Raw genomic sequence first — 55,825 nt, 5'->3', positions numbered from 1 at the left:
TGGGGGAGATTCCGGACAGTTTTCACAGTTTTCCCATCCCGGATGCGCCAGCCTGGCCTGCGCGTCCGTGTCATCTGGACGGCCTGCTGCTTGACCCTGAGGAACAGCATAGGCAAACAACCCCGGGCCAGCAATGGTTTTCGTTGATACAGGCTGGCCGGGAGTTCTCCTGGGGCTCGGCCAGCACGTAAGTCGACGGGCCGTCAGTTCTGCCGCTTGATGGCCCGCCCCACGATTGCCGAGGTCAGGGCGTCCACCATCTCGGTGTTGGCCAGGGGATTGCGGATCAGGGTGAAGTCAACGTCGCCAACAGGTGGCAGGTCGAAGCGGCGGGTGATGTTCCGGAGATCGTCGGGAACCAACGAGGACGGCATGACGGCAACCCCGATCCCGGCCCGGACGGCGGCCAAGACGCCGCTGATCTGCCGGGTGGTACACGTGATCCGCCACGTCCGCCCATGCGCTTCCAAAGCGTCGATAGCCAGTTTCCGGCTGAGGCTGGGCGCGGGGTATGAGATGAGCGGAACGGGAGCGCCAGGTTCCAAGACGGTCTGCTCCACTCCGATCCAGGAGAATGTGTCCTGCTGCACCACCGTCCCGTCATTGACGCCGGATACCCATTTGACGAACACCAGGTCCAGTTGGCCGGCGTTCAGCCTGCGGTAGAGCTGGTCGCTTTGGCCCACAGTGAGTTCAAGGTTGATCTGGGGATAAACCTGCCGGAATTCCCGCAGGATCCCTGGGAGTCCGGTGATGGCCAGGTCATCCGCGGTGCCGAAACGTAGCCGCCCGCGCATTGCCGAGCCCGAAAAGTAGCGCGCCGCGGAATCGTGCGCAGCAAGGATGGTCCGGGCGAACCCGGCCATGGCGTCGCCGTTGTCCGTGAGCCGGACGTCCCTGGTGTCCCGGTTGATCAGGGTTCGCTTCGCGGCAGTTTCCAGCTTGCGGATGTGCTGGCTGATGGTGGGTTGGGCCAGGCCGAGCCGGTCGGCGGCTTTGGTGAAGCTCAAGGTCTCGGCCACCGCCAAGAACGAGCGCAACTGGGCTGGTTCAAACATGGCTCTCCCGGTGACGTCAGCGTTGCATTGTGGATCGTAATACTAGTTATAAGGACAATACCTCTCTATAATTCACTGGCCCACCATAGCGTTGAAGGCATCCATAACCGCCCACTCAACCTGAGGAAATTCCTGTGGCACCCCCACCGCCGTCGTCGGCCACCGTCAGCCAGCCCATCATCGACACCGCCGCGGCGCCTCCGCTGGATGTCCGCACCCAACCTGTGCCGGTGATCGCCGAGCGGCTGCCGTGGCGGCATACCTTCATTTCCTTGCAGGTGCCAAACTTCCGGATCTTCGCGATCGGCCACTTCATCGCCGTGGTGGCACTGTGGATGCAGCGGATCGCCCAGGACTGGCTGGTGTTGGAGCTCTCCGGCTCGGTCACCGCGGTGGGATTCACCGTGGCCCTCCAGTTCCTGCCCTCGCTCTTGCTGGGGCCCTGGGGCGGCATGATGGCCGACCGCTTCGCCAAGCGCAAAATCCTGATCCTGTGCCAAAGCCTGGCCGCCATGCTGGCGGCAGCCCTGGCGATCCTGGCGCTGACAGGCAGGATCGAGGTGTGGCACGTCTACGTCATCGCTCTCCTCCTGGGCTTGGTCACCGTCCTGGACCAGCCTGCGCGGCAGGTGTTCGTGAACGAATTGGTGGGGCCCCGCTACCTCCGTAACGCGATCAGCGTCAACTCCACCACGTTCCAACTGGGCGGCTTGATCGGACCGGCGCTCGCCGGACTGCTACTGACTGCCGTGGGCGCGGGGTGGGCGTTCGCCGCTAACGCCGCGGCCTGCTGTTCCACGGTGGTGATGCTGATGGTGCTGCGGAAGGATCAGCTGCACATCAGCCGGCCTGCCCCGAAAACCAAGGGAATGCTCCGCGAGGGCCTGCGCTACGCGCTGAGCAAGCCCACCATTTACTGGCCGTGGTTGATGGCGGGGTTCATCGCCGTCTTCGCCATGAGCCTGCCGGTGATCCTGGCCGCGTTTGCGGATCACGTCTATGACATCGGTGCCGGCGGCTACGGGTTCCTCAACGCGTTGGTGGCCGTCGGTGCGCTGGTGGGGGCTGTCGCCTCAACCAGGCGCCGGCAACTGCGGCTGCGCTCAGTGGTGTTTTGTGCCGGAATGTACGGGGCAATGCTGTGCCTGGCGGCGTTTATGCCATCAATGCTCTGGTTTGGCGCCGCCATGGTGCTCTCCGGATTCTGGTGCCTGATGTTCCTGACCGGGTCCAACCAGCTGGTCCAGATCAGCGCCAACATGGGCATCCGCGGCCGAGTGATGAGCCTCTACATCATGGTCCTTATCGGCGGCCAGGCGCTGGGCGGGCCCATGGTCGGCTGGATTGCCGAGCACGCGGACCCACACGTTGCCTTGCTGGTGGCAGGCGGGGTGCCGGTCCTCGCAGCCGTGACCATCGCCGTCGTGCTCGCCAGGAAAGGATCGCTGCACCTCGCCGTGGATTTGAAGGACCGACGCCGGCCCCTCCGGATCGTGGGCCGGCCGGCGGCCGCATAATCCTAGCGCTTGGGTGTTCCCACCCAGGCGAAGGCTGCCACCACCAGCGCCGAGATTCCGGCGTCGAGCGTGGGGCGGATGACCGGGGCAAAATGCGGGGAGTGGTTGGACGGGATGGTGGACGCAACTGTCCCGTCCTGGACCGCCTTGCCGTAAGCGTCGGGATCGGTGCCACCCAGGAGCCAATACACCAGGGGAGCCCCAGCGGCTGTGGCGAGGGTCCCCACGTCTTCGCTGCCGGTGACCGGGCCTGGGTCGATAGCGCCGCCCAACTCCGCGGCGAACGCTTCCCGCACCCGAGCCGTGGCATCGATGGCGTTGACCACGACCGGGAAGTGTTCCCCGGCGACGATGGCGGGCGGTTGGGGAGCGCCGGAAGCCGATGCCTCGCCGTTAATGATGCGGGTCATTCCACTGATCATTCGTTCCCGGACTGCCGGATCGGCAGTCCGCATGCTGATGCCCAGCCGGGCCTCTTCAGGGATGATGTTGTCTTTGGTGCCGGCGTGGAGTTGGCCGACGGTGAGGACAGCAGTTTCGTTGCCGCCGACTTCGCGGGACACCAGCGCCTGCAGCCGGAGGATGGTGGCGGCGGCCATCACCACAGGATCCACCGTGGTTTCCGGCCGGGAGCCGTGGCCGCTCCTGCCGAAGAGCGTCACCGAAAAACTGTCGGACCCGGCGAAGGCAGGTCCGGCATGCACTCCCAGGGCGCCTGCCGGAAACGGGGCGACGTGCTGTCCCAGCACTACGTCTGGCACGGGAAAGCGGTCAAAGAGGCCGTCCGCCACCATGTCGCGGGCGCCGGCGCCGGTTTCTTCGGCTGGCTGGAATACGGCCAGGATGGTCCCTGACCAGGCATCCTGGTTCGCAGCGAAAAGGGTCGCCGCGCCAAGGAGGCAGGTGACGTGGACGTCGTGGCCGCACGCATGCATGACGGGAACATCGTCCCCGGAAGGGCTGGTCCCGCGGGCCGTGCTGGCGTAGCCGAGCCCTGACTTCTCCAGCACGGGTAGCCCGTCCATGTCGGCACGAAGCATCACGGTGGGTCCGTCGCCGTTCCGCAAAACACCCACGACGCCGGTCCCGCCGACTCCGCTGCTGACCTCCCAGCCCAACCCGGCGAGCCGTTCAGCCACGATGCTCGCAGTCCTGACTTCGGCTCCGGAGAGTTCGGGATGTTGATGCAGATCCTCGTAAACTCCGGTGAGGTCCTGCGCCACCCCTGCAACGTCGTCCAAAACCTTCGTCATGACAGTCCTTCCTTTCGGGTTCAGTTCTCTTTCGACCCTACTCCCGGAAGCTGGCACCGTCCTGAGTCTTGGCGGCGTGCGGATAGTCCGCCTCCCGCTGTTGGAACTCAAGTACGTCCTTGTTCAGGACAACCCCGGCGCGAATTTCGATGGCCCGAGCCAAGGTCTCGTTACGGTCCCATTCAGCCGGACCACCCATGACGGGTTCGAGGAACGGCAACAGGGCTTGGCTGATCTCCCAGCTGGAAGAATTCCAGAGGTAGGACGGGCTGTGATCTACCGCGTAGTAGTTGATGTGCTGGCCCACCGTGAACATCGGTTCGGCAAAGGTGGTGGAGCGCGCCCAGCTGAACCCCATACCGTCGTCGCAGGAGACGTCCACGATCAGGCTTCCGGGGCTGAAGGCCTCAAGGTCTTCGGTCCGGAGGTACGTGAGTGGATTGTTGGGATCCTGCAGCGTGCAGTTGACCACAATGTCGCTTTCCGCCAGGAACGGCGCCAACGGCAGCCGGCCCCGCTCGGTGATGACCTGGCTCAGGAAGGGGGCTTCGTCGTCGTGGTCAAACTGGACGATGTTCACTGAGTGGATCGGGGCGCCCACCGCAGCGATTCCGCGGTTGGTGAGCACCTGCACGTCGTGGATTCCGTGGGCGTTCAACGCGGTCACCGCACCGCGGGCGGTGGCACCAAAACCGATCACCACGGCGCTGAGCCGGCGGCCATAGTCGCCGGTGGAACCCGTGAGCGCCAGGGCGTGCAGCACCGAACAGTAGCCGGCCAGTTCGTTATTCTTGTGGAAGACGTGAAGGCCGAACCCACCGTCGCTGGCCCAGTGGTTCATGGCCTCAAACGCGATCAGGGTCAGTTTCTTGTCAATGGCCAACTGGGTGATGGCCCGATCTTGGACACAGTGCGGCCATCCCCACAAGACCTGGCCGTCCCGGAGTTCCGCCAGGTCTTCCGGCTGCGGTTTCGGCAGGAGTACGACGTCGGCTTCCGCCAGCAGTGCCTCCCTGGTGGCGATTTTGCCCACCAGGGCCGCCAAATGGTCATCTCCGACGCCGAACCGCTCGCCGTAGCCCTGCTCCAGGATGATATTTGCCCGGAGTTCCGCAGGGATCCGGTCAAAATGCAGCGGGTGGATAGGGAGACGGCGTTCGTCAGGTTTCCGCGTGGAGGCCAGGACGCCCAGGCTCAGCTGGGTCGGTTGGCCGCTCACTTCTTTTTGGCTGCCTTGCTGGAGGTGGTGTCAATGGAGCTGGCCGGCGCGGAGGCGGCCCTTTTGTCTGCGCGCTTTTCCTTGATGGACTTGCCGGCTTTTTTGGATGCTGCTTGACGCGGGGACTTGTCAGCCATGATTGCTCCTGTAGCGGAACCGAAGCGGTTCCAGGCTTCCGACCCTACACGGGGGGGACCTAATGGCCGGACGGGAGAGCTGGCTGCCGGCGCGAGTGGCGGCAAGAAATGTGGAGCGGCTGACGGGAATCGAACCCGCGTATCAAGCTTGGGAAGCTAGCGCTCTACCATTGAGCTACAGCCGCGCGGGGAGCCCATAAATGGAAGAAATCCCAGCGAAAACAACGAGTTTCACCATACCTCAGTTTCTGGCCCCTCTGGACCAGCAGCGAAAGGTCACGGTGCTGTGTCATCCAGTAACTCTTCAATAACGTCCCCGGCGTCGAGTAGGACAGGGCCCACCGCGCTGGTTAGCCTGAAAAGGTAGCAGCGTTGGGGGACGCGAGTACACGTATCCCAACCAGCAACAGCAGGAAGAGTCCATGGCAACCGCAGAGTACGAGGTCCTCATCCGGCGTGACGCCATGGCCGTGTACCTGTACCTGCTGGAGGCGACCAATCTTCCACTGTGGCGGGACGGTGTCCGCACGGTGAAACTAGCCCGGGGCTCAGCCGGGACCAAAGGCGCCGTCTACCGCCAGATGGTGGCGGGGAGATCAGGCCTGAGCATTCCGGCCGAACTTGAAATCACCGAGGCGCGCCCCGGGGCTGAGATCCAGTTCCGGACAGTCTCTGGACCCGCGCAGCGGCTGGGTGGCTACTATCTGAGTTCCGAAGCCGAAGGGACCCGAGTCCGGTTTGCCTTGGCCACCGTTCCGGAAGGCGTGTTCAGCTTCCTCAACCGGTCCGCGTTCGGTGGCAGGCTGATCCAGCGAGGCCTCCGCTCGGACGTAGCCCAGTTGGAGAACCTGCGGATGGTCATGGAGTTGCAGACCGCCGCCTGACCGCGCGCACTGAGGCCCGTGACCTACTGCGCCAGGCGCAGTCCGGTCCAGGGACCAGCAATGTTCGACGGCGAGGCCAGCTTGCCGGTGCTCAAGTCCCAGTACTGCACCACGTCGCCGGCCCGTCGCAGGGCTAGGCCTATCGAGTTTTGCGCCGTCACGCCACGCAGCGCCCTGATGCCGGTGACATCACCCCACCCTGTCGCGACGACAGGACGTGCCTCCGCGCGGAAGGCGGTGGTTCCCGAGCCTCGGAAGAGCTGGGCTGAGCCGTCGGCGCGGAGCGCGACGACGTCCTGGAAGCCATCGGCGTCGTAGTCAACCATGGCCAGCTTCTTGGCGGCACCTACGGTGCCCACGGCAGAACGAACGGATAGGTCGCCCATGCCCTTGTTGGGGTAGTGATAGAGGTTCCCGGCCCCGTCCAAGGCCAGAATCTGTGGAAATCTGTTGCTGTCGCACCAGGGGCCAACGGTCAAGGTGAGCGGCTGCCAGCCGCTTCGGCCCAAGGTGACCGGAGCTTCAAAGCCGCCGCCAGGTTTTCCGGCATGAAGCGTCAGCTCGCCGTTGTTCCACTGGGTGAGGAGATCGTAGGCGCCGTCCAGGTTCCAGTCCGTCACAAAGACTTCTTTGGCACTGCCAAAGCCAGAACCAATAACTTGGCCCGCGCCGTACGTTCGCGGACCGGTTGCCGGCCGGTTGATCAGCTGGCCGGACCCGTTGATGGAGACCAGGTCAGCCGGGCCCTTGATCGCGGCGCCGGAAAGGATCCACCTGGGCGGCGCGTTGTTGGGGATGGCCTCGCAGAGGTTAGTCGTTGGTGTCGGCGTTACCGGCGGGGCAACGCTCCCACCGGGGCCATTCGTGGTGCCTGCGGGGAGGGTGGTGTAGCCGAAGAAATTGACCACGCCCCAGATTCTGTATTGCCGATCGGTGTAGGTGATGCCCGCGCCCATGACGTTGAAGCGCGGATCAAGGAGCATCGCGTTGTGGCCCGGCGACCCCTTCCACCATTCAACGAGCTGGGCGGCGTCCCGGTCGGTGCGGATGGCAATGACCTCGCCGGCTCCGTTATTCGGCTTCAGCGCCCGGGGGTCGGTCCAGAAGTTGGCCCGGTGTTCGATGACTTCCCGGGACGCGATGTTGTTGGACCATTCCTGCGCCAGGCCAGCCACCGTGGCGTTGTACTTCAGCGGGTTGAGGCCCCGCGAGGCGCGGTATTCGTTGATTTTGGTGAAGACCGTCAGGATTGCTGCCGCGTTGCTGTCGGCCACCAAGGCGCGTGCCGCTGGTGGCGCTTCTGCGGGGGCCGCCTCAGGTGCTGCGAAGCGCCTAACCTGGTTGGGGGCCTGGGCCTCGCCATCCGGACCCCAAAGAGGGTCGATGGACGGCACGTCAGGCACCGGAACCTCCGACGGCGGCACAACAGTGGGCTGCTCGGCTGCGGGCCCGGCGGGCGGCGGGGTTGGCGCGGGTGCTGGGGTTGGCGCGGGCGCCGTGGCCGGTGCAGGTGCTGGTTTCGAACCGACGGGCTCGACCTCGGAAGGAGCTATAACGGCGGGGGCAACGGTAGCCGGACGGGGCGCGCCCAGCACTCCCGGGTCACGTTTCGCGGTACTGGCTGCGGGCCCGGCTGGCTGGTCCTGCTGCCCGGCGCTAGCGGCGGCCTCAAGCGGCACTCCACCGGTGTTTGGCACAGGGGCGGACGCGCCGTCGTCGGACGCCGGTGCGGTCGAGCTGTCCGTCAACGGACCCGCCGAGACCGCGGACTGCTGCCCAACCAGCCGGTCCGGGACCGTGCCCGCAGTGGATGAGACCAACGCCAACGCACAGAGCATGCCGACACAGGCAGGCGCCACGAATTTATTCACGAAATATCCCCAGGGTAGGTTGGGCCATCCGGGAGACCATCCGGCGCCAAGTATCTTCTGTAACATTAGCCCCACCAGGCTCTTGCAACAACGAAAAATGCCCGCTCACAGTCAATGCGGTAATTTGGGAGCGTGCTGATCTCTGACCGCGATATACGTGCCGAAATAGACTCCCAACGAATCGTGCTGGAACCGTTCGAGCCGGCGATGATCCAACCGTCGTCCGTGGACGTCCGGATCGACAAGTTCTTCCGGCTTTTCGACAACCACAAGTACGCCCACATCGATCCGGCGCAGGAACAGCCCGAGCTCACCCGACTGGTGGAAGTTGAGCAAGGCGAGGCGTTCATCCTGCACCCGGGGGAGTTCGTCCTCGGCTCCACGTATGAGACCGTCACCCTGCCCGACGACGTCGCCGCACGCCTCGAAGGCAAGTCGTCCCTGGGCCGGCTGGGCCTCCTGACGCACTCCACCGCCGGGTTTATTGACCCCGGCTTCTCCGGCCACGTCACGCTGGAGCTCTCCAACATGGCCACGCTGCCCATCAAGCTGTGGCCGGGTATGAAAATCGGTCAGCTCTGCTTCTTCCGGCTCACCTCCGCGGCAGAGCACCCCTACGGCTCAGGCGCCTACGGCAACCGGTACCAGGGCCAGCGCGGCCCCACGGCCAGCCGCAGCCACCTCAACTTCCACCGCACCGAGATCTAGCCGGCCAGCCGCCGTCGTCCGTCCCGCAGCGGAAATCGCGACGCCGGTCCATGGTCCTGGAGGCCGCTCACGACGCCGGCGACTCAGCCCCGCGCGGGAACCACGCCTTCGTTGGGGCGCTGCGGCCGAGCGGCGAAGGCTTTGACTACCGGCTCCACATAGCGGGCGGCCAGCGGCCCCAAGACGGCCATGATCAGCACGTACGCGGTGGCAAGGGCCGCGAGGTCGGCGGGAACCACGCCGGAGGCCACAGCGAGCCCGGCGATGACAATCGAGAACTCGCCACGCGCAATCAGCGCAGCGCCGGCCCGGAAGCGGCCGGGCCGGGCGATCCCGGCGCGCTTCGCGGCCCAGATGCCGGTCAGCATCTTGGTAGCCGCGGTGACAATGGCCAAGACCAGCGCCCAACCAAGCACCGGCGGAATGGACGTAGGGTCCGTGTTCAGCCCGAAGGCGACGAAGAAGATCGCCGCAAACAGGTCGCGCAGGGGTTCCAGGATGCGGGTGGCGTTGTGTGCCGTGGCGCCGGAAATTGCGATGCCCAGCATGAATGCGCCCACAGCGGCCGAGACTTGCATGGCCGACGCCACGCCAGCCACCAGGAGTGCGGCTCCCAGCAGGTTCAGCAGGAACACCTCGGAATTCTCGCTGTGTACTGCCTTGGATACCCGATGTCCGTGCCGGAGGGCCACCATCAGCACCAGGGTCACCACAGCAAGCGCGATCCCCACGGCCGTGAGGCCGCCCAGGAAGCTGACGCCTGCCAGAGTGGCCGTCAGGATGGGGAGGTAGACCGCCATGGCCAGGTCCTCGAACACCAGGATCGAGAGGACCACTGGCGTCTCGCGGTTACCCAACCGGCCAAGGTCCGTCATCACCTTGGCGGCGATACCGGACGACGATATGTACGTCACGCCGCCCATCACCATGGCCCCCACACCACCCCAGCCGAGCAGCAGCGCCAGCGCGGCCCCGGGGACGAAGTTCAACACCAGGTCCAGCACGCCGGCCTGCCAAGACCTGCGCAGCCCGGTAAACAGCTCACGAGCCGTATATTCCAAACCAAGCATTAACAGGAGCAGGATCACGCCGATCTCGCCGGAGAGGTGCGCAAACTCCTTCATGCCATCGAGTTTGATGATGCCGCCAGCACCAAAAGCAAGGCCGCCCAAGAGATAGAACGGGATGGGGGACATGCCGATCCGCCCTGCCAGTCGAGCCAGGAGGCCCAGGCAGAAGACAACGGCCCCCAGTTCAACCAGGGTCAAGGCCAATGGGTCCACAGGCGTCAGCCGTTGCGCAGGATATTGGCCGCTGAGTCGAGGCCCTCCTGGGTGCCAACTGCAACCAACAAGTCCCCGGTGTGCAGGACTGCGTCTGGAGCAGGGGAGGGCAGGACTTCGCCCTCGCGCATGATGGCCACGATGGACACCCCGCACCGGGTCCGGATGCTGGCTTTGCCCATGGGCTGGTCCTGGAAGGGTGAGCCGGGGGCGATCGAGAATTGCCGGGTCACGATCCCGGGGATCTCCCGGTGTTCTTCTGCGAGTTTCATGGCAAGGTGCTGGCCGCCCAGGAGATTGCCCAGGGTGGCGGCTTCGTCGCTGGTCAGCGGGATGGAAGCCTGGCAGGTATCGGGATCGTCCCACGTGGAGACGATCAGTTCCGTCTGGCCTTCCCGCAATTCCACTACGCCAATCCGGCGACCCGTCGCCGTCATGAAATCCTTCCGCCGGCCGAGGCCCGGAAGGTCTGTCTCATCCACGTTCATGGGCTAAAGCCTATAACTCTGAACCCGTCCGTGGGGCGGGCCGGTAGGTGTCCCCGTACCAGGTCCTCAGGAGGCAGGAACGACGGCGATCGGCGCCTTGGCGGGCGACTTCACCGGCAGCAACACCAGCAGGCCAGCCAGCAGCACCACCATGATGCCCAGAATCCCCCACCGTTGCGCCTCGCCGTCCGCTACCAGGGGCGTGGCTACCGCGATGCAGAGGGTGAAGAGGGCCGGTGCCAGGAAACTGACGGCGCGGCCGGTGGTGGCGTACAGGCCAAAGAGTTCGCCGGATTCGCCGTGCGGTGCCAGCCGCGCCAGGTAAGCGCGCGACGACGACTGGGCCGGACCCACGAACAGGCAGAGGAAGAGCCCAAACACCCAGAACGTGGTGCTGCCCGCCCACGCCATGCCAAAGAAGGTGTAGTCGGCATTGCCGAGGACCAGGATGACGGTGCCGGCAACCAGCAGGCCCAGCAACGACACGACGATCACTGCCTTGGGCCCCACCTTGTCATCCAGGAAGCCGCCCACCACGGCGCCCACTGCTGCCACCACGTTGCCGAAAATGGCGAAGAAGATGACCTGGGGGAGGCTGAAGCCAAAGGTGCCCGCAGCGATGATGCCGCCAAAAGTGAACACCGCAGCAAGCCCGTCGCGGAACACGGCGCTCGCCAGCAGGAAATAGATGGTGTGTGGGCTGGTCTTGTACATCGCCTTGATCCGGCGTAACAGCAGCCCGTAACTGGCGATGAAGCCCAGCTTTGCCGATTTGGTCGGCGCTGGAATCTCGGGGACCGCGAAGAGGACGGGCAGGGCGAAGATGAAGAACCACAGCGCGGAGAAAACTGCCACCAGCCGAATGTTCAGGCTGGCATCCGTGGAAGCGCCAAACCAAACAAAGCTGGGCTGCACAAACAGTTGCAGGACCACCAGGAGCGCAACAATGCCGCCCAGGTAGCCGGCGCCCCAGCCGATGCCGCTGACCTTGCCGATGTTTGCTGGTGTTGAGATCTGCACCAGCATGGCGTTGTAGTTCACACCGGCAAACTCAAAGAAGATGTTGCCTAACGCGATCAGGGAGACGCCCAGGAGCAGGAACTCGGGTTCCGGGTAGACGAAGAAGCACAGGGCAGTGAGCACAGCCACGGCCGCAGTGTTGACGCCGAGCCACAGCTTCCGCCTGCCGCCGGCGTCCGAACGCTGCCCGGTGACAGGTGCCAGCAGGGCAATCGCCAAGCCGGCGATGGCCAATGCGCCGCCAAGGACAGCCGAGGCCTGGTCTTCGCCACCAAACGCGTTCGAGGTCAGGTAGACGGTGAAGACAAAGGTGGTCATGACCGCATTGAAGGCCGCAGAGCCCCAGTCCCACGCCGCCCATGCCACGATTCTTCCCTTGCTGGAAACCTGGTTGCCGGAGTCGAGTTCGGAGGCCGGCTGCGCGGCTTCAGACGCATTCGCGCTGTTCATAGCTGCATCGTATCCGCCTGTGGCGAACAGCTGACCCGCAACGCCCCGTCATGCCGGGGCATTATGCGCCTGTTGCGGCGCTTTGTTAAGGATTGGGCGCGGGGAGTTGATAAACTGGAGTCTCCCAAACCCAACATTTTTGCCGCCTGCTCCAACTTTTGACCATCGAATTCCTGACGTTGCGGAGAAGCCCTTGATTACAGTCCTGGCCGTGCACTTTACGGTGGCTGTTCTCGCGCCGCTGCTGTTCAGAGCGTGGGGCCGGAATGCTTTCTACGCCTTGGCCGCAGTGCCGGCTGGATCCTTTGTCTGGCTGCTCCTGCAGCACAACGCGATCTACTCCGACGCCGGGGCAATAATGCACGTCCAGCCGTGGGTTCCGGGCCTCAACCTTGAGTTTGCCTTCCGAATGGACGCGCTCGCGTGGGTGCTGTCCCTCTTGGTCCTGGGCGTGGGTGCCCTGGTTCTGATCTACTGTGCCAAGTACTTCAAGAAGAAGGACCAGGACCTCGGCGGTTTCGGTGCGCAACTGTTGGCGTTTGCCGGCGCCATGTTTGGCCTGGTGGTGGCAGATGATCTTCTCCTGCTGTTCATCTTCTGGGAACTGACCACCATCCTTTCCTACCTTCTGATCGGTTTCGCCCGCACCAGATTGGCCGCCCGGCGCTCTGCCCTGCAAGCTCTCATCATCACCACAGCTGGCGGCCTGGCCATGCTGGTGGGCATCATCATGCTTGGCTTCACGGCCGGGACCTACCGGATCTCCAGCATCATGGCGATGGCGCCAGAGCTGGTCTCCGGAACGTCCGGCGCCCTGGTGAGTACCGCCGTCGTCCTCATCCTGGTCGGCGCGATCACCAAGTCCGCGCTGCTGCCCTTCCACTTCTGGCTCCCCGGCGCCATGGCGGCACCCACCCCGGTCAGCGCCTACCTGCACGCTGCCGCTATGGTGAAGGCCGGCATCTACCTGGTGGCCCGGCTGGCCCCCGGCTTCTCCGAAACACAGTATTGGTACGGCGTGGTGTTGGGGCTGGGCCTGGCCACCATGCTGGTGGGCGGCTACCGCGCTCTGCGTCAGACGGACATCAAACTCATCCTCGCGTACGGCACCGTCAGCCAGCTCGGCTTCCTCACCATGGTGGTGGGCCTGGGTACTCCGGACGCTGCCCTGGCCGGCCTGGCCATGCTCTTGGCGCACGGGTTGTTCAAGGCCACGCTCTTCCTGGTGGTTGGAATCATCGACCACCAATCCGGTACCCGTGACGTCCGCAAACTGTCAGGTGTTTTCCGGTCCTCCCGCGCCCTGGCGATTGTGGCCGGTATTGGGGCCGCATCCATGGCAGGAATTCCGCTGCTGGGCGGCTTCGTGGCCAAGGAATCTGTCCTTGAAGCGTTCGTCCACTACGCCACCGAGCCAGACGCCGGGCCGTGGGCCATGGTGGTCCTGGTGGGGCTGGTCCTGGGCTCCGTCCTGACCTTCGCCTACAGTGCCCGGTTCATGTGGGGCGCCTTCGCGGTCAAGCCCGGCGTGGAGCCCACGCCGTTCAAGGCCATCAGCCCCGCGTTCCTGGCCGCCCCTGCCCTGCTCAGCGTCCTCACCATCGCGTACGGGCTGTGGCCGGTCCCGGTGGACGCCTGGATCCAGCCGTACGCGGCGCTGTTCGCCTCAACAGCGGCCGACGCCGGGACGCCCGCCGAGCAGGCAGGCCACCTGGCGTTGTGGCACGGGCTGACCCCGGCGCTCGGGCTGACGGCCCTCACCTTTGCCTTGGGCCTGGCCATGTACTTTGGCCGCAATGCCGTGGCCCGGGCCCAGTCCCGGGTACCCGCCTGGGTGGATGGCGACCGTGGCTACCAGTTGACCATCGGCGCCCTGGACGATGTTGCCGTCTGGGTCACCGGCCGTACACAGCGTGGTTCGCTGTACTTCTACCTTTCCGTGATCCTCAGCATGGCGTTCATCCTGCCGCTGCTGGTCATCATCTTCTCCGGCAAGCCGCTCCCGGACGGCATTTACCTGGTGGACCCCGGCTCGCCGCTGCAATTGGTGGTGGGCGCGGGCATCGTCATCGGCGCACTCGCCGCGGTCAAGGCCAACAAGCGCTTCCTGGCAGTGCTCATGGTCTCCGTCACCGGCTACGGCATTGCGTTGATGTTCGCGTTGCAGGGCGCCCCCGACCTGGCCCTCACCCAGATGCTGGTGGAAACCATCGTGCTGGTGGCCTTCGTCCTGGGCATGCGTAGCCTGCCGGCCGAACTCCGCGACCGCACCGGCGGCCGGTACCGGATTGTCCGCGTCATCATCGGCCTGGCTTTCGGCACCACCATGGTGTTTGCCGCCATCTACGCCATGGGGTCGCGGATCGCCACCCCCATTTCGCTGGAATTCCCGCAGCTGGCCTACGAGGGCGGTGGCGGCCTGAACATCGTCAACGTGACGCTGGTGGACATCCGCGCCTGGGATACGTTCGGTGAAATCACCGTCCTGGCCCTAGCTGCCACCGGCGTCGCCAGCCTCATCTTCGTCCGTGGTCGCGGTGACCGATTGCAAATGTCAGCCTCGGTAGCCGAGGGCACGGTGGGGCGTTATCGCGGAGTGGATCCCAGCTCCCGCGACGGCGCAGCGCTCGCGGTCAGCCGCAAGTTCGCCTCCGCCGTCCGGGACGCCTGGATCGTGGCGGGCCGGACCATGGCCCCCGAGCGCCGCTCCATCATCTTTGAGGTGGTCACCCGGCTGATCTTCCACTCCATGGTGATCTTCTCGCTCTATCTCCTGTTGGCTGGGCATAACCTGCCCGGTGGCGGCTTCGCTGGCGGCCTGACCGCTGGCCTGGCACTGACCATCCGGTATCTGGCGGGTGGCCGCTTCGAACTCCGCGAAGCCACCACGGTGAGTGCTGGTGGATTGCTGGGCATCGGCCTGGCCGTGGCAGTGTTCTCCGGAATCGCCCCGCTCCTGCTGGGCGGCCAGGTCTTCCAGACCGCCATTGTGGAGTTCTGGCTCCCCGTGTTTGGCGACATCAAGTTCGTCACGTCCACCATCTTCGATATCGGTGTCTACATTGTGGTGGTGGGCCTGGTCCTCGACGTGCTGCGCAGCTTGGGCGCAGAAATTGACGAACACTTCGATGAGCGCTCCCTTGCCGCCGCTGAAGAAGACCAGGAAGACCAGGAAAGCGTCCCGTCCGCCGAGCCGGCAACCGATCCCGGCGCTGCAACCACTGCAAAGGCCCATTCATGAGCGTCAACCTGACCCTCCTGCTCGTCATGGGAGCCCTGTACGCCTGCGGCATCTACCTGATCCTGGAACGCAGCCTCACCAGGGTGCTGCTGGGTTTGATGTTGCTGGCCAACGCCACCAACCTGCTCATCCTGGCGACCGGCGGTTACGCCGGGCTGGCGCCGCTCTTCTCGAAAGAGACGGCCGCCCAGGATTACAGCGACCCGCTGCCCCAGGCCCTCATCCTGACGTCGATCGTGATTTCCTTCGCCGTTACCGCCTTCATGCTGGGCATCATTTACCGGACCTGGGTCCTGGCCCGCCAGGATGAGATCCAGGACGACCTTGAGGATAGGCGCGTCGCCGAAACCCCCAGCTTCGACGCCGAGGACGACGCCGAGATCCCCATCGAAACGTCCGAGTTCCCGCTCACCATGGTGGGAACGGACGGCGCCGAAATTTCCAACCACAGCGAACCCGACGGCGGCCAGCAGGCCACCGTCGTGGCAGGCGCCACCGAACTGCCCGCCCATAAGGCAGCCGCGGAAGAACAGCCCGGCTCCCTGAACGTAAACCCTGACCCGGAAGGAGACGCAAAGTGAACCTGGCCTCCCTGGCGCCACTCGCCGTCGTACTTCCCATCCTGGGTGCGGCCCTGACCTTCCTGCTGATCCGGCACACCCGGATGCAGCGGGCCGTCAGCATCGGCATGTTGTCGCTGACCCTCCTCCTCGAGTGCTTCCTGCTGGCCAGTGTCTGGGACGGCGGCACCTTTGCGGTGACCCTGGGCGGCTGGATTCCCCCGTACGGCATTGTGCTGGTGGTGGACCAGTTCTCCTCGTTGATGCTGGTGGTTTCCTCGGCCGTGAGCCTCGCCGTCCTGGTGTACGCCACCGGGCAGGGCATGGCCGACGGCGATCACGATGCGCCCGTCTCGATTTTCCACCCCACCTACCTCATCCTGGTGGCGGGTGTCTCCAACGCCTTCCTGTCCGGGGACCTCTTCAACCTGTACGTCGGGTTCGAGATCTTGCTGACGGCAAGTTATGTGCTGATGACACTGGGCGGAACCGGACCACGGATCCGCGCAGGAGTCACCTACGTAGTGGTGTCCGTGGTGTCCTCAGTGCTCTTCCTGATTTCTATTGCCATGATCTACGGGGCCACGGGCACCGTGAACATGGCGGACCTGTCCATCAAACTGGGCCAGTTGGACCAGGGCACGCAGACACTCCTGCACGTCATGCTGCTGGTGGCGTTCGGTATCAAGGCCGCCGTCTTCCCCCTCTCGTTCTGGCTCCCGGACTCCTACCCGACGGCGCCCGCGCCGGTCACTGCCGTGTTCGCTGGCCTGCTGACCAAAGTGGGCGTGTATGCCATGGTCCGCACCGAAACCCTGCTGTTCCCGGGAGATTCGCTGAACACGCCCTTGATGGTGGTGGCGCTGCTGACCATGGTGGTGGGAATCCTCGGTGCGCTTGCGCAGAGCGACATCAAGCGCCTGCTGTCCTTCACCCTGGTCAGCCACATCGGCTACATGGTGTTCGGCCTGGCCATGTCCTCGCGGGTGGGCTTGGGCGCGGCAATATTTTACGTGGCGCACCATATCACCATCCAGACCAGCTTGTTCCTGGTCACGGGCCTGATTGAACGCCGCGGTGGCAGTTCCTCGATCGACCGGCTGGGTGGGTTGGCCAAACTCTCGCCGCTCCTGGCCCTGCTGTTCTTCATCCCCGCCATGAACCTCGCGGGAATCCCACCATTCTCCGGCTTCTTGGGCAAGGTGGGATTGTTGCAGGCTGGCGTGCAACTCGGCACCCCGCTGGCCTACGCGCTGGTGATCGGTGGCGTGGTGACCAGCCTGCTCACCCTGCTGGCCATTGCCAGGGTCTGGAACCGGGCCTTCTGGCGCCGTCCCACGGACGCTGACCACCCGGACCCCGTCCTGTTGGCGGACCCCAACGAGGTGGAGTTGGTGGCAGACCCGGACGGGAACGGCCGGTCCGGCATGATGCTCACCAAGCGCACCAGCACGGCCCGCCGCAACACCTTGATGCCCCGCACCATGGTGGGATCAACCGTTGGCCTGGTAGCCGTGGGCGTAGCCCTCACTGTTTTCGCCGGTCCGCTCTTTGAGCTGTCGGACCGTGCGGCGCAGGAAATGCTGGACCGTACGCCCTACATCCACGCCGTCTTCGGCGAGGACACAGTAGTACCGCCCGCCCCTGCACTTCGAGGAGGGAAATGAGCCGGCAACGCATCTCCCTCCGCCAAGAGCTGCCACTGTTGGTCTGGCTGGTGATTGTCTGGGGTGCCCTCTGGCAGGACTTCAGCCCGGGCAACCTTCTCTTCGGCGCCCTACTGGCGGTGGCCGTGGCACGGCTCTTCTACCTGCCACCGGTTGAGCTGAGCGGCAGGTTCAACATCCGCCATGCCATCCCCTTCGGACTGATGTTCCTGGGCAAGGTGGTGGTAGCGAGCTTCCAGGTGCTGGGCCTTGCCCTGGCGCGCGGACCCAAGGTCACCAACGCCGTGGTGGCAGTAACGCTGCGCAGCCACCAAGACCTCATGGTCACCGCCGTGGGCCACGTCATTTCCCTGATTCCGGGCTCACTGGTGGTGGAGGTGGACCGGTCAACCTCCACGCTCTACTTGCACGCCATCAACATCTCCACCCCCGAGGACGTCGCCAAGCTCAAGGCCGAGGTGCGGAGCATCGAAGCCGATCTGATCCGGATCATGGGAACCCGCGAAGAACTCGAACAGCTCCAGATGGAGGCAACCGCATGATGCAGCTAGTTTTGGTGGTGGCTTCGGTGGTCTTTTCGCTGGCTGCAGCCGGCGCCATCATCCGCATAGCCCGGGGTCCGTCCCTGCTGGACCGGGTGCTGGCCTCCGACGTCCTGCTGGCCATCCTGGGCGGCGCGCTGTGCGTGGACATGGCCGTCAACCGCCACCTCAACAACATGATGCTGGTGGTGGCGATCTCCGTCATCGGATTCATCGGCTCCGTGACCGTGGCCCGTTTTGTGGCCGACAGGAGGCAGGCGCCCAATGAATCTTGATCTCAGCACTGGTGACGCCTGGATAGACCTGGTTTCTGCCATCTTCATGGTGGTGGGCGCCGTGATGTCGCTCGGCGCGGCCATTGGGCTGCTGCGTTTCCCGGACCTGCTCAGCCGCATGCACGCAGCCACCAAGCCGCAAGTCCTTGGCTTGTTCCTCCTGCTGGCGGCCATCGGCCTGCAGATGCGCACGGTGTGGGTGTGGCCTGTCCTGGTGGTGGCGTGGATCTTCCAGCTGCTCACTGTCCCCGTCTCCGCCCACATGGTGGGCCGGGCGGGCTACCGCACCAAGCACCTGCACCGGGAACTCCTCAGCTCCGATGAGCTGGAGGAAGTGGTGCAGAGGGCCGCTGCCAAGGCCGCTGACGACGACGCCGATGAGGAAGCTGCCGGACAGCGCCAAGCCGGCGACGCCGCCCGCTGAGGCGGGCGGCGTCGCTAGGCGAGGTCAGCGGGGTGCGACGGGAGTTTAGGTGCCCCGAATCTTGGCGCCGCGCCGCAAGGTTGGGCGACGGGCCGCCAGCTTGGACGCTGGGCGCAGGGCTGGCGACCCGTCGAGCTGGCTAGACGATGTCGGTGCTCTTGGCGAAGCGCTCGATGGCGCGCTGCGTGCCGCGGCTGGTCAGGACCTGGATGACGGTGCTGACGCCTGCGGAGATCAAGGCAAAGGTCAGCGCCGAGCGCAGGCTGGTGGCGGTGTCTTCCTTGCCGGACGGCGGCTGGTTCCCGGTGGATTTTTCCCAGACCGTGTTGACCAGCTTGGTGCCAACGAAGCCGGCGCCCAGGCTAAGGCCCATGCCCAGCAGCTTGATGAAGAGATTCATTGGTACTCCTTATGCGCAGACAGCATTCCTTTCCCTAGCCTATCGGTCATCTACGGCGAATTCGCCAGCGCACCCGGCGCTTCGGTGCACCCCAGGTGTAAACTGGGCACGCCCAACCGGGCAAGATTAACAACGTCAACAATCAACGACAGGGGAGCGCCGCCGTCGGGCACTGGTCACGGCCAGTCGTTGCAGGTGGGCGCTGAGAGTGCGGGCATCCGCAGACCCTCGAACCTGATCCGGTTAGTACCGGCGCAAGGGAGTCGAGTTCTCGAAGTACGCGGTAAACAGTGGCACCAGCCACCGCCGCAACTTCCCCCTCCTGTTCCTCAGGAGGACATTCATGAGCACTGCAGTAATCAAAAAGAGCACCACTAAATCCTGGCGCGTTGTGGACATCGTGGTGGCGGCTTTGCTGGCCATCACCGGCGGCATCATTTTCTGGGCATGGTCCCAGGGTGCTGCTGCTGTTTCGGCCCCGATGAATGCCGTCTACCCGCCCCTGACCGGCCTGTTGGCCGGGGGGTGGATGATTCCTGCTGTCTTGGGCATGCTGATCATCCGCAAGCCGGGCGCCGCACTGTTTTGCGAAACCATCGCGGCCACTGGCGAACTGTTCATGGGCTCGCAGTACGGTGCCTCCGTGCTGTTCTCCGGCTTCGTGCAGGGCCTCGGCGCAGAAATACTCTTCGCCATCTTCGTGTACCGGAAGTTCAACCTACCGGTCGCCCTGCTGGCCGGCGCTGCCGCAGGCTTCTTCTGCGGCCTGAACGATTCGTTTGCCCCGTGGGGTTGGAATATCGCGTACTCCGGTGGCGACAAGCTGGCCTATATCGTCTTCACCGCAATCTCTGGCGCCATCATTGCCGGCGGCCTGTCTTGGCTCGCCACCCGCGGCTTGGCCAAGACCGGTGTCCTCGGCGCTTTCGCCTCCCGAAAGGCCGCCACCGAGCCCGTCTTCGCCTGATGCCTGCCTACCAATCCGACGCACTGCCCCGCCCGGCCGCCGTCACAGCCCGCGGCTGGGGCTGGCGGCACGCTGGCAGGACCGCACCAGCAGTCCGTTCCCTCGACCTGGACATCCAGCCGGGGGAGCGGGTGCTCCTGCTGGGCCCTTCCGGCGCCGGTAAATCCACGCTGCTGCACGCCCTCGCCGGGGTGCTAGGGGATAGCAACGACGACGCGGGCGACTCCGACGAGTCAGGCTCGCTCCTGCTGGACGGCCATTCGCCGCGCGCCCAACGCGGCCGAGCAGGGCTGATGCAACAGGACCCGGAGACTCAGGTAGTCCTCTCGCGCGTAGGGGACGACGTGGCGTTCGGTGCCGAGAACCTGGCGGTGCCCCGCGACGAGATCTGGGCCCGCGTGCATCAGGCGCTGGCCGACGTTGGGCTCTCCCACCTTCCGCTGGAGCACCCCACCGCTGCCTTATCCGGCGGCCAGAAGCAACGCCTGGCACTGGCCGGGATCTTGGCCATGCAACCCGGGCTGATCCTGCTGGACGAGCCCACCGCCAACCTGGACCCCGACGGTGTGCTGGACGTCCGTGATGCCGTGGCGCGTTGCGTGGACGCCACGGGGGCCACGCTGGTGGTGGTGGAGCACCGGGTGGCGATCTGGAAGGACGCCGTGGACCGGATTGTGGTCCTGCAGCCAGGATCCACCACGGATTCTGCGGTGTTACTCGATGGCCCACCGGCCGAGGTGTTGGCTGCGGCGAAGTCCATGCTGGTCGCTGCGGGTGTCTGGGTGCCGGGGCACGTTCCTGCCACCCGAGCCCACGCACCCGCGGCAGCCGGAGCCGGTGACCTACTGCTGGCCGCAGAAGGCCTTGCCGTCTCCCGGGAGCGGCCGCGGCGCAGCGGCTTCCGTAAAATCCCGCCAACGCCGGTCCAAGAGGACATTGTCGCCCAGGTTCGAGCTGGCCAGGCCTTGGCCGTCACGGGCCCTAACGGTGCAGGAAAATCAACCTTCGCGCTCACCCTGGCAGGCTTGTTGGAGCCGGTGGCCGGAACGGTGTCTGCCGCACCAGAGTTGAGCCGTGGCGCCGGGATCGATCCATACCGGTGGAAGGCCGAACAGTTGATTTCCCGGATAGGGACTGTTTTCCAGGAACCCGAGCACCAGTTTGTCACCGGCAATGTCCTCGACGAGCTACGCTTTGGCCCACGCCATCTGGGGCGTGGCGAGGACCGGGTGGACGAACTGTTGGAGCGGCTCCGGCTCACCGCCTTGGTGGATGCGAATCCCTACACCTTGTCCGGCGGCGAAAAACGCAGGCTGTCCGTGGCCACCGTGCTGGCCGCCAGCCCGCGCGTCCTGATCCTCGACGAACCAACGTTCGGCCAGGATGCGTTGACTTGGGCCGAGCTCGCATCCTTCCTCGTGGAAATGCTCGACGCCGGAACTGCCGTGGTCTCCGTGACCCACGACGCTGAATTCACGGCAGCACTGGGAGGGGCGGAGCTTCGGCTGTCCGCCCCGGAGCGGGTGGCGCCATGAGGCAGGAACTGAACCTGCGCGGCAGCCAAGCTCTTCTCACCCGGGCCAATCCGCTCAGCAAATTCGCCGCCGTCTTTCTGATCACCCTGGTGCTGGCACTGTCCATCGACTGGGTCTCCGCCTCGGTGGCGCTGGTCTTCGAGTTGCTATTGTTTCCGCTGGCTGGCCTCACCTTGGCACTTTTGTGGCAGCGCGGCTGGCCGCTGATCATCGCAGCAGCCATTGGCGGCTGGAGCACCTCAATATTGGCGGCAGACAGCGGGCGGACGCTGCTCGACGTCGGGATTTGGACCATGAGCGAGGGCTCACTCGAGACCGGCGCCGGGTTCTTCCTCCGCGGCCTGGCGATCGCGCTCCCCGCAGTGCTGCTGATGAGCTGCACGGATCCGACGGATCTAGCAGACGCCCTGGCGCAGAAGGCCCGGCTACCGCACCGTTTTGTACTGGGCACCTTGGCGGCCATGCGACTGGTGGGATTGATGGCCGAGGAGTGGCAGACCATCGGAATGGCCCGCCGCGCCCGCGGCGTGGGCTCGCGCGGCAGCGTACCGCAACGGATCAAGGCCACCCTGGGCCAAAGTTTCGGCCTCTTGGTCCAGGCCATCCGACGTGCGTCTCGGCTCGCGGTGACCATGGAGGCCCGCGGCTTCGGCGGCGGCCAGCGCACGTGGGCGCGGGTATCCACCTACAGTGTGCTGGACGTCTGGGTGGTGGCGGGCGGGCTGCTGATTGCGGCGGCAGCAGTGACCGCCGCGGTTTCTGCTGGCACATGGAATATGGTGTGGCTGGGGGAGTAGCGCTGCCGGTGTGGGCGCTACGGAACCTTGCATGCCCAGCCGTATCCCATGGTCCGGGTACTCTGCTCCGCAATCAAGCATGATTTGGTCGATCCGCTCCGCCTTGGGCGCGTAGTTCGTCGGCCAATAACTCATTCATGATATATTTCGGAGCATGACTCAGGAGACCGTTGAACACGTTGCTGCCATGTTGCGGGATGCCCGCAGCGAGAAGGGCTGGACGCAGGGCCAGTTGGCCACTGAGCTGGGTACCAGCCAGAGTGCCGTTGCCCGGATGGAGCAGGGCAAACAAAACCTCAGCCTGAAGATGATCCAGCGGCTGGAAACCATCTTCGAGCGCAGCATTGTCAATGTTGGCAGGCAGCCCATGACGCACCTCCGGGTTGAAGGCGGCAGGACCCTGTCCGGCGCTGTCGATGTCAACAGCAGCAAGAACGCTGGCGTGGCCCTACTGTGCGCTAGCCTCATCAACCGTGGGACCACCGTGCTCCGGCGGCTGGCCCGGATCGAGGAAGTCAACCGGATTGTCGAGGTGCTCACGAGCATCGGCGTCGAATGCACGTGGCTGAACGACACTGACCTGCAGCTTCGCCGGCCAGCGGTCCTCAACCTGGACGCCATGGACGTTGAGGCTGCCCGCCGCACCCGCAGCGTCATCATGCTGCTTGGCCCGCTGTTGGATGAGGCCAACGAGTACCGACTGCCCTACGCCGGTGGTTGCGACCTTGGCACCCGGACGGTGGAGCCGCATATGCAGGCGCTGCGCCAGTACGGTTTGTCGGTCGAAGCAACCGCCGGTTTCTACAGTGTCCAGGCGCCGGAACCCGATTCACTCGACAGGTCCTTCGTGCTCAGCGAACGCGGGGACACTGTCACCGAGAACGCCATCATGGCGGCTGCGCACCGCCGCGGCACCACGGTCATCCGGAACGCCAGCCCTAACTACATGGTGCAGGACCTGTGCTTCTACCTGCAGATGCTCGGCGTCGTGATCGCCGGCGTGGGCACCACCACTCTGCGGATCACCGGCCGCCCGCATATTGATGCCCAGATCGAATACTTCCCGTCCGAGGACCCTATTGAAGCGATGAGCCTGATTACCGCCGGGATCGTCACCAACTCAGAGGTCACGGTCCGGCGGGTCCCCATTGAGTTCATGGAAATCGAGCTGGCAACCCTGGGCCAAATGGGGCAGCAGCTGGAAGTTTCCGGGGAGTACATGGCCCGCAACGGCCGGACCCGGCTGGTTGATGTGACCACCAAGCCCTCGGAGCTCAAGGCGCCGGAGGACAAAATCCACCCGATGCCGTTCCCGGGATTGAACATCGATAACCTGCCGTTCTTCGCAGTCATCGCGGCCAACGCTACCGGCCAGACGATGATCCACGATTGGGTCTACGAAAACCGGGCCATCTACCTGACCGAACTAAACCGGCTGGGTGCGCAGGTGCAATTGCTGGACCCGCACCGGATCTACGTCCAAGGGCCCACCAAGTGGCGCGCCGCGGAGGTCGGCTGCCCGCCAGCGCTGCGACCGGCAGCCTGCCTCCTTTTGGCCATGCTGGCCGCCCGCGGTGTCTCCGAGCTGCGCAATATCTACGTCATTGAGCGCGGCTACGAGGACCTGGCCGAGCGGCTGAACACCATCGGCGCCAAGATTGAATACTTCCAAGACTGACGCGGGCGGCTAGATCTGCTTGAGTGCCTGCTCCAGGTCGCGGATCAGGTCCTCGGGATCTTCTAGCCCAACGGAAAGACGTACGACGCCGTCACTCAGGCCGATCGCGGCCCTACCCTCCGGGCCCATGGCCCGGTGGGTCGTGGTGGCCGGGTGCGTAATCAACGATTTCGAGTCGCCGAGGTTGTTCGAAATGTCGATGATGCGCAGGCCGTCCAACAGGGCGAAGGCTGCGTCCTTACCGCTCACGGAGGGTCCCGAGGCCAACTCCAGCGTCAGCACTGTCCCACCGGCGCGCATCTGCCGGGCGGCAAGTTCGTGTTGCGGGTGCGAGGCGAGCAGCGGGTACCGTACCCAGTTGACTGCGGGTTGCTGCTCCAGCCACTCGGCGATCCGCAGGGCGGTTGTTGAGGAATGGTTCACCCGCAACGCCATAGTCTCCAACCCCTTGGTCAGCACCCAGGCGTTGAATGGTGACAGCGAAGGTCCGGTGTGGCGCATGAGTTGCTTCACGGGTCCGTTGATGAAGTCTTTGGTCCCCAGGATGGCTCCCCCCAGCACCCGGCCCTGGCCGTCAATGTGCTTGGTTCCCGAGTACACCACCACGTCCGCGCCGAACTTACCGCAGCGTTGCAGGAGTGGGGTGGCGAAGACGTTGTCCACCACCACCGTTGCGCCGGCGGCATGGGCAAGGTCGCTGACGGCCCTGATATCAACAATTTCCTGCATGGGGTTTGAGGGCGACTCGAAAAAGACTGCCGTGGTGGGCTGCGACAGGGCCTCGCGCCACTGGTCCAGGTCCGGTCCGTCGACAAAAACTGTTTCCACACCCCAGCGGGGCAGGATCTCGTTCAGGATGACGAAGCAGGATCCGAAGAGGGATCGGGACGCTACTACCCGGTCGCCGGCTGCCAACAAAGCGCCCAGCGCGGCGAAGACTGCCGCCATTCCAGACGCTGTGGCAAAGCACGCTTCGGTTCCCTCCAGCAGGCGCAGTCGCTCCTGGAAGGTCGCCACGGAGGGGTTGCCGTACCGGGAGTAGACAAAGCGCTCATCTTCGCCCGTGAAGGCGCGTTCTGCCGCGGCCGCTGATTCATAGACGAACCCTGAGTTCAGGAAGACAGCTTCGCTGGTTTCCTGGAAGGCCGTGCGGTCAAGTCCACCGCGGACGGCCTGGGTGTCGGGGTTCCAGTCGGCGGCGGCGTCGTTGAAACCCATCTAGCCGATGCCCAGGTTGGTGGGCAGGCCTCGGTTCTTCCACCCATTGACGCTTCGTTCGCCATAGCGATCGGGTTCGCCCTCGAAGCCCTCGAGTACGTTGTAGGCGGTGAATCCGGCCTGCGTTGCTGCGGTAGCTGCCGCGATGGAGCGCTGGCCGGACCGGCAAAGGAAAAGCAGTTCGGCTCCGTCAGCTTCCGGCGCTTGTTGCAGCAGGTCCGTGAGGAAGTTCGGATTCGAGACTCCGCCAGGCAACGTCCATTGGATGAACAAGGGATCGTTCTCGGTGGCCTTCGTGTCAGGAATCCCAATGTGGGCCCACTCGGCTTCGGTGCGAACATCCACCAGGATGGCGCCCTGCTCCAGCTTGGCCCACGCTGCGTGGGGATCCAGGTCGCCAGCGTAACTCATGCGTGGCCCTCGCCGTCGAACTCGAGGCTGTCCACGGCAGTGGCCACGGCAGCGTCTGCCGCTGCGATCGCGGCAGGCAACACCACCGCCTGCGCCACGATGACGCTTGTCCCGTTGAAAGTTGCTGCCGGGTTCCCGTGCAGTATGTAGCCGTCTGCCAGGGCGGATGAGATCCGCTCACAAAACTCGCGGTTATCAGGGCCGGTGATGAGGCGGTATGACAGTTTTATTTCGGGTGCGTCGGACACGACGGATCTCCTTTTCTCACGCTTGCAACTCGAGGATTTTCGATATGCCGAGTATTCACCTGAGGCACCCCGCCGTGGAAGGAGGGTTGCCGACCGGCCAGTCAGGGCTGGAAGCCGGTACTCATTACTCACGCAAAACGTAACACTTGCTGGCGTCGACCGTGGATTGCCGCCGTCATGATCCGTCATTGAAGGTCCGCCGCCGCGTGCGGTGTCTGCCGGGCATGCAAAAGCCCGGCACGGGCGGCTGGGGGTAGCTGGCCGATGCCGGGCTTTCGTGGGAACTGCTGGCGTGTCCGGCGTTGTGGCCGGGGATGTGGCTAGACCAGGCCGGGGAAGCTGGCCATGATGTAGTTCGTTGCCGCTGGGCCCTTCATGCGCAGACCGTTGCGGCCCGGCGTCACGCGACCCTTCATGGCTGCCCAAAAGCTCGATTCGGGTCCGGGCGCATGCTGGTTGATGAAGCACCAGCTGGTGTACAGCCCATACAGGCGGTCACGGTCCAGGCTGGTTTCCGCGACGGTATCTCGTTGGGTGGCTTCGGCAAGGAAAGTGTCAAACTGCGAATGTGCCATCACGGCGTCCCTTCGCTCGGTGCGTGATGCCGCCGTTCGGCTACAGCAGCGATCCTCAGTGCTTGCACTCAGCAGGAGAGGGTAGGTGGTTCCGCTGTATGTCTACGTTGATGCTTGACAATTTTTGCTAGTATTGCGAGGCATAGGAACTATCTACGTTGTAGACTTTACCCGTAGATAGGCAAACCGGCAAGCGCCGCTCGCCCAGCATTTGCCTCGACTCAGAACGGATTCCATGGCTCCCGCCACAACCCCCCAGGCCGATGCGACCCAGCCGAAAGCGCGGCTCAGCCGCGAGCTGGTGCTGACCACCGCCTTGGCCCTGCTGGATGCGGGTGGGTTGGAGTCCTTGACCATGCGAAAGCTTGGCCAAGAGCTTGGCAGGGATCCCATGAGTCTTTACCGGTACGCTCAGAACCGTTCGGCGCTGCTTGATGGCGTCCTAGAGCTGGTGCTGGACCAGCTGGAAGTCACCGCAAGCGGATCCGACTGGAAAGCCCAGCTCCGGGACATCGCCCACAGACTGCGGCTGCTGGCCCTAGAGCATCCCAACGTGGTGCCATTGCTGGTGACCCGGCCGCTGTCCACACCGCTGGGGTTACGGCCGCTCGGCACCCTGCGCCCCCTGGAACAGATTCTGGACCTGCTGATTGAGGCAGGATTTGCTCCAGCACAGGCTTTGCACGTCTACCGGGCCTACTACGGCTACCTCTATGGTCACATCTTGAACGAACTGCAGGAGTTCGTGGTTGACGTGGACGAAAACGAGGCCCTTCTGCGGCTGGGCCTGCACCGCTTACCGGCTAAGGAGTTTCCGCGGCTTCGCGCCATGGCGGCCGACCTGGCGGACTATGACGGCGTTGCTGAATTGGATCAGGGGCTGGCGATTCTGCTGACGGGGCTTGAAGTGCAGTTGTCAGCGCATGCTGCGGAGTGAGGCCTTACTCGGTGCCGGCCAAAAGCTGTGTCAACTCTTTGGTGAGTTCCGCTTGGGTGGCGCGAGTGCCGATAGCTTGACCATCAATCCGGTTGACCGGGGCGAGCAGGCGCACGCTGGAGATCAGCCACACGGCGTCTGCGTCTAACAGGTCCTGCGGTTCCAGCGGACCGTAGCCGAGCTCCCAACCGGCAGCTTTAGCTGCCTTGAATAGGGCCCCCTGCGAGGTACCTGCGAGGATGCCGCTATCCAACTGCGGAGTGATGAGGCGCTTGGTCTGGGTGCCGTCGTCGGACTTTTCCACATGGGCAAGGAGCACCGTAGACGTGGGGCCCTCCAAGACCCGACCATCGGAGGAGTAGAAAATGACGTCGTCGGCACCCTGAGCGTGCGCATAGCGCAGGGCCGCCATATTGACGGCGTAGGAGAGGGTCTTGGCGCCCATGAGGAGCCACGGCGCCCGTTCTGCCGCTCCACTGTCATACCCACGATCAAGGAGGATCACGTCAATGCCCGCTTCCCGCTGGCGCTTGCCCATGTCACCCACCGGAGACACTTGCACCCACGCGGTGGGGCCGGCAGCGCCCTCTGGCCCCCGCGTCAGGACCAGTTTGACCACGAGTTCGTGGCCTGGCCCCTGTGGCCCGTGTTGCGAGGTGTGGGATTCCAAGCCGGTGGCGATGGCCCGACGCCACTGGTCGGCATCTGGAACTGCTAGGTCCAGGGCTTCGCCTGAGCCCGCTAGCCGATCCAGGTGGGCCTGCATCTTCCGGACGGTGCCGTCCACGGCCAACATCGTTTCGAAGATTCCATCGCCCCGGGTGGCTCCTTGATCCGTAACCATCAGCTGTGGCTGGGACGCGTCCGCCAGCCTGCCATCAGGCACTGCAGGGTCAAGGAAAACAAGAACCACGGGGGTAGGAGAGGTCATGGCTCCAGCTTAGTGCGGGGCCGCGCCTATAAGCTGGGCTGACGCCGGCCGGAATCCGTCCGTCGGGCGCTCGTCTTCCGGGGGTTCTCGTGTTGTGGCCATTTTCGCTAGCCGGCACTGCGCCAGCGTGGGTAGTGACCGTTCTAGCCGTAGCCGATTTTGCCATCCGAGTCCTGGCCATTGGCATCATCCCGGGCAACCGGCGCCCTACCACCGCCATGGCGTGGCTGCTGGGAATCTTCTTCATCCCCTTCGTGGGCATCGTGCTGTTTCTGCTCTTTGGTAACTTCAAATTGTCTAGTCGCCGCCGCGAGCAGCAGCAGGACGTCAACGAGCGAGTCCGTGCTGGTTTGTCTTCGCTGGCGGCCGCGGAGAGTCACTTCGAGGGTCCGGAATGGGTGAAGTCGGCAGGCGAACTTAACCGGCGGCTGGGATCCCTGCCCATGGTGGACGGCAACTCTGTGGACCTCATTCCCGGCTACCCGGACTCTATTGCAGCCATGACCGACGCTGTCCGGAACGCCAAGAAGTTCGTCAACGCCGAGTTCTACATCATGAGTTCGGACCACATCACTGATCCGCTGCTCACTGCGCTTGAGGAAGCTGCAGAGCGTGGCGTCGCTGTCCGGCTCCTCTTCGACCACATTGGAACGCTGCGCGTCAAGGGGTATCGGACGCTGTTGGCCAGGCTCCGGAGCGGAAAGATCCAGTGGCGGCGGATGTTGCCGCTGCTCCCCATCCACGGCCAGTGGCGTCGCCCCGACCTGCGGAACCACCGGAAGATCCTGGTCATCGATGGTGAAGTGGCTTTCACTGGGTCACAGAACCTGATCGAACCCTCATATAACAACCCACGGCACCGCAAGGCAGGCCGGGAGTGGGTTGAGTTGATGGCTTGCCTGCGAGGACCTGTGGTCACGACCCTCAACGTGGTGTTCGCTACTGACTGGTTGAGCGAGACAGACGAGTCCCTTGAAGACCAGTTGCAGCTGCCACCGAACATCACTCCAGGCGCCATCACAGCCCAGGTGGTGCCCAGCGGGCCCGGGTTCATCACGGAAAACAATCTGCGGCTCTTCAACACGTTGATCTACTCGGCGCAGCGTCGAATCTCCATCTGCAGCCCCTACTTTGTCCCTGACGACTCCCTGCTCTACGCGATCACGACCGCCGCGCAACGCGGGGTGGATGTGGAACTCTTCGTCTCAGAAAAGGGAGACCAGTTCCTAGTGCATCATGCGCAACGGTCGTACTACGAGGCGCTGCTGTCAGCAGGGGTACGCATCTACTTGTACAAGGCGCCGCTGGTCCTGCACGCGAAGCATTTCACCATTGACGAGGAGGTTGCGGTCTTGGGCTCCAGCAATATGGACATGCGCTCCTTCTCGCTGAACATGGAAGTTTCCGTCATGCTACTGGGCGCCGACATGGTGGCCAAGATGCGGGCCGTCGAGGACACGTACCGGGGCATTTCCAAAGAGCTCCAGCTCGACGCTTGGGTCAATCGTCCGCTAGCAGCTCGCTACGTCGACAACGTGGCCCGATTGACGGCCACAGTTCAGTAGGAGCGCTTCCTAGCCGTTGTCGTTGGGGAATTCGGTGCCCAGGGCTGACAGGACGCCAAAGGCCTTGGTCCGGATTTCCTGGTACTCGTCCTCAGGGACTGAATCGGCGGTAATCGCGCCGCCCACGCCGAGACTCAGATGGACATCATGAGCGCTGGCGTCATCTTCCGAGTGCTGGGAGGCAACCAGCGTCCTGATGGCCACGGCGAGGTCCGTGGCGCCGTTGAGCGAAAAGTAACCAATGGCTCCTGAGTACAGTCCACGGGGGCCGTCCTCCAACGTATCCAGGATGGCCATGGTGCTGATCTTAGGGGCACCTGTCATGGAGCCAGCAGGAAAGCAGGCGGCAACCGCCTCCGCCCGCGCCGAACCTGGCTGCAGGTGAGCATCAATGGTGCTGACCATCTGGTGCACCGTGGCATAGCTTTCAATGGCGCAAAGCCGGCTGACCGTCACCGAACCGGGGACCGCAAAGTGGCTGAGATCGTTACGGAGCAAGTCAACGATCATGATGTTCTCGGCCCGGTCTTTCGGGGAGGACGCAAGGTCAGCCCTCAGCACGTCGTCATCAGCGGCGGTGGCGCCCCGGCGCCGGGTGCCCTTGATAGGCTCGGCCCGCATCGCACCGTCGGACGCGATCCGGAGGAAACGTTCAGGCGACGTGCTGGCCACAGCGAGGCCGTCGAAGGCCAGGTAGCTGGCAAACGGGGCAGGGTTGCTGCTCCGCAGCCGGAGGTAGTGCGGCCAGGGATCGAAATCGCCGGCCGCCACAGTTGCTGCAAGGGATGTGGTCAGGCACACCTCGTAGGAGTTGCCGTCAGCGATCTCCCGCTGCGCGGCTCGAACTTTCCGCCTGTATTCGATGCCGGTGTCGCGGCTCCGGAAGTTCGGGGCAGCATTTAGTGCCGCTGTGTCGGTGCCAGTAAGGGCGGTGCATGCGTTCGCCACGGCGGATCGGGCAACCTGCAACCACGGGTCTAGGTCAGGAGCGTCTAGGCCGAGGAGCCACACGGAATTCTCGCTATGGTCCAGCACTACTGCCCGCCCTGCGAAGATCAGGGCGGCGTCAGGGGTGGTCGCGTTCTGGTCGGATCCGCCCGTCTCCCGCTTCAGTTCATAGCCAAGGTAGCCAAGCCACCCGAGCGTGAACTGGCCGGGATAGTCTTCGGGTGTTCGGACGGCGCGGCGGCCCCAGACACTGTGCAGCCACCGGAAGAAGCCTCCCGGCACTGTGGCGACGGCGTCTCGCGCGCTGACGGTGGTGTTCCCGGAACGGTGTGTGGCGTACTGGCCGAACGTGCCGCCGTCGTCGGCCATGATGCTGAACCGGCTCCTGGAACCGGCGCCCGGGTTGCCTGCGTCGGACGAGTCCAGCCACACTGCCCGCGGTGATTGGCCGTAAAGGGTGTGGAAGAGCTCCGAGGCATTCGGGGTGAGGTCGAGCCGCTCGGCATGGAGCCGCAGCGCCTGCCGGGCTGACAGTTCCGGGGCCAGCACACCTGACAGCGCAGGAAGGTAGGGCAGCAGGTTCAGGATCTGCTGCGGCGCGGTGCCGTCCGCGGGATTTTGCAGCCGAATGCCGGCCTGTTGTGGGACATCGTCAGTTTCAAGCCAAGCATCTTCCTGGGCCGCCCATTGCTCCCAGAAAGGTTCGTACGTGGCGCCGTCACGGTTGATGGCCCGGGCCCGACGAAGGTCCGCCGGCGACTCAGCCCAGATGACCGCGCTGAGGAAGGGCCGGGCAGTGGCCGCCGCCGCGCCCACCCCTTCCACAATCACGATTTCGGCCGGCAGCGTGACGCGGGGTTCGCCGTCGTAGTGCCTAGCCCAGTCCCAGCTGGTCCACGTTGCCGCCTCGCCGCGGACCAGAGGCTGCAGAACTGTAGCCACGTAGCGTTCAATGCCGGCGGCCAGCCCGTTCCAGCCCGGGTAGATGTCCTCCAGATGGAAGAGGGACACGCGGTGGTGTGCGCGCAGGTGCGCCGCCATTTCGACTGCCAGTGTGGTCTTCCCTGCGCCCGAGCGCCCGTCGATGGCGATGATGACGGGGGCTGGGCTCATGGCTTAGAGCGTACAGCTAACCTTGCCGGGCTTTCATCCGGGGGTTCAACTTGTTGATGACGAAGGTCCGCCCGCGGCGTCGCACTATCTGTGCGCCCGGGATCTTCTTCAGGGCCCGCAACGAATTCCTGACTTTCATGGTGTCTCCTTCTCTAGTGGTTGATTGGCTGCTGATGAGCTGTTGAGCGCCGACATTTCCGCGTCCGTCAGTTCGCAGGCGGTGAGCAGCGCGAAGATTTCTGCCGCGTCGAGTCCCTCGCCGGTGGCCGAAACAGCTGTGGAGTGGCCGCCGTCGCGCATTTCGGCAGACTTTGCTGGCCACGCGCCGATATTCTCCAGCCAGACGCGGGGACCGATGCCCTGGACGGCTATCCGGCACTCAGGCGCCGAAGCCATCCAGACGTGGCCGCGCAGCACGCAGCAGCCGGCCGCCAAGGAGCCCAACGCCTCGCGGAAGCGACCAGGGTGAAGCGGTCGGTGGGCCGAGTGGAAAACAGTGGTGAACGGCGATGCCCCAGGCCCAACGGCGGCGGGCTGTCGGGGCTTCGGGTCCTTCGACGCAGCGGCGCTGCGCTGGCGCGGTCCGCCCCGAGGTGGGTGGACCGCACCAGGAAGGGTCCTCGCCAAGGATGTGGCGTAGTTGAAGCGGCCGGGTCGCAGGCGGGTCGCCTTCTCGGCGAGGTGGGCATGCGCTGCAAGCTCACGGAGAAGATGCCTGCCACGCTCCACGTCGGCAGGATTGACGGGTACGATCTCCGGTGCGGCCAAGAGCACTGTCTCGGCGAAATCGAGTTCACCGAGCAGAAACTCGCCGGCGGTGCGGTCATCGCTGGCGATGGGGGTGAAACCCGATTCGAACAAGGTGTGGGCATCCCAGAGATGATCCTCGAGTGCGTCGGCAGCGCAGGCCACAACCACGGCAGCCACCTCGGCGGCGTGCCCAAGGCCTCGGTTGAGGGCGTCAACCGCCAGAGCCGCGGGGACAGTTGGCGGGAGGCTGACGACGATGGGCCGAGGAGCATCCTTGAGAAGGCGTTCCACCGTCGGAACAAGGTCAAGTCGCAGCACGCAGCTGAGGCAACCGTGCTCCAAGGTGGTCTCTGTCCGCTCTACCAGGGTCGAGTCTTGGTAGATGCGCCGGATCACTAACCCATCCTCGAGCAGATCGTGGACAACGAGCACGCTGCCGGGGTGCGCTGCAGCTATTTCTTCACAAGCTTGCTGACGGCAGAGTCCATCGAGGGAACTGATGAGGAGAAGATCCATTCCCATAGTTTACATGAGAATCATTCTCAACTAGAAACGTGCCTTTTCGTCGCTTCCGAAGCAGTCAAAGCGAGCTGAGATGCGGTTCCTTCTGGGGCGCTGCCCGCAAATGCGCCACGAGTCCCGGCAGTGCGGCGCGGATCTGGTGCCAGACGATGTCGAAATCTGCGCGACCGCCGTACCAGGGGTCCTCAATGCCTTGGTCCAGTAGGTCCGAGCCGGCCATGGTTGGGTCGAAGCTGCGGAGCATGCGGATCTTCCGCAGCGATTCGCCGTCAGGGGCCGCTTGGCTGAGCCACGCATAGTGGTCCACATCAAGGGCCAGGATCAAATCGCGCTCACGGAACCACTCCGGCTGCCACTCGCGGGCCACGTGCTGGTCTGAACTCAGCTGGGTAGCGGCCAACCTGCGCGCAGCCCTGGGGTCAATGGGCCTGCCGGCTTCGTAGCCCGTGGTGCCCGCAGAGTCCACGGCGACCAGCGTGGCAAGGCCCTCCCGGGGCAGGGCTTCGGTGAGCATAATTTGGGCCATGGGCGACCGGCAGATATTGCCGGTGCAGACGGTTATGACGCGGTATGGGCTCGGCGTTGAGTTCATGGCTCTAGCATGCGCGTTCACGCCGCCGTTGGCTAGGACCCTGTTCACAATAATTGACTAAGTTGTAAAGTTACGTGACAGGCGCTGGGGAGTTCCGGAGATGAGCCTGCCTGGCGCGCTAATGGATGAACGCCAGCAGGATTCCCACAGCGACGAACAGGACGCCGAAGACCTTGCTGAGGACCACCTGTCCCCGGGGGGTCTTGGTGAACCGGTAGAAGGACCGGGCTCCAGCCGCGAAGAAGAACCACATGACCAGGATGTCGATCACCACCACCGTGGCCGTCAGCACTGCATATTGGCCGAGCAGCGGTTCGTCGGGCCGAATGAACTGTGGCATGAAGGCGAGGAAGAAGACGATCGCCTTGGGGTTGAGCAGGTTGACCCACAAACCCCTGCGGAAAATTGACCACGCCGGTTCGTTCTGGAGGGCCCCCGACTCGAGCTCGGCCGGGTCTGGCTTGCTGAGGAACTGACGGATCCCCAAGTAGACCAAGTACGCGGCGCCAGCGTAACGGATGACATTGAAAGCGATCGGCGAGCTGGACACCAGGACCCCTACGCCTAGGGCAACAATCAGCACGTGGATGACCAGCGCCACTTGTTGGCCCAGGATGCCCCACATGGAACGGCGGAAGCCGGCGCTCAGCGCGTTGTTCATGGTGTTGATGGCGCCCGCGCCGGGAGTGAAGCTGATCAGAAAGCCTGCACCCACCAGGGCCAGCCAAAGCGATATTTGCACCAGCCAAGCTTACGGGTGAGCGCACACTGCCTCAGGCCCGTGCGATGACCTCCCCGTTGGGAATCAGGAACCAGCCGTCGTGGGTGGAACCCCAGCGGTGCCAACCCGCCGAAATGCGCGCTAGGTCCGACGGATTGGCGAAACCGTATTCCAGTGCCTGCTCCCCGAAAGCCGAGTGCAGCACCCGTTCACTCCAGACCCGGGCCTGCCAGCGGCGTTGCTGATCGGTGGCGTAAAGCCAGTTGCTGCTGGTGGGCGCCACATCCGTGAATCCCGCGGACTGTGCCCAGGAAACGAGTCGACGGCCGGCGTCGGGCTCTGCATCGTTGCGCCGGGCAATCCGCTGGTAGAGCGCCATCCACTCGTCGAGTTCGGGAAAGGCCGGATACCAACTCATGCCGTGGAAGTCGGCGTCTCGGATGGCCACGATGCCCCCGGGTTTAGCGACCCTGCGCATCTCTCGGAGGGCTTCGACCGGGTCGGTCAGGTGCTGGAGCACCTGGTGGGCGTGAACGACGTCGAACGTTCCGTCGTTGAACTCAAGGTCGTAGATGTTGCCGGCCACGAAGTCCACGTTGCGGACATCCCGTTCAGCGGCGAGGGCCTGCGCCTGCCGAATCACCTCCGGGGAGCGGTCGATCCCCGTGACATGCCCTGGCGCGATCATTGAGGCGAAATCGCAGGTGATGCTGCCGGGCCCGCAGCCGACGTCGAGCAGCGTTATCCCGGGGTTCAAATGGGGCAGGACGAATGCCGCGGAGTTTTCGGCAGTCCTAGCAGCGTGGGCGCGGACCACCGACTCGTGATGACCATGCGAATAGACGTCTTCCTGGGGCAGTTCGTCGCTCATTTCCTTACGGTACCGCCCGGCATAACCCCCGCGCGAGATGGCATTTAAAGGCAATGCTTGGGGGCAACATCGCCACGACGTGCCATCTCGGCGGGGAAGGCTCGGAGGAGGTGGGCCTAGCCGTTGATCACCTGCGGGACGCCGAGTGCCTTGAGGCCTTCAACGCCGAACTCCAACCCGTAGCCGGACTGCTTGGCGCCGCCGAAGGGGACACGGGGATCCACAGCGCCGTGCTTGTTGATCCAGACGGTGCCGGCCTGGATGCGGGCGGCGACTTCCCGGGCCGCGCCGAGGTCGGCTGACCAGACGGAGGCGCCTAGCCCGACGTCGAGCGCGTTGGCCATGGCTACCGCCTCGTCCACGGTGCTGTAGCGGATGATGGGCAGTGCGGGGCCGAACTGTTCCTGGGCTACCAGCGGGTTCTGGTTGTCGATGTCCGCCACTAGGGTGGTGGGGTAGAAGTTGCCGGGCTGGTTCGCGTCCGGGTTGCCGCCGAGCAGAATCCGGGCGCCGGAGTCGCGGGCAGCTTCCACGAGATCCGCCACGACGGTGTACTGCTGGCGGTTCTGCAGCGGACCGAGCACGTTGTTCTCGTCCAGGCCGTTGCCCATCGGCATGGCGGCGGCCACGGCCACGAGCTCGCTGCAGACTGCCTCGTACAGGGAGTCGTGCACGTAGAGCCGCTTGAGCGCCGCACAAGTCTGGCCGGTGTTGATGAAGGCGCCCCAGAAAAGGTCTTGGGCGATGGTCTTGGGGTCCGCGTCGGGCAGCACGATCCCGGCGTCGTTGCCGCCGAGTTCCAGGGTCAGCCGCTTCACGGTATCGGCGGAGGACTTGATGATGGCCTTGCCCGTGGCGGTGGAGCCGGTGAACATGATCTTGCCGATTGCGGGGTGCGCAGCCAACGCCTCGCCGACGTCGCGGCCGCCGGACACTACCGACAGCAGACCCTCGGGGAGTTCCTGGTTGATGACCTTGACCAGCGCCAACACGCTCAGTGGGGTGTATTCGGAGGGTTTGACCACGATGGCGTTGCCCATCCGCAGCGCGGGGGCGATCTGCCAGACGGTGATCATCATGGGCCAGTTCCAGGGACCAATCGCCCCGACGACGCCGATGGGCCGGTAGTGCAGCTCGGCCCGGGTTTCGCCGTCGTCCACCACCGTCTCGGTGGGTAATGGCGTGCCAGCAGCCGCACGCAGCCAGGCGGCGCACGCGCCTACCTCGAACCGCGCGTTGGGGCCGTTGAGCGGTTTGCCCTGCTCCCGGGAGAGCAGCTGGGCGAGTTCCTCAGCGGAGCGTTCGACGGCGTCGGCTGCTTTGAGGAGCGCGGCGGACCGGGCGTCGTGCCCCAACGCAGCCCACGCGGGCTGTGCTGCCGCAGCAGCTGTGACGGCGGCGTCCAGGTCCTCGACGGTGTGGACGGGAGCCTCGCCGACCGCCCCGCCGGTGGCCGGATCAAGGATGGTGCGGGTTGCTCCGGATTGCGGGGTGATGGACGCCAGCAGCGCTTCGTAGGTTTCCACTGTTACTCCACTTCGAGTAGGCAAGGCGTCGGCCAACCCGACGACGTGCCACCAGTCTCCTGCCCTTTCGCGTCAAATCCTTGTCTCCTGGTGCAGGACTGTTGGCGAAGAGTGAACAAAAATGTTCCCCGGCCCACCCTTGCGCTGAAGGACAAGGATTGATCGCTGCCTGACAAAACCTGCGCGCTCGCGGGTGCCAAGCTGAGCTATCCAGCACCACCGACCGCCAGAAAAGGGATCCAATGAGCATTTCGAATTCCGAGCCTCGAACCGATGAGGCCGCCGGCAAGGACCATTCCACCGCGCTGCGCTCGGGCAGTATTGGCGTGCTGGGCATCCTCTTCTTCGTTCTCTCCGCACAAGCGCCCCTGACCGGAATCGTAGGGGCCGCGCCGCTCGCGGCGGCTTTGGGCAACGGCGCCGGCGCGCCGGGCGCGTATTTGATTGTCGGCGTCGTGATCGCCATCTTTGCCGTGGGTTTTGTGGCCATGAGCCGCAGAATTCGAGCCAATGGGGCGTTTTACGCGTACGTGACCGCGGCGTTCGGGCCAAAGACGGGAGCCGGCACCGCATGGCTGGCGTTGCTGGCCTACAACACCATTCAGGCGGCCATGTACGGCCTGTATGGGGCTGCGTTTTCCGGCCTCCTCGCCTCGGTGGGGATCGGGGTGCCGTGGTGGGTGCTGGCGTTGGTGACCATGGCGGGGGTTCAGGTGCTGGGTTCGTTGAACATTGAACTCGGGGCCCGCGTCCTGTCCGTCCTGGTGAGCCTGGAAGTTGCGGTGCTCCTGGTGTTTGGCTTCACCGTGTTGTTCCGCGGCGGCGGTCCGGAAGGGCTCAGCCTTGCCTCGTCCTTCGCCCCGGACGCGATTGCCGCCGGTGCCCCGGGCGTGGCCATCATGTTCGCCGTCGCGTCCATGTTCGGTTTTGAATCCACCGCCATCTACTCTGCGGAGGCCAAAGACCCGCAGCGCACCGTGGCCCGGGCCACCTACCTTTCGGTGGGCGTCATCTCTGTCTTCTTCGCCTTCATTTCCTGGACCCTGGTGAGCTACTACGGGCCGTCCCAGGTGATGGCCGCAGCTGGAGCGGCGTTGGAATCCGGTGATTCCACCACGTTTGTCCTCGGTCCCATGGTGGAATTGTTCGGCCCCTGGGCGGGAGTGCTCACCGGCGTCCTGCTGGTCACCTCGCTCTTGGCGGGGATCGTAGCCTTCCATAATGGCATCAACCGCTACCTGCATTCCCTGGCGCTGCGCGGTTCGCTGCCTGCGGCCATCGCACGCACCAACCGGCACCGCGCACCCGCCGTAGCCGCGTGGATCCAGACCGCGTTGGCCGTACTGTTCGTCATGCCGTTCGCCGTGGCGGGCCTGGACCCGGTCCTCAGCCTCTTCTCCTGGTTCAGCGGCCTCGCCGTGGCGGCCCTGTTGGTCCTCTACATCCTCTGCTCGGCGGCCGTGGTCAGGTATTTCAGCCAGAATCCCGAGCCGGGCAAGCTCTTGCAGACACGGATCGCACCCGTTGCGGGCGCCATCCTCCTCATCTGGGTGCTGTCGCTGGTGGTGGGCAACTTCACCGCACTCATTGGCGGCAGCGCTGGAACCGCAACGGCCCTGTTGGCCAGCGTTCCGGTGGTCTATGCGGCGGGCGTCGTGGTGGAGGTGGTCATCCAACGACGGCGGCAGCCCGCCTGAGTGCGCGGGCTGCGGTCCGCAGCTGTGGACGGTAGCCGTGGCGGGCTGGGGCGTCAGGAGGCCCCGCCCGTCAGGCCTCTTCCTCGTACCAGCCACTCCAGGCAGCCGACGTGAGCTGTCGGGATCCGGATACTTCCCGCTCCCAGGCAGCGAATCCTGCCCGTGGGGTGCCAGCAACAAGCCCAGAGAATTCAACATCCGCGAGAACGGTGCGAAAACTCAGGCCCGGACGCCGCGGCGCCAATCGCTGGGGGAGATGCCGTAAGCATCGCGGAAAGTGCGGCTGAAGTGCGCGGCGTCCACGAATCCCCAGCGGGCGGCCACGGCGCCCACGGGTTTTCCAGCATGGAGCGGGTCTTGCAGGTCGCGACGGGCGCCGTCGAGCCGTTGACTCCTGATCCAGCCCGCCACCGTGGAACCGGACTCGTGGAAGATTTTGTGGAGCTGGCGGGTGGAGATGAAATGGGCGGCGGCGATACTGGCGGGGGAAAGCTGCGGGTCAGAAAGGTTGGCGTCGATGTATTCCCGGGCGGAGACGGCCAGCAAGGCCTGGGGTCGCATCCGGTCGGGGGCCAAGTCCATCTCGCCGTGCAGCATGGTGGACACCAGGTCCAGGGCGTTGGCCGCCAGCCGCGAGCCGCTCGGACCGCTGAGCACATCAAGGTTGCCTGCCAGTTGGGCAATGAACTGACCCACAATTCCGCTCAGGCCAGTGTTACCTGCCATCCGGACGGCGGCGAGTTGGCCCACATAGTCAGTGGGCAGGGCCAGGGCATCGCACGGGAACATGATCACCATGAGCCGGGCGTTTTCCTCGAAGGAAAGGGTATACGGCTTGCTGGTGTCGTAGATGGCCAGGTCGCCGGGGCGCAGGACCGCCTCGCGGTTGTCCTGGATCAGCAGGCCAGTGCCCTCCAATTGCAGGTTGAGCTTGAAATAGCGCTCGCTGGCCCTGGCGATGAGGGCTGGGGTGCGGTGCACCTCGTGCGACGTGGCCGAGACCTCCACGATGGACATCCGGTCCAGGGTCCGGGACCGCAGCGTTCCATGGAAGCCGTCTGGGTCGCGGGTTTGGGCGGCCAGCGGCACGAAGGATTCCGCCACGAGGTGCCGCCAGTGGTCAAACGAGGTGGCAACACTCGAGATGAGCTGCTGAGGCTGTGGTGGAGCTGCTGCTGAGGGAGGCATGACCATCCTGACGCCTGGTGGGTCGAGACCAGCCCCGGGAATGTGTCCTGGAGCACAGTCCTTCCAGATTAGCGTCGCCCACTTCTTTTTTCAACAGTCGTCGAAAAACCGGTGGCGCTGTTCGCCTTATTCGTGTGCCGGCTGGCCCGTGGCGGAATCGCCAACCGCTCGGCGGTACGTCGTGGGCGTGAAGCCAAGATACTTCTGGAAGTCATGGGTCAGGTGTGCGTGGTCTGCGTAGCCCAGTTCGGCCGCAAGGGCTGAAAGGTCGACGGCGGGATCCAGCCGCGTCGTCTCCGCCGCTTCCTGCAGCCTCCTGCGCCGAATCAGCTCGGCGGGGCCTAGACCGATGTACTCTTGGCCAGCCGCTGCAGTGTTCGCGGCGATACTGCCAACACGCTCGCTACGTCTTCGATGCGTGTCAGGTCCGGCTCCGTATCAATGACGGCCAAGAGTCTGTTGGCCAGCAAGGCCTCGGCCGACGCGGCAGGTCCCGCCAACGCAGCCAGCCACCCAACAAAGGCGTGGACTGCCTGCTCCCGGTGGGTACCGGCGTCGGACGCGGCGCCAGCGGCCATGGCCGCCGAAACCGGGCCGTGCAGGACATTCGCTGGGAACGCCACTTCCTTGTCTCGCAGGCTGGCGGGGTCGGAGCTGAACAGCGGAACCGCTGCCGGGCGCAGCAGCGCGCCGACGGCCCAGCCCTGCCCGCTCAAGTCCCGGTGCGATGCCCGGGTGGACGGGCCGGAAAGGGCAACGCCGTCTGGTTCCACCACCAGGTTCGAGTTGGGGAAGGCGATCAGGTGCTGGCGGGAGGTGCGGCCAGGTTCGATGTTCCACTCAGGAATCCAAAACCACTGGACCCAGTCCGCGACGGCGGGCGGCGCTGGAATCCGGTGAAAGGTGGGCAGCCGGGCGGGGTAGAGAATCCCCTGAAATGACTGTTCCACGGACCCATCCCTTCGTGTCGCGAATCTCCAAGCGTGTCCCCGGACGGCGGGCGTAGCGTCAGTGGCATGACAGATACTACAAGCCCCGAAGCGAACACTGCCGCCCACGGTGAGCACACCACCCACGGCATTCCCAACGGATCAACGTCCCTGACGCCGTTCCTCTCGATTCCCCACGCCAAGGACGCCATTGCCTTCTACCAGGACGTCTTCGGGGCGCGGCTGGTGGGCAGCACGGAGATGGGTGGGGTGGTGGTCCACGCCGAACTCGAACTGGGGCACGGGCGCTTGCAACTGGGTGAGCCGAACGCCGATTATCACTTGGTTCCGTCGCCAGTTGGCGAAGACGACTGCTACTCCCTGGGCTTCTACTGCGAGGACGCCGATGCTTTGGTGCAGCGCGCGCAGGCAGCGGGCGCCACCATCCGGGAGCCGCTCAGTACCTTCGTTTCCGGTGACCGGTACGCCAGTATCCGCGATCCGTTTGGCGTGCGGTGGTCCATCATGATGCGGGTGGAGGATCTCTCGGAAGCGGAGAGCAACCGCCGCGTGGACGAGTGGGCCGCGCAGCAAGGCTGACCGCTCGCTTAGCTGGCGCTGACGCGCGGACGTTTGGCGGGTGGACCCGTCGAGTTTGGGCCGCACCACAGCTCATGCCGGGGGACTGGTGTGCTCTGCCCGGGCATCCACGGTGGCATCCACCATGGCGGCCATGAAGCGGGTGACAGTGGCCAGCTCATCGTCGCTGAAAGTGGACATGGCTCCCATCATGGTGCGCGACAGTGGTGCGAAGATCGCGCCGCCATCCCGGAAAGCCTTGGGCGTCATCTTCAGCTGAATTTGGCGCCGGTCGGTGCCGTGCCGCTCGCGGACCACGTGCCCGGAGAGGTCGAGGCGGTCCACCAGGGCGGTAGTGGCAGGTGAGCTCAGGTGCAGTTCCTTGCGCAAGAGCCCTGGTGTCACCACGTTTCCCTTGGCGGTGTGCCGCATGATCACCGCCAACGCATTCAGATCGGTCCGGTGCATGTCCTGCTTTCCGCCGGCAGCCTCGACGTACCGGTTGGCCTCCAGGGTGAACTCCTGGAGCAGCCTGATGAGCGGATGCATGGTGGACGGTGGCCCGGGTGTGCCTGTCGCTGGAATCGGGTCGGCGGAGGATGCGTCCGCGGCGCCCGGTCGATTGGTGTCCTTGGCTGCCACGATCACCCCTTCCGGTGGAATCACCCAGAGCCGAAGTGCTCTGGCCGTACTGACGGATAGTACTAGAAGCAGTCTGTCCGTTGCTGTGAAGAACGCCTACTGGCGATTATCTCCATCATGGAGATAGTCTAGGCTGGAACAAATATTCACGCCACTGCCCGGAAGGCGCCATGAAACCGAAACAACCGAAACTGGAACGAGTCCCGTTCTGGCTGCGCTGGCTCATCCCTGTTCTGTTGGTTCTGACCTGGTTGGTGGTGGCCGGCATTGGCGGCCCCACATTTGGCCGGTTGGACGAAGTTTCCTCCAACGATCAGGCGTCGTTCCTACCCGCGAGCGCGGAGGCCACGGCAGCCCAGGATTGGCAGGCCAAGTTCCGCGACTCTGATGAAGTGCCCGGCATTATTGTGCTCGAAAATGCCGATCCCTTGACGCCGGCCCAGCTGGGCCAGGTGGCAGCGCTGAAAAATGAGCTGACCGATTTGAAGTTGGGCAGCACCGTGATCGGTCCCATCCCGTCCCAGGACGGCCGCGCCGTGCAGTTTGTGGCGCCCATCAGTTCCTCGGGCGAGTTGAAGGATGCGGTCAAGGAACTGCGCGACACCGTGGCGGCGGGTGCACCGGAGGGCATGCAGACCTACGTCACAGGGCCGGCTGGTCTGGCCGCTGACCTCACCGCCGCGTTCGCCGGCATTGACGGGATCCTTCTGTTGGTGGCTTTGGGCGCCGTGTTCGTCATCCTGCTCATCGTTTATCGGTCGCTGCTGCTTCCAATCGTGGTGCTGTTCACCTCTGTGTTTGCTCTCTGCGCGGCCATCTTGTTGGTCTTCGGCATGGCCAAGGCGGGCTGGATCCAGTTGAACGGCCAAAGCCAAGGCATCCTCTCCATCCTGGTCATTGGTGCGGCGACTGACTACGCACTGCTCTTTGTGGCCCGTTTCCGTGAGGCACTGACGCACACTACCAACCGCACCGCGGCGGTCCTCACGGCCTGGAAGGCGTCTTTCGAGCCCATCCTGGCCTCGGGCGCCACCGTAATCATCGCGCTCTTGTGCCTGCTCTTCTCCGACCTCAATTCCAACAAGGCACTCGGCCCGGTGGCCGCTGCGGGCATCCTATGCGCGCTCTTCGCAGCCCTCACGCTGCTGCCGGCGTTGATGGCGCTCTTCGGGCGGGCCGCGTTCTGGCCTTTCCGGCCCAAGCTGGTGCCAGCGGATCAGCGCGAACCAGAACTGGTCACCGGCCTTGAAGGCCAGAAGGGGATCTGGCGCGCCACTGGCTCGTTGGTGTCCCGCCGCCCGCGCATTGTCTGGGTGGGATCGGTTCTGCTGCTCGTCGTCGCTGCCGGCGGCCTGCTGCAACTGAAGGCCAACGGCGTGCCGCAGACCGCAGTTATCCTCACGGCGTCGAACGCTGTGGACGGCCAGGACGCGTTGGCGCGCCATTTCGACGCCGGCAGCGGCAGCCCCGCCGTCGTCGTCGCTGACCAGGGCAAGGCCCAGGAGGTGCTGGCCGCGGTGAAGGCGGCCGACGGCGTGGGTGACGCCTACCTGTTGGCTGCGGGCAGCGTGCCCATCACGGGTGCCCCGGGGACTCCCAGCGATCCGGACGTCCGCGAAGGCAGGGTGCTGATCAACGCCACCCTGAGCAACGCCGCTGACTCGCTGGAGGCGGAGGAAACCGTCAAGACCCTCCGCGTCGACGCGAAGAACGTGGACCCGAGCGCGCTGGTAGGCGGCGTCACGGCCACGGCGCTGGATACCAATAGCACCGCCCAGCGCGACCTGGTCATCATCATCCCCATCATCCTGGTGGTGATCTTCTTCATCCTGATGTTGCTGCTGCGCTCCGTCGTGGCGCCCATCCTGCTGGTGCTCTCCGTGGTCCTGTCCTACGGTGCCGCCATGGGTGTTGCCGCTTTCGTCTTCAACAACATCCTGGGGTTCCCGGGGGCCGACGCCACGGTGCCGCTGTTCGGCTTCGTGTTCCTCGTGGCCTTGGGCGTTGACTACAACATCTTCTTGATGAGCAGGGTCCGGGAGGAGTCGCTGAAGCACGGGACCCGGGCCGGGATCCTGCGCGGCCTGGTGGTGACCGGTGGCGTCATCACCTCCGCCGGCGTGGTCCTGGCGGCAACCTTCGCCGCGCTGGGCATCATCCCCATCATGTTCCTGGCGCAGTTGGCCTTCATTGTGGCGTTCGGCGTGCTGCTGGACACTGTCCTGGTTCGCTCGCTGCTGGTTCCGGCGTTGGCCTACGATCTCGGCGCGAAGATCTGGTGGCCCAGCAAATTGGGCCGCGAGGTTCCGGATACGGGTGAGCACCATGGCAAGCATGTTGCGGAAGTGCTGGAAGCCGGCCGGTAGGCGGCGCCGTCATTCCGGGCGGACGAAGGTTTCCCTGACACCTTCGCCCGCCCGGACGTAGACTGCAAAAGCGCGTGCTGTCCGGGTGCGCTGTCCACGAGGAAGTGACGACCAATGAGCAAAGACACTGAGCATGGATCGACGGCGGAACGCCAGGAGCCCGCGGAGACCGGCCACGATGGCCAATACACCGAGGGCGACTACGGAAAAGCGGGTGCTGTAGGTACCGCCCCGGCCGCGGAGGGCGAATACGACGACGGCGATTACGGCGCCGCGGGCATCGTCGGGGACCGTGCCACGCCAGCTGGAGACGGCGACGACGGCGAGTACGAAGAAGGGGACTACGGTGCCGCTGGGGTGGTTGCCAACAAGGAAGGCCGGCACAAAGCAGGCCACGGCAACTATGAAGACGGCGACTACGGCAACGCCGGAGTGGTTTCAGGCGCCGACGAGGGATGAACTGACTACGGGTGGGTATCGGCGGTGGCCCTGCTGAGGGCCAGCCCGTCAATCTTGTCCGCCTCGCCCGAAGCGTCTTTCGGGTCGCGGCTTCGCGCCCTGCTGAGCGCTGCGAACGCCGCAAGTACCGTCACAATGCCGCCATAGAGGTAGGTGGTGGTGGGCAGCGAGAGGATGGGAGCCAGCAGCCCGGCCAGGACGGCGGGGATGCCGAACGCTGTGTAAGCCACCACGAACAGTGCAGCAAACGTGCCTGCCCGCTCGTGATCCGCCACCAGTGGGCTGATGGAGCGGATCACGCCCATGAACGCGGTGCCAAACCCTGCGCCCGCAACCACCACCGTGGCGAGGAAGAGCGGGAACGAGCCCAGGCTGAGCGCAATCATGCTCAGCGCAGTTCCGGTTGCCAGCGCGCTGGTCCCAAAAATCGTGATGGTGCGTGCGGGGAAATGGTGCAGCACAGCGGCCGTGATGGCTCCCGTGCCAGCAAGGGCGGTGATGACAATGCCTTGCCAGAGGTGTTCCTGGATCCCGAAGGTGCCGTGGACAATGGCTGCGCCGAGGGAAAGGTACAAACCACCGGTGGCCCACCCTGCGAACACCGCAGGTGTGCCAGAAATGAAGGCGCCTCGGGCCGCTGCCGGGATGCTCACGTGCGGTTTGAGTGACGCTGCCCAGCCGGTGATCCGGGGCGACGTTTCCGGCGCGGCCCAAACCAGGCCGGCAAACACCACGTAGAGCACCGAAAGGGAGATGAAAACCAGGGCCCGGGGCTCTGCCAACAGGTCGAGGAGCAGGCCTGAGGCCAGCGCTCCCAGTGCCAGGCCGCCCAGCGGGGCCACGGTGTTCCAGGCTGCGCTGGCACCGGGGCTGTCTTTGGATTCGAGATCAGCAATGGCTGCCGAGAGGGTGGTCAGCAACACCCCACTGGCTATTCCTTGCAGGACCCTGGCCACCAGGAGCATGGTAAGGGAATCCGCAAGGAGGAAGGCTGTCACGCTGGCCGCCAGCAGGATGAATGCCGCGCTGATGACCGGCCGCCGTCCCAGGTGGTCGGAAATGGACCCGAAGACCAAGAGGGCTGCAAGCAGTGCCACCGCGTAGACGGCGAAGACGCCCGTGGTGGCAACCGGCAGCAGGTGGAGTTGCTCCTGGAGCGTGGGATAGAAGGGTGACGGTGCGCTGGCGCCGGCCATCATGGCTGCCGTGGCTGCGGCGATGAGGCCGAAGCCTAGCCGCCGCCGTGTTTCCTGGCGTCCGGTTCCGGGGGAGAGCGTCAAAACTGCCACCTTCATGTTGGCCCACAGGGAAATGCCCAAGAGCTTTGGTTCGAAATAACTCGAAGTGTCAGCGTACTGGCATTTCGCCAATGGTTCAACTAAAGTCGAACCGTGGCGACGACGGCGAACCTACCGCATCCTGACCGAGATGACCTGCTCCTGACCGGAGTGCTTTTCGCGTTGAGCGATCCGGAGCGGCTGGACGTGGTTCGCCAACTCAGGTCCGGCGCCATGGACATGGCCGATTGCTCGCTGAGCATCCCGGACATGCCGAAATCCACCAAGTCGCACTTGATGAAGGTCCTGCGTGAGGCTGGCGTGATCCGCAATGAAGCCAATGGCCGCGGTCGCCGACTGAGTCTGCGATCCGAGGACCTGGAGGCTCGGTTCCCGGGTCTCCTGGCCGCTGTGCTGGACACTCCCTCTGGCGGCTGAGGCTGGGCGCCGCGCTGCGCGATGGAGGTCGCTTCGGGCGGCATTTGTCGCGGTTCAGTACGTGTGGAGGCCGTTCATCGGGCACCTCTGTTGATGCGGGTCCGACGATTGATGATTTTGAAACGCACCATACGCTGGATCATGACCGGGTATCCGTGCAGCACCAAGCCAACGAGCAGTATCTGAACGGCTCCCTGCGGATGAGCCGTAGCCGCGGCAGCGATACCCAGCAGAAGGGTAGCGACAATGCCAAGGAGGTGCCCCGTCTCTGACTTCTCAGTTCCCCTAAGGAAGTTTGAGAGTCCCGACCGGCCGTCCTCCATTTGACGCATTTGCTTGATGATCCGATTCCATCCCGCGATGTCGAGGGCACGGCGGAGAAACTCAACGCCTAGCAAGGCGTAGATTCGCGGCTCAACGCTTTTGACCCGGTATCGGGACCGCCCGACATCGACCAGGGAGGGTCCCACAAGGAGCGCCATGAAGAGGATGCCGCATTGCGCCACGATGGCGAAGACCAGATGATCGGGGCCAATTGCGAACCAACCGGCTACCGCTGCTCCGATGCCGAACCCCAAGCCTGCAACCATCGATCCTGAATCCCGACCACGTTTTGTCCCCATGCGCACTAGCCGGCCACCGGCCTTACGTAGCTAGAGGTGTCGCCTTGGAAGTCCGTGGCGAAGCTGCTGCAGCTCCCCCCACTAATCTTTTGCGTCATATCCCCCCCATTACGAGTGTATCGGGGCAGAGGAACGCCCCGTCGCAGAGTGTTGCGGGAACTTTCAGGTGCCGCCTCTATCGGCTTTCTGATTGGCAAGCCCTATCTGGCTATCCGTTTGGCAAACTCCGTCCGGGGCAAAGTAGTCCGACGAAACGTTCTCCTGTAGCGAAACTGCGAGTCGCCGTCGCGCACATCTGCCCGGAAATTCCCCGGAAATCCGCACTTTTCGCGCCCGAACCCACGGTCTGCAATCCATAGTTGAGCGGATTGCACTCAACTATGGATTGACAAGTGAACGGCCCTGAGTAAAGTTGAGTGCAGAACGCTCAATGATTGGGCGCCAGTAAGTTTCCAAGGAAAGAAGGAAGCAACACATGTCACGTGCAGTAGGTATTGACCTCGGAACCACCAACTCCGTCGTCTCCGTTCTCGAAGGTGGCGAGCCCACCGTAATTGCCAACGCCGAGGGTGGCCGCACCACGCCGTCCGTCGTTGCCTTCTCGAAGTCCGGCGAAGTCCTGGTCGGCGAGATCGCCAAGCGCCAGGCCGTCAACAACATCGATCGCACCATCGCCTCCGTCAAGCGCCACATGGGCACCGACTGGACCGTCGCCATCGATGACAAGAAGTACACCCCGCAGGAAATCTCCGCGCGTACGCTGATGAAGCTGAAGAACGACGCCGAGTCCTACCTGGGTGAAAAGGTCACCGACGCCGTCATCACCGTCCCGGCCTACTTCAACGACGCCGAACGCCAGGCCACCAAGGAGGCCGGCGAAATCGCAGGCCTGAACGTCCTGCGCATCGTCAACGAGCCCACCGCCGCTGCCCTCGCCTACGGCCTGGACAAGGGCAAAGAAGACGAACTCATCCTGGTCTTCGACCTCGGCGGCGGAACGTTCGACGTCTCCCTGCTGGAAGTTGGCAAGGACGAAGACAACTTCTCCACCATCCAGGTTCGCGCCACCGCCGGTGACAACCGCCTCGGCGGCGACGACTGGGACCAGCGCGTAGTTGACTACCTGCTGAACCAGCTCAAGGTCAAGGGCATCGACCTCTCCAAGGACAAGATCGCCCTGCAGCGCCTCCGCGAAGCAGCAGAGCAGGCCAAGAAGGAACTGTCCTCCTCCTCCAGCACCAACGTCTCCCTGCAGTACCTCTCGGTCACCGCAGACGGCCCGGTCCACCTGGACGAGCAGCTCACCCGTGCCAAGTTCCAGGACCTGACCAAGGACCTGCTCGAGCGCACCAAAAAGCCGTTCCATGACGTCATCAAGGAAGCAGGCATCAAGCTCTCCGAGATCGACCACATTGTTCTGGTGGGTGGCTCCACTCGGATGCCCGCCGTCTCCGAACTGGTCAAGGAACTGGCCGGTGGCAAGGAGCCCAACAAGGGCGTCAACCCGGACGAGGTCGTCGCCGTCGGCGCTGCCCTCCAGGCTGGCGTTCTGAAGGGCGAGCGCAAGGACGTTCTCCTGATCGATGTCACTCCGCTGTCGCTGGGCATCGAAACCAAGGGTGGCGTCATGACGCACCTGATCGAACGCAACACTGCGATCCCCACCAAGCGGTCCGAGACCTTCACTACCGCTGATGACAACCAGCCGTCCGTGGCCATCCAGGTCTTCCAGGGCGAGCGTGAATTCACCCGCGACAACAAGCCGCTGGGCACGTTCGAACTGACCGGCATCGCACCGGCCCCCCGCGGCGTTCCGCAGGTCGAGGTCACCTTCGACATCGACGCCAATGGCATCGTGCACGTCTCCGCCAAGGACAAGGGCACCGGAACCGAGCAGTCCATGACCATCACGGGCGGCTCCAGCCTCTCCAAGGAAGACATTGACCGCATGGTCAAGGACGCCGAGGAGCACGCAGCAGAGGACAAGGCGCGCCGCGAGGCCACCGACACCCGCAACACCGCTGAGCAGCTCGCCTACTCCGTGGACAAGCTGATCGCCGACAACGCCGACAAGCTGCCTGAAGAGGTCAAGACCGAGGTCCAGGCCGACGTCGACGAGCTCAAGAAGGCCCTCGAAGGCACCGACGACGCCGCCGTGAAGACTGCGTTCGAAAAGCTGCAGGCCTCACAGGGTAAGCTGGGCGAAGCAATCTACGCCCAGGGTGCAGCTGCTGATGGAGCTCCGGGTGCCGACGGCGCCGCAGGCGCTGAAGGTGCCGCCGGTGACAAGGCTGCCGAAGAGGACATCGTGGACGCTGAAATCATCGACGAAGACGAAGCGAAGAAGTAGTCATGCCGCACCACGGTAACGAGGAAGAGCACAACTCTTCGGCGAACCATGCGGCAGGCTCGGGAGCCGAGGAGCAGCAGGGTACCCCCGCTGCTCCCGGCGACCCGGCCGGCACCCCGGCAGACTCCGATGGGGATGCCTTGGCCCAGGCCGAGGAAATCCTTAACGGCGTCGAGGTTCCAGCCGAGGAATCGGTAGCGCAGGGCGCAAGCACAGCAGAAGCAGCAGAGCTCAAGAACGATCTGCTGCGCCTGCAGGCCGAGTACGTCAACTACCGCAAGCGCGTCGAACGTGACCGCGCCGTGGCGGGAGAGATGGCCGTCATTGGCGTCCTGAACTCGCTGCTGCCGGTCCTGGACGACGTTGACGCAGCCCGCCAGCACGGTGACCTGGCCGATGGACCCTTCGCCGCGATCGCCACCAAGCTGGAGACCGCGCTGAAGACCTACGGCCTGGTCCGCATCGATGAGACCGGGGTGGGGTTTGATCCCACCATCCACGAGGCCCTCATCCAGCAGCCCGGCGAGGACATTGAGGTTGACACCGTCAGCCAGGTCCTTCGCGCCGGCTACAAGTCAGGCGACCGCGTCCTACGGGCCGCACAGGTGATCGTGGCCGTTCCGGCCTGATCGCCACCAATGCGCAACGCCGGGCATGGGGCGGTGGACTCTGCACCGCCCCATGCCCGGCCTCCGCGCTGGCGGTAATCTCGCCTTAAAGCTTTTTGTACTTTTGAAAGGAAACGCCATTGGCTAGCCAGGACTGGGTGGACAAGGACTTTTACGCGATCCTTGGCATCGCCAAGGACGCTTCCGACGCTGACATCAAGAAGGCGTACCGGAAGCTCGCGCGCCAGCATCACCCGGACACGAATGCTGGCAACCCCGCGTCCGAGAAGAAGTTCAAGGACATCTCCGAGGCGTATTCAGTCTTGTCCGACGCCGATCAGCGCCAGCAGTACGACGCCATCCGGGCCATGGGCGGCGGCGCCCGGTTCGCCCCGGGCGGCAACGCTGGCGGCAGTGGCGGCTTCGAGGACATGTTCGGTGGCCTCTTCAACGGCAATACCGGCCGGCAGCCTGGCGGTGTCAACCCCTCTTCCGGCGGCATTCCGCCCGAATTCGCCGACCTCTTCGGTGGCGGCTTTGGCGGTCAACCCGGCTTCCAGCAACGCCGTCCGCAGAAGGGTGCAGACCGCACGGCTACCACCAGCATCTCGTTCTCCGGTTCCATCCGCGGCACCACCATCGGCCTGCGCGAACCGAACGGCGAAGTCATCGACGTCCGCGTTCCGGCCGGCATCAAGGACGGCCAGAAGGTCCGCGTCCGCGGCAAGGGCCAGCCCGGTGCCGCCGGAAATGGCGACCTCATGGTGGCGGTCTCCGTGAAACCCCACGACTTTTACACGCGCGACGGCGACAACCTGCGGATCCATGTCCCCGTCACCTTCCCCGAAGCTGCTCTGGGTGCAGACATCGAAGTGCCCACGCTCGACGGCGAAAAAGTGCGGGTCCGCGTCCCCGCCGGCACCCCGTCGGGGCGAACCCTGCGGGTGAAGGGCAAAGGCGTGACCACGTCGAAGGCGACCGGCGACCTGCTGGTGACGATCGACGTCGCGGTGCCCAAAAACCTGAGCAAGGATGCCGAGGCGGCGGTCAAGGCTTTTGCCGAGGCGACGTCCGACGCCGACGTTCGAGAGGGCCTGGCCGCAAAGGCCCGGCTCTAAAAGCGGAGGTGGGCAGTGGACATCAGTGCTGACCAGCCAATTTTTGTGATCTCCGTGGCGGCCGAACTGGCGGACATGCATCCGCAGACGCTTCGCCAGTACGACCGCTTGGGGCTCGTTTCGCCGAGCCGGGCGCCGGGCAAGTCCCGCCGGTATTCGCAGCGGGACATCAATGTGCTGCGCGAAGTCCAGCGACTGTCGCAGGAGGGCGTCTCGCTGGAGGGGATCAAGCGCATCCTCGAGCTGGAAAACCAGGTCGCCGCCCTGCAGCGCCGCGTCACTGAACTGGCCGAGGAACTGGACCGCCGACCGCAATCGTTCGACTCCCGCATCTTTGCCGCCGGTGCGGCAGGGGACGTCATCAGCCTCGCCCGCGGGCAACGCCCCCGCGCCCGATCCCAGGCCGTCGTGGTGTGGCACCCCCGAGCCTTGGGGAGTTAACCCGGCGACGGCGAGTGCCGCCGTCGCGCGTTCCCTACGGTGAGGGGGAGGAACCGGTGGGTGCGGGGAGTTCACGGGTTGTTCATGATGTGACCGTATGTTCTGGGCATGAACGTTTTTGACCTCACGCACCACGGCTTCTCAGTGATCGACGAAGAAGACGACGATCCGATCCTCGTCTCCCCGGACGGGACCCCCGTCGACACGTGGCGCGAGGGCTACCCGTACTCCGAGCGGATGTCCCGGGAGCAGTACGAGATGGAAAAACGCCTGCTGCAGATCGAGCTGCTGAAGCTGCAGAACTGGATCAAAGCCAGCGGCCGCCGTCTGGTCCTCGTCTTTGAGGGCCGCGACGCCGCGGGCAAGGGCGGAACGATCAAACGGTTCATGGAGCACCTGAATCCCCGCGGCGCGCACGTTGTTGCGCTCGAAAAGCCCAGTGAGCGCGAGCAGTCGCAGTGGTACTTCCAACGCTATGTGGCGCACCTGCCGGCCGCAGGGGAGATGGTGATGTTCGACAGGTCCTGGTACAACCGGGCTGGCGTGGAACGTGTGATGAGCTTCTGCACGGATGAGCAGTACCGCGGTTTCCTGACCCAGGCCCCAGCGTTCGAGCAGGTGCTCACCGATGACGGGATCGACATCGTCAAATTCTGGTTCTCGGTGTCTCGGACCGAACAGCTGACACGGTTCGCCATCAGGCAGGTTGACCCGGTCCGGCAATGGAAGCTCTCGCCCATGGACTTGGCCTCCCTCGACAAATGGGACTCATACACTCGGGCGAAGGAATCGATGTTCCTGGCAACTGACACCAGCTGGGCACCGTGGACCGTGGTCAAGAGTAACGACAAGAAGCGTGCCCGCATTGAGGCCATGCGGCACGTGCTGCACCGCTTCGACTACGACGGCAAAGACGTTGAGCTCGTGGCCACGCCGGACAGCAAAATCATTGGCTCCGCTGCGCGGATCTTCGAAAACGGCGAAGCGCCAGGGATGGCCGCCACCCACGTGTGATGTGATGGCGGGATGAGCCTCACTCCTGCTACCACGACGACGCCGGGTGTGCGCCTGGCCGCCGCACTGGATGCGGTGGGGCAGCTGGTGACCGCTTTCGTCCCGCCGGGCTACGACCGGTACGTCCGTCTCCTCAACCCCATGGCTGGCACGGATGGTTCTGCGGTGTCTTGGCGGTCGGTCTTGGCAGCGAATGACCTAGAGGCCCACCCTTGGACGCAGTGGGACGAGGTGACTGCGCTGGCTGATCGCCGGTTCCCTCCGCGGCCGGCTGTTTCGTGGGCCGAGCCGGAGATGGGCAACCCGCATCCCCAGCTCGCAACCGCCCTGATCCGCGCGTTGGAGGCAGGTCCCGGTATCTACAACTTTGCTACCTGGGCAGGGTATGCCGACGAGCCCGGGCAGTCGGTCGTTGACTTTTCGCCGTCCGCGCGGGAGATGGTGCTCTACTCAGGACCCTTGGTGGATCCTCAGGGAACACCGTTGGTGCCACAGGTGGGGAGTGGCCGCGTGCCGATGTACTGGTGGCCGGACGACCTTCAGTGGTGCGTTGGCCAGGACATCTACGCCCGGAGCCTGATCGTCGGCACCGACCTGGCCACAGCCGGCCGGATCCTTTCAGCGCCGGACTTGGATGCGTATGTGGTGCGGGAGTCCGACCTCGTTCTGCCCGAGGACGTCTAGCGGCGCTGCCGAGGCAGGACGGGGGCAGCGGTTCAGCTGCGGACCGCCGGAGCCTGCGCCTGCTCGGGCTCCGCCGTCGGCTTAACTGCGCGGGTTGCCAGGACGCGGGCGAACAGCAGCACTAGGAGTCCAGCGGCCGGCACAAAGAGAAGTCCCAGCCGCAGCGAGGAGGCGTCGGCGATCAGACCCACGATGGGTGGCGACGCCAGGAAGCCCACCCGCAGCAGCCAGCCGACAACAGTGAGACCGGCGCCGGGCGCGAGGCCGGGAAGCTCGTCGGCAGCGTGCATGGCGGCAGGGATCAGTGTGGCTACACCGAAACCGGCCAGTCCCAGGCCGATCACCGTGCCCGCCACCGACGGAAATGCGAGGGCCGACCCCATGCCCACCAACACGGTAAACCCGCCAGCCCGGGCCACTGCCCGCTGGCCGAACCGGTCCACCATCTGGTCGCCCAGAATCCGGCCGATGAACTGCATGCCCTGCAGCGCAATGAAGCCGAGCCCCGCCACAAACGCTGTTGAGCCCAAGCCCGATAGGTAGATCGCCGACCACGAGCTACCAGCGTCCTCGACGATCGCGCCGGAGGAGGCGATCACCACCAGTGCGAGCAGGACCCCGTAGCGGCCGACGGCGGCGAGCACCCGCGGCGGTAAGGTGCGGTTGCGTGCCTGCGGGGCCGCCGTCGTCGTGCCCGCAGGGCTGTTACCGGAGGGGGCCACGCTAGCGGCAACATCGGGTTCGCCCGTAGGTTCCGGGCCGGCGAGGAGCAGGCGGAGTGAGCCCAGCGCGGCTGCGCCGAGGACCACCGCCGAGATGAGGAGGTGCTGCAGCAGCGGGATTTCCAGCTGAGCTGCGGCGGCGCCCATGATGCCGCCCGTCACGGCGCCGAGCGACCAGACGGCGTGGAACGAATTGATGATTGATCGGCCATACAGGCGTTGCACCCGGAGTCCGTGCGAGTTCTGGGCGACGTCGGTGATGGCGTCCATGGAGCCGGCCAGGAAGAAAGCGACCGCCAGCACTGTCCAGCTTGGCGCGTTTCCTGCCACCACGATGCCAACAGCCGTCAGCAGTGTGCCCACCACAGCCACGCGGGAGGACCGGAACCTGCGGATCAACAGCCCAGCGCTGAGGCCGAGAATCAATGCGCCCAGGGGGAACGCTGCGACGGCGGCACCGAACGCGGCGTTGCTCAGCTCAAGGTCTTCCTTGATCTGGGGGTAGCGCGGCAACAGGTTGGCGAACAAGGCGCCGTTGGTGAAGAACAGGATTCCGACGGCGATCCGTGCCCGCCGTGCGGCGACGGGGACGGGCGGCCGGGGGGAGGCAATGGACACGCGGGAATCCGATCGGAAAAGTGGGATGTCCGTGAACGTTCACGGACGATGAAGACGCTATCAGTGCAGCCCGAAGGGTGACAAGGGCCGGTCGACGACGGCACCCCAGGTGGCTGCCGTCGTCGACCGGCCCCAGAAGCGGATCAGCCGGCGAGGGCGGCCTTGCGGAATTCGGCTGCCGAGTAGACGCCGAGGATGCGCACCTCGGTGGTGAAGAATTCCAGTTCCTCCAGCGCGAGCTTCAGCGGCACGTCCTCGGGGTGCGCTTCGACGTCGGCCATGAACATGGTGGCCGCAAACTCGTCGCCCACCATGTAGCTCTCGAGCCGGGTCATGTTGACGCCGTTGGTGGCGAAACCGCCCAGCGCCTTGTAGAGCGCGGAGGGGACGTTGCGGACGCGGAAAACGAAGCTGGTCACGGCCAAGCCGGAGATGTCGGGGCGAGCTGGCAGTTCCGTTTCGCGGGCCAAGACCACGAACCGCGTGGTGTTGGAGGGATCGTCCTCCACTCGTGTTGCCAGCACCTCGAGGCCGTAGATCTGGGCGGCCATGGGCGGGGCGAGGGATAGCTTGCGCGGGTCATTCCACTCGCTGACTTCGCGGGCGGAACCGGCGGTGTCCCCCGCGATGACGGGACGGAGGCCCGCCTCGCGGATGAGCTTGCGGCACTGGCCAAGGGCGTGAATGTGGCTGTGGACCTCGGTTGCGCCCTCGATGGAGCTGCCGGGGATGCCCATGAGGTCGAAATGGATGGGGAGGAAAAACTCGCCGACGATCTGCAGCTTCGACTGGGGGAGCAGAACGTGGATGTCGGCGACCCGGCCGGCAATGGAGTTCTCGATGGGGATCATCGCCAACTCTGCCTCGCCGCTGGATACCAGTTCGAAGGCGTCCTCGAAACTGGCGCACGGGACGCTTTCCATCTGGGGATACATCTGTTGACACGCGATATTTGAGTTGGCGCCGGGCTCACCCTGGTACGCAATCTTTTGGGCCATGAGTCGTATGCTTTCACGCCTGCGCCCACCCGCCCAACTGCGACGCCGGTCGGTGCCCGAGCCCGTCCCCAAGTAGGTAGCGCTAACCCTCTTTGCCAGGCTGGTTGTGAGTCATTCGCTGATTAGTGAGGAGGCCTGGTGATGACTGGGACGCCGGGGTATACGCGGGAGC

General features: G+C 64.7%; 55 protein-coding genes, 1 tRNA gene and 2 riboswitches. Of the genes, 26 read left to right on the top strand and 30 right to left on the bottom strand.

The window, feature by feature from the left end:
- Window positions 1–203: 203 nt before the first annotated feature.
- Window positions 204–1,058: a LysR substrate-binding domain-containing protein gene (locus PSET11_RS02700; RefSeq protein ID WP_124090533.1), complete on the bottom strand. Its 855-nt coding sequence runs from the start codon at window positions 1,056–1,058 to the stop codon at window positions 204–206.
- A gap of 134 nt (window positions 1,059–1,192) precedes the next feature.
- On the opposite strand from PSET11_RS02700, the gene PSET11_RS02695 reads away from it, so the two are divergent.
- A complete protein-coding gene (locus PSET11_RS02695; protein WP_124090531.1) occupies window positions 1,193–2,575 on the top strand; it encodes an MFS transporter in 1,383 nt (460 codons plus the stop codon).
- A 2-nt stretch (window positions 2,576–2,577) separates the two neighbouring features.
- Here the strand turns inward: PSET11_RS02695 and PSET11_RS02690 are convergent, their stop codons facing one another.
- From PSET11_RS02690 to PSET11_RS02680, 4 genes are all read right to left on the bottom strand, one after another.
- Window positions 2,578–3,828, bottom strand: coding sequence for an amidohydrolase (locus PSET11_RS02690; protein ID WP_124090529.1), 1,251 nt, complete (start codon window positions 3,826–3,828; stop codon window positions 2,578–2,580).
- 37 nt (window positions 3,829–3,865) lie between these two features.
- Window positions 3,866–5,047 carry a N(5)-(carboxyethyl)ornithine synthase gene (locus tag PSET11_RS02685; protein WP_124090527.1) on the bottom strand — a complete coding sequence of 394 codons (1,182 nt, stop codon included), beginning with the start codon at window positions 5,045–5,047 and terminating at the stop codon, window positions 3,866–3,868.
- Window positions 5,044–5,184, bottom strand: coding sequence for a hypothetical protein (locus tag PSET11_RS16725; protein WP_203415887.1), 141 nt, complete (start codon window positions 5,182–5,184; stop codon window positions 5,044–5,046). Before PSET11_RS16725 ends, PSET11_RS02685 begins: the two co-directional genes overlap by 4 nt.
- A 111-nt stretch (window positions 5,185–5,295) precedes the next feature.
- Window positions 5,296–5,369 (bottom strand) — tRNA-Gly (locus PSET11_RS02680).
- 237 nt (window positions 5,370–5,606) lie between these two features.
- Between PSET11_RS02680 and PSET11_RS02675 the strand changes: the two genes are divergently transcribed.
- Complete coding sequence (locus tag PSET11_RS02675) at window positions 5,607–6,068, top strand: SRPBCC family protein (protein WP_124090525.1); 462 nt, start codon at window positions 5,607–5,609, stop codon at window positions 6,066–6,068.
- Window positions 6,069–6,091: 23 nt separating this feature from the next.
- Here the strand turns inward: PSET11_RS02675 and PSET11_RS02670 are convergent, their stop codons facing one another.
- On the bottom strand, window positions 6,092–7,939 hold the full coding sequence (locus tag PSET11_RS02670; RefSeq protein WP_345788805.1) for a CAP domain-containing protein: 1,848 nt from the start codon (window positions 7,937–7,939) through the stop codon (window positions 6,092–6,094).
- A gap of 132 nt (window positions 7,940–8,071) precedes the next feature.
- Here PSET11_RS02670 and dcd point away from each other — a divergent pair, with 132 nt between their 5' ends.
- On the top strand, window positions 8,072–8,647 hold the full coding sequence (dcd, locus tag PSET11_RS02665) for a dCTP deaminase (RefSeq protein ID WP_124090523.1): 576 nt from the start codon (window positions 8,072–8,074) through the stop codon (window positions 8,645–8,647).
- A gap of 83 nt (window positions 8,648–8,730) precedes the next feature.
- On the opposite strand, the gene PSET11_RS02660 is transcribed toward dcd, so the two are convergent.
- The 3 genes from PSET11_RS02660 to PSET11_RS02650 form a co-directional block, all read right to left on the bottom strand.
- Window positions 8,731–9,930 (bottom strand): cation:proton antiporter, encoded by a 1,200-nt coding sequence (locus PSET11_RS02660; protein WP_124090521.1) that lies wholly within the window; start codon window positions 9,928–9,930, stop codon window positions 8,731–8,733.
- A gap of 5 nt (window positions 9,931–9,935) precedes the next feature.
- Window positions 9,936–10,418, bottom strand: a complete 483-nt coding sequence (locus tag PSET11_RS02655) for a cation:proton antiporter regulatory subunit (RefSeq protein ID WP_124090519.1) — start codon at window positions 10,416–10,418, stop codon at window positions 9,936–9,938.
- 66 nt (window positions 10,419–10,484) lie between these two features.
- On the bottom strand, window positions 10,485–11,888 hold the full coding sequence (locus PSET11_RS02650; protein WP_124090517.1) for an MFS transporter: 1,404 nt from the start codon (window positions 11,886–11,888) through the stop codon (window positions 10,485–10,487).
- 193 nt (window positions 11,889–12,081) lie between these two features.
- On the opposite strand from PSET11_RS02650, the gene PSET11_RS02645 reads away from it, so the two are divergent.
- The 6 genes from PSET11_RS02645 to mnhG are packed head-to-tail and all read left to right on the top strand — an operon-like array spanning window position 12,082 to window position 18,597.
- Window positions 12,082–15,129, top strand: a complete 3,048-nt coding sequence (locus PSET11_RS02645; protein WP_124090515.1) for a Na+/H+ antiporter subunit A — start codon at window positions 12,082–12,084, stop codon at window positions 15,127–15,129.
- On the top strand, window positions 15,126–15,710 hold the full coding sequence (locus tag PSET11_RS02640) for a Na(+)/H(+) antiporter subunit C (protein ID WP_124090513.1): 585 nt from the start codon (window positions 15,126–15,128) through the stop codon (window positions 15,708–15,710). Before PSET11_RS02645 ends, PSET11_RS02640 begins: the two co-directional genes overlap by 4 nt.
- Complete coding sequence (locus tag PSET11_RS02635; RefSeq protein ID WP_124090511.1) at window positions 15,707–17,356, top strand: Na+/H+ antiporter subunit D; 1,650 nt, start codon at window positions 15,707–15,709, stop codon at window positions 17,354–17,356. The genes PSET11_RS02640 and PSET11_RS02635 overlap by 4 nt, the downstream gene beginning before the upstream one ends.
- Window positions 17,353–17,898, top strand: coding sequence for a Na+/H+ antiporter subunit E (locus tag PSET11_RS02630; RefSeq protein ID WP_124090508.1), 546 nt, complete (start codon window positions 17,353–17,355; stop codon window positions 17,896–17,898). Before PSET11_RS02635 ends, PSET11_RS02630 begins: the two co-directional genes overlap by 4 nt.
- Window positions 17,895–18,173 carry an MrpF/PhaF family protein gene (locus tag PSET11_RS02625; RefSeq protein WP_124090506.1) on the top strand — a complete coding sequence of 93 codons (279 nt, stop codon included), beginning with the start codon at window positions 17,895–17,897 and terminating at the stop codon, window positions 18,171–18,173. The genes PSET11_RS02630 and PSET11_RS02625 overlap by 4 nt, the downstream gene beginning before the upstream one ends.
- The gene (gene mnhG / locus PSET11_RS02620; protein WP_124090504.1) at window positions 18,163–18,597 is read left to right on the top strand and encodes a monovalent cation/H(+) antiporter subunit G; all 435 of its coding nucleotides are present in this window, start codon (window positions 18,163–18,165) and stop codon (window positions 18,595–18,597) included. Before PSET11_RS02625 ends, mnhG begins: the two co-directional genes overlap by 11 nt.
- A gap of 139 nt (window positions 18,598–18,736) precedes the next feature.
- Here mnhG and PSET11_RS02615 read toward each other — a convergent pair whose 3' ends face one another.
- Window positions 18,737–18,997, bottom strand: a complete 261-nt coding sequence (locus tag PSET11_RS02615; protein ID WP_124090502.1) for a DUF4235 domain-containing protein — start codon at window positions 18,995–18,997, stop codon at window positions 18,737–18,739.
- Between the two features lie 140 nt (window positions 18,998–19,137).
- Window positions 19,138–19,276: riboswitch (TPP riboswitch) on the top strand.
- 64 nt (window positions 19,277–19,340) lie between these two features.
- Here PSET11_RS02615 and PSET11_RS02610 point away from each other — a divergent pair.
- The 4 genes from PSET11_RS02610 to PSET11_RS02595 all read left to right on the top strand — a co-directional run bounded on the left by PSET11_RS02610 (window position 19,341) and on the right by PSET11_RS02595 (window position 23,974).
- Window positions 19,341–19,964 carry an ECF transporter S component gene (locus tag PSET11_RS02610; RefSeq protein WP_124090500.1) on the top strand — a complete coding sequence of 208 codons (624 nt, stop codon included), beginning with the start codon at window positions 19,341–19,343 and terminating at the stop codon, window positions 19,962–19,964.
- Complete coding sequence (locus PSET11_RS02605) at window positions 19,964–21,499, top strand: ABC transporter ATP-binding protein (protein WP_124090498.1); 1,536 nt, start codon at window positions 19,964–19,966, stop codon at window positions 21,497–21,499. Before PSET11_RS02610 ends, PSET11_RS02605 begins: the two co-directional genes overlap by 1 nt.
- A complete protein-coding gene (locus PSET11_RS02600; protein WP_124090496.1) occupies window positions 21,496–22,296 on the top strand; it encodes an energy-coupling factor transporter transmembrane component T family protein in 801 nt (266 codons plus the stop codon). The genes PSET11_RS02605 and PSET11_RS02600 overlap by 4 nt, the downstream gene beginning before the upstream one ends.
- Before the next feature lie 154 nt (window positions 22,297–22,450).
- Window positions 22,451–23,974 carry a UDP-N-acetylglucosamine 1-carboxyvinyltransferase gene (locus PSET11_RS02595; protein ID WP_124090494.1) on the top strand — a complete coding sequence of 508 codons (1,524 nt, stop codon included), beginning with the start codon at window positions 22,451–22,453 and terminating at the stop codon, window positions 23,972–23,974.
- Window positions 23,975–23,983: 9 nt separating this feature from the next.
- Here the strand turns inward: PSET11_RS02595 and PSET11_RS02590 are convergent, their stop codons facing one another.
- From PSET11_RS02590 to PSET11_RS02575, 4 genes are all read right to left on the bottom strand, one after another.
- Complete coding sequence (locus tag PSET11_RS02590; protein ID WP_124090492.1) at window positions 23,984–25,192, bottom strand: O-succinylhomoserine sulfhydrylase; 1,209 nt, start codon at window positions 25,190–25,192, stop codon at window positions 23,984–23,986.
- A complete protein-coding gene (locus PSET11_RS02585) occupies window positions 25,193–25,603 on the bottom strand; it encodes a rhodanese-like domain-containing protein (protein WP_124090490.1) in 411 nt (136 codons plus the stop codon). It lies immediately after the preceding gene.
- A complete protein-coding gene (locus tag PSET11_RS02580; protein WP_124090488.1) occupies window positions 25,600–25,851 on the bottom strand; it encodes a DUF1737 domain-containing protein in 252 nt (83 codons plus the stop codon). Before PSET11_RS02580 ends, PSET11_RS02585 begins: the two co-directional genes overlap by 4 nt.
- Window positions 25,852–25,864: 13 nt before the next feature.
- Window positions 25,865–25,980, bottom strand: a riboswitch (SAM riboswitch).
- A 191-nt stretch (window positions 25,981–26,171) separates the two neighbouring features.
- Window positions 26,172–26,426, bottom strand: coding sequence for a hypothetical protein (locus tag PSET11_RS02575; protein ID WP_124090485.1), 255 nt, complete (start codon window positions 26,424–26,426; stop codon window positions 26,172–26,174).
- A gap of 235 nt (window positions 26,427–26,661) precedes the next feature.
- Between PSET11_RS02575 and PSET11_RS02570 the strand changes: the two genes are divergently transcribed.
- Window positions 26,662–27,363: a TetR/AcrR family transcriptional regulator C-terminal domain-containing protein gene (locus PSET11_RS02570; protein WP_124090483.1), complete on the top strand. Its 702-nt coding sequence runs from the start codon at window positions 26,662–26,664 to the stop codon at window positions 27,361–27,363.
- 4 nt (window positions 27,364–27,367) lie between these two features.
- On the opposite strand, the gene PSET11_RS02565 is transcribed toward PSET11_RS02570, so the two are convergent.
- Entirely contained in the window at window positions 27,368–28,294 is a 927-nt protein-coding gene (locus PSET11_RS02565; RefSeq protein ID WP_124090481.1) for an aminodeoxychorismate lyase, read from the bottom strand.
- 134 nt (window positions 28,295–28,428) lie between these two features.
- On the opposite strand from PSET11_RS02565, the gene cls reads away from it, so the two are divergent.
- Window positions 28,429–29,859: a cardiolipin synthase gene (cls, locus tag PSET11_RS02560; RefSeq protein WP_377947557.1), complete on the top strand. Its 1,431-nt coding sequence runs from the start codon at window positions 28,429–28,431 to the stop codon at window positions 29,857–29,859.
- Window positions 29,860–29,868: 9 nt separating this feature from the next.
- On the opposite strand, the gene PSET11_RS02555 is transcribed toward cls, so the two are convergent.
- The 7 genes from PSET11_RS02555 to PSET11_RS02525 all read right to left on the bottom strand — a co-directional run bounded on the left by PSET11_RS02555 (window position 29,869) and on the right by PSET11_RS02525 (window position 36,902).
- Window positions 29,869–31,920 (bottom strand): chorismate-binding protein, encoded by a 2,052-nt coding sequence (locus tag PSET11_RS02555; protein WP_124090479.1) that lies wholly within the window; start codon window positions 31,918–31,920, stop codon window positions 29,869–29,871.
- Window positions 31,921–31,936: 16 nt separating this feature from the next.
- Window positions 31,937–32,059 carry a type B 50S ribosomal protein L36 gene (gene ykgO / locus PSET11_RS02550; protein WP_124090477.1) on the bottom strand — a complete coding sequence of 41 codons (123 nt, stop codon included), beginning with the start codon at window positions 32,057–32,059 and terminating at the stop codon, window positions 31,937–31,939.
- Window positions 32,056–33,186: a GTP-binding protein gene (locus tag PSET11_RS02545; RefSeq protein WP_124090475.1), complete on the bottom strand. Its 1,131-nt coding sequence runs from the start codon at window positions 33,184–33,186 to the stop codon at window positions 32,056–32,058. Before PSET11_RS02545 ends, ykgO begins: the two co-directional genes overlap by 4 nt.
- 64 nt (window positions 33,187–33,250) lie before the next feature.
- On the bottom strand, window positions 33,251–33,784 hold the full coding sequence (locus tag PSET11_RS02540) for a low molecular weight protein-tyrosine-phosphatase (protein ID WP_124090473.1): 534 nt from the start codon (window positions 33,782–33,784) through the stop codon (window positions 33,251–33,253).
- Window positions 33,785–33,902: 118 nt separating this feature from the next.
- The gene (locus PSET11_RS02535) at window positions 33,903–34,526 is read right to left on the bottom strand and encodes a LysE family transporter (protein ID WP_124090470.1); all 624 of its coding nucleotides are present in this window, start codon (window positions 34,524–34,526) and stop codon (window positions 33,903–33,905) included.
- A 31-nt stretch (window positions 34,527–34,557) separates the two neighbouring features.
- On the bottom strand, window positions 34,558–35,376 hold the full coding sequence (locus PSET11_RS02530) for a methyltransferase domain-containing protein (protein WP_124090468.1): 819 nt from the start codon (window positions 35,374–35,376) through the stop codon (window positions 34,558–34,560).
- 116 nt (window positions 35,377–35,492) lie between these two features.
- Entirely contained in the window at window positions 35,493–36,902 is a 1,410-nt protein-coding gene (locus PSET11_RS02525; RefSeq protein WP_124090466.1) for an aldehyde dehydrogenase family protein, read from the bottom strand.
- Between the two features lie 242 nt (window positions 36,903–37,144).
- Between PSET11_RS02525 and PSET11_RS02520 the strand changes: the two genes are divergently transcribed.
- Window positions 37,145–38,599 carry an APC family permease gene (locus tag PSET11_RS02520; protein WP_124090464.1) on the top strand — a complete coding sequence of 485 codons (1,455 nt, stop codon included), beginning with the start codon at window positions 37,145–37,147 and terminating at the stop codon, window positions 38,597–38,599.
- Window positions 38,600–38,818: 219 nt separating this feature from the next.
- On the opposite strand, the gene PSET11_RS02515 is transcribed toward PSET11_RS02520, so the two are convergent.
- From PSET11_RS02515 to PSET11_RS02510, 3 genes are all read right to left on the bottom strand, one after another.
- Window positions 38,819–39,787 (bottom strand): AraC-like ligand-binding domain-containing protein, encoded by a 969-nt coding sequence (locus PSET11_RS02515; RefSeq protein ID WP_124090462.1) that lies wholly within the window; start codon window positions 39,785–39,787, stop codon window positions 38,819–38,821.
- A gap of 126 nt (window positions 39,788–39,913) precedes the next feature.
- Window positions 39,914–40,099 (bottom strand): AraC family transcriptional regulator, encoded by a 186-nt coding sequence (locus PSET11_RS17050; protein ID WP_345788807.1) that lies wholly within the window; start codon window positions 40,097–40,099, stop codon window positions 39,914–39,916.
- Between the two features lie 29 nt (window positions 40,100–40,128).
- The gene (locus PSET11_RS02510; protein WP_345788804.1) at window positions 40,129–40,737 is read right to left on the bottom strand and encodes a DUF6597 domain-containing transcriptional factor; all 609 of its coding nucleotides are present in this window, start codon (window positions 40,735–40,737) and stop codon (window positions 40,129–40,131) included.
- A 66-nt stretch (window positions 40,738–40,803) separates the two neighbouring features.
- Between PSET11_RS02510 and PSET11_RS02505 the strand changes: the two genes are divergently transcribed.
- Window positions 40,804–41,316: a VOC family protein gene (locus PSET11_RS02505; protein WP_124090460.1), complete on the top strand. Its 513-nt coding sequence runs from the start codon at window positions 40,804–40,806 to the stop codon at window positions 41,314–41,316.
- A 72-nt stretch (window positions 41,317–41,388) separates the two neighbouring features.
- Here the strand turns inward: PSET11_RS02505 and PSET11_RS02500 are convergent, their stop codons facing one another.
- The gene (locus PSET11_RS02500) at window positions 41,389–41,844 is read right to left on the bottom strand and encodes a MarR family winged helix-turn-helix transcriptional regulator (RefSeq protein WP_124090583.1); all 456 of its coding nucleotides are present in this window, start codon (window positions 41,842–41,844) and stop codon (window positions 41,389–41,391) included.
- Between the two features lie 263 nt (window positions 41,845–42,107).
- Here PSET11_RS02500 and PSET11_RS02495 point away from each other — a divergent pair, with 263 nt between their 5' ends.
- Together PSET11_RS02495 and PSET11_RS02490 are read left to right on the top strand one after the other, a co-directional pair.
- Complete coding sequence (locus tag PSET11_RS02495; RefSeq protein ID WP_124090458.1) at window positions 42,108–44,303, top strand: MMPL family transporter; 2,196 nt, start codon at window positions 42,108–42,110, stop codon at window positions 44,301–44,303.
- 114 nt (window positions 44,304–44,417) lie between these two features.
- Entirely contained in the window at window positions 44,418–44,762 is a 345-nt protein-coding gene (locus PSET11_RS02490) for a hypothetical protein (protein WP_124090456.1), read from the top strand.
- Window positions 44,763–44,767: 5 nt separating this feature from the next.
- On the opposite strand, the gene PSET11_RS02485 is transcribed toward PSET11_RS02490, so the two are convergent.
- Window positions 44,768–46,081: an MFS transporter gene (locus PSET11_RS02485; protein ID WP_238988995.1), complete on the bottom strand. Its 1,314-nt coding sequence runs from the start codon at window positions 46,079–46,081 to the stop codon at window positions 44,768–44,770.
- Window positions 46,082–46,153: 72 nt separating this feature from the next.
- Between PSET11_RS02485 and PSET11_RS02480 the strand changes: the two genes are divergently transcribed.
- The gene (locus tag PSET11_RS02480; RefSeq protein WP_124090454.1) at window positions 46,154–46,477 is read left to right on the top strand and encodes an ArsR/SmtB family transcription factor; all 324 of its coding nucleotides are present in this window, start codon (window positions 46,154–46,156) and stop codon (window positions 46,475–46,477) included.
- A gap of 74 nt (window positions 46,478–46,551) precedes the next feature.
- On the opposite strand, the gene PSET11_RS02475 is transcribed toward PSET11_RS02480, so the two are convergent.
- Window positions 46,552–47,067, bottom strand: coding sequence for a glycosyl-4,4'-diaponeurosporenoate acyltransferase CrtO family protein (locus PSET11_RS02475; protein ID WP_124090452.1), 516 nt, complete (start codon window positions 47,065–47,067; stop codon window positions 46,552–46,554).
- A gap of 508 nt (window positions 47,068–47,575) precedes the next feature.
- Here PSET11_RS02475 and dnaK point away from each other — a divergent pair.
- The 6 genes from dnaK (at window position 47,576) to PSET11_RS02445 (ending at window position 53,315) form a co-directional block, all read left to right on the top strand.
- Window positions 47,576–49,450 carry a molecular chaperone DnaK gene (gene dnaK, locus PSET11_RS02470; protein ID WP_124090450.1) on the top strand — a complete coding sequence of 625 codons (1,875 nt, stop codon included), beginning with the start codon at window positions 47,576–47,578 and terminating at the stop codon, window positions 49,448–49,450.
- A 2-nt stretch (window positions 49,451–49,452) separates the two neighbouring features.
- Entirely contained in the window at window positions 49,453–50,079 is a 627-nt protein-coding gene (locus PSET11_RS02465) for a nucleotide exchange factor GrpE (protein ID WP_124090448.1), read from the top strand.
- A gap of 119 nt (window positions 50,080–50,198) precedes the next feature.
- Window positions 50,199–51,176 (top strand): DnaJ C-terminal domain-containing protein, encoded by a 978-nt coding sequence (locus PSET11_RS02460; protein WP_203415886.1) that lies wholly within the window; start codon window positions 50,199–50,201, stop codon window positions 51,174–51,176.
- A gap of 15 nt (window positions 51,177–51,191) precedes the next feature.
- Window positions 51,192–51,617 (top strand): heat shock protein transcriptional repressor HspR, encoded by a 426-nt coding sequence (locus tag PSET11_RS02455; RefSeq protein WP_124090446.1) that lies wholly within the window; start codon window positions 51,192–51,194, stop codon window positions 51,615–51,617.
- Window positions 51,618–51,725: 108 nt separating this feature from the next.
- Window positions 51,726–52,631, top strand: coding sequence for a polyphosphate kinase 2 (gene ppk2, locus PSET11_RS02450; RefSeq protein WP_124090444.1), 906 nt, complete (start codon window positions 51,726–51,728; stop codon window positions 52,629–52,631).
- A 12-nt stretch (window positions 52,632–52,643) separates the two neighbouring features.
- Window positions 52,644–53,315, top strand: a complete 672-nt coding sequence (locus tag PSET11_RS02445) for a hypothetical protein (protein WP_124090442.1) — start codon at window positions 52,644–52,646, stop codon at window positions 53,313–53,315.
- Window positions 53,316–53,347: 32 nt separating this feature from the next.
- Here the strand turns inward: PSET11_RS02445 and PSET11_RS02440 are convergent, their stop codons facing one another.
- The gene (locus PSET11_RS02440) at window positions 53,348–54,655 is read right to left on the bottom strand and encodes an MFS transporter (protein ID WP_124090440.1); all 1,308 of its coding nucleotides are present in this window, start codon (window positions 54,653–54,655) and stop codon (window positions 53,348–53,350) included.
- 143 nt (window positions 54,656–54,798) lie between these two features.
- Entirely contained in the window at window positions 54,799–55,653 is an 855-nt protein-coding gene (locus PSET11_RS02435; RefSeq protein ID WP_124090438.1) for a prephenate dehydratase, read from the bottom strand.
- Window positions 55,654–55,825: the final 172 nt, after the last annotated feature.

The organism is Arthrobacter ulcerisalmonis, from assembly GCF_900609065.1.
Taxonomy (GTDB): domain Bacteria; phylum Actinomycetota; class Actinomycetes; order Actinomycetales; family Micrococcaceae; genus Arthrobacter; species Arthrobacter ulcerisalmonis.
The sequence above is the reverse complement of the archived record's forward strand: the minus strand, read 5'-3'. Positions and strand labels throughout refer to the sequence as shown.

What these genes read in the sequence shown, in the direction of transcription:
- PSET11_RS02595 (WP_124090494.1), top strand. Translation starts at nt 22,451, where the DNA reads ATGACTCAGGAGACCGTTGAACACGTTGCTGCCATGTTGCGGGATGCC.
- PSET11_RS02500 (WP_124090583.1), bottom strand. Translation starts at nt 41,844, where the DNA reads ATGCATCCGCTCATCAGGCTGCTCCAGGAGTTCACCCTGGAGGCCAAC.
- dnaK (WP_124090450.1), top strand. Translation starts at nt 47,576, where the DNA reads ATGTCACGTGCAGTAGGTATTGACCTCGGAACCACCAACTCCGTCGTC.
- PSET11_RS02505 (WP_124090460.1), top strand. Translation starts at nt 40,804, where the DNA reads ATGACAGATACTACAAGCCCCGAAGCGAACACTGCCGCCCACGGTGAG.
- PSET11_RS02590 (WP_124090492.1), bottom strand. Translation starts at nt 25,192, where the DNA reads ATGGGTTTCAACGACGCCGCCGCCGACTGGAACCCCGACACCCAGGCC.
- PSET11_RS02690 (WP_124090529.1), bottom strand. Translation starts at nt 3,828, where the DNA reads ATGACGAAGGTTTTGGACGACGTTGCAGGGGTGGCGCAGGACCTCACC.
- PSET11_RS02610 (WP_124090500.1), top strand. Translation starts at nt 19,341, where the DNA reads ATGAGCACTGCAGTAATCAAAAAGAGCACCACTAAATCCTGGCGCGTT.
- PSET11_RS02570 (WP_124090483.1), top strand. Translation starts at nt 26,662, where the DNA reads ATGGCTCCCGCCACAACCCCCCAGGCCGATGCGACCCAGCCGAAAGCG.
- PSET11_RS02605 (WP_124090498.1), top strand. Translation starts at nt 19,964, where the DNA reads ATGCCTGCCTACCAATCCGACGCACTGCCCCGCCCGGCCGCCGTCACA.
- PSET11_RS02650 (WP_124090517.1), bottom strand. Translation starts at nt 11,888, where the DNA reads ATGAACAGCGCGAATGCGTCTGAAGCCGCGCAGCCGGCCTCCGAACTC.
- PSET11_RS02585 (WP_124090490.1), bottom strand. Translation starts at nt 25,603, where the DNA reads ATGAGTTACGCTGGCGACCTGGATCCCCACGCAGCGTGGGCCAAGCTG.
- PSET11_RS02555 (WP_124090479.1), bottom strand. Translation starts at nt 31,920, where the DNA reads ATGAGCCCAGCCCCCGTCATCATCGCCATCGACGGGCGCTCGGGCGCA.
- PSET11_RS02530 (WP_124090468.1), bottom strand. Translation starts at nt 35,376, where the DNA reads ATGAGCGACGAACTGCCCCAGGAAGACGTCTATTCGCATGGTCATCAC.
- PSET11_RS02445 (WP_124090442.1), top strand. Translation starts at nt 52,644, where the DNA reads ATGAGCCTCACTCCTGCTACCACGACGACGCCGGGTGTGCGCCTGGCC.
- PSET11_RS16725 (WP_203415887.1), bottom strand. Translation starts at nt 5,184, where the DNA reads ATGGCTGACAAGTCCCCGCGTCAAGCAGCATCCAAAAAAGCCGGCAAG.
- PSET11_RS02675 (WP_124090525.1), top strand. Translation starts at nt 5,607, where the DNA reads ATGGCAACCGCAGAGTACGAGGTCCTCATCCGGCGTGACGCCATGGCC.
- PSET11_RS02615 (WP_124090502.1), bottom strand. Translation starts at nt 18,997, where the DNA reads ATGAATCTCTTCATCAAGCTGCTGGGCATGGGCCTTAGCCTGGGCGCC.
- PSET11_RS02475 (WP_124090452.1), bottom strand. Translation starts at nt 47,067, where the DNA reads ATGGTTGCAGGCTTGGGGTTCGGCATCGGAGCAGCGGTAGCCGGTTGG.
- PSET11_RS02700 (WP_124090533.1), bottom strand. Translation starts at nt 1,058, where the DNA reads ATGTTTGAACCAGCCCAGTTGCGCTCGTTCTTGGCGGTGGCCGAGACC.
- PSET11_RS02515 (WP_124090462.1), bottom strand. Translation starts at nt 39,787, where the DNA reads ATGCCTCCCTCAGCAGCAGCTCCACCACAGCCTCAGCAGCTCATCTCG.
- PSET11_RS02435 (WP_124090438.1), bottom strand. Translation starts at nt 55,653, where the DNA reads ATGGCCCAAAAGATTGCGTACCAGGGTGAGCCCGGCGCCAACTCAAAT.
- PSET11_RS02465 (WP_124090448.1), top strand. Translation starts at nt 49,453, where the DNA reads ATGCCGCACCACGGTAACGAGGAAGAGCACAACTCTTCGGCGAACCAT.
- PSET11_RS02630 (WP_124090508.1), top strand. Translation starts at nt 17,353, where the DNA reads ATGAGCCGGCAACGCATCTCCCTCCGCCAAGAGCTGCCACTGTTGGTC.
- PSET11_RS02640 (WP_124090513.1), top strand. Translation starts at nt 15,126, where the DNA reads ATGAGCGTCAACCTGACCCTCCTGCTCGTCATGGGAGCCCTGTACGCC.
- mnhG (WP_124090504.1), top strand. Translation starts at nt 18,163, where the DNA reads ATGAATCTTGATCTCAGCACTGGTGACGCCTGGATAGACCTGGTTTCT.
- PSET11_RS02490 (WP_124090456.1), top strand. Translation starts at nt 44,418, where the DNA reads ATGAGCAAAGACACTGAGCATGGATCGACGGCGGAACGCCAGGAGCCC.
- PSET11_RS02495 (WP_124090458.1), top strand. Translation starts at nt 42,108, where the DNA reads ATGAAACCGAAACAACCGAAACTGGAACGAGTCCCGTTCTGGCTGCGC.
- PSET11_RS02625 (WP_124090506.1), top strand. Translation starts at nt 17,895, where the DNA reads ATGATGCAGCTAGTTTTGGTGGTGGCTTCGGTGGTCTTTTCGCTGGCT.
- PSET11_RS02520 (WP_124090464.1), top strand. Translation starts at nt 37,145, where the DNA reads ATGAGCATTTCGAATTCCGAGCCTCGAACCGATGAGGCCGCCGGCAAG.
- ppk2 (WP_124090444.1), top strand. Translation starts at nt 51,726, where the DNA reads ATGAACGTTTTTGACCTCACGCACCACGGCTTCTCAGTGATCGACGAA.
- PSET11_RS02545 (WP_124090475.1), bottom strand. Translation starts at nt 33,186, where the DNA reads ATGGATCTTCTCCTCATCAGTTCCCTCGATGGACTCTGCCGTCAGCAA.
- PSET11_RS02540 (WP_124090473.1), bottom strand. Translation starts at nt 33,784, where the DNA reads ATGAACTCAACGCCGAGCCCATACCGCGTCATAACCGTCTGCACCGGC.
- PSET11_RS02565 (WP_124090481.1), bottom strand. Translation starts at nt 28,294, where the DNA reads ATGACCTCTCCTACCCCCGTGGTTCTTGTTTTCCTTGACCCTGCAGTG.
- PSET11_RS02575 (WP_124090485.1), bottom strand. Translation starts at nt 26,426, where the DNA reads ATGGCACATTCGCAGTTTGACACTTTCCTTGCCGAAGCCACCCAACGA.
- ykgO (WP_124090477.1), bottom strand. Translation starts at nt 32,059, where the DNA reads ATGAAAGTCAGGAATTCGTTGCGGGCCCTGAAGAAGATCCCGGGCGCA.
- PSET11_RS02600 (WP_124090496.1), top strand. Translation starts at nt 21,496, where the DNA reads ATGAGGCAGGAACTGAACCTGCGCGGCAGCCAAGCTCTTCTCACCCGG.
- PSET11_RS02655 (WP_124090519.1), bottom strand. Translation starts at nt 10,418, where the DNA reads ATGAACGTGGATGAGACAGACCTTCCGGGCCTCGGCCGGCGGAAGGAT.